The organism is Dyella sp. 01N448 (assembly GCF_056399225.1).
Window position 1 is genome coordinate 1 of sequence record NZ_JBFTQX010000001.1, and the last position, 57,671, is coordinate 57,671.

At 63.2% G+C, this 57,671-nt stretch carries 51 protein-coding genes (1 of these 51 running past the window's edge); 22 read left to right on the plus strand and 29 right to left on the minus strand.

Annotated features, from left to right (window positions below; translation table 11 throughout):
* Positions 1–503: 503 nt before the first annotated feature.
* Positions 504–1,715, minus strand: a complete 1,212-nt coding sequence (tyrS, locus tag AC1DKY_RS00005) for a tyrosine--tRNA ligase (RefSeq protein ID WP_441601683.1) — start codon at positions 1,713–1,715, stop codon at positions 504–506.
* A gap of 183 nt (positions 1,716–1,898) precedes the next feature.
* Here tyrS and AC1DKY_RS00010 point away from each other — a divergent pair, with 183 nt between their 5' ends.
* Together AC1DKY_RS00010 and AC1DKY_RS00015 are read left to right on the plus strand one after the other, a co-directional pair.
* Positions 1,899–3,338 (plus strand): OapA family protein, encoded by a 1,440-nt coding sequence (locus AC1DKY_RS00010; RefSeq protein WP_441601684.1) that lies wholly within the window; start codon positions 1,899–1,901, stop codon positions 3,336–3,338.
* Positions 3,339–3,342: 4 nt separating this feature from the next.
* A complete protein-coding gene (locus AC1DKY_RS00015) occupies positions 3,343–4,461 on the plus strand; it encodes an anhydro-N-acetylmuramic acid kinase (RefSeq protein ID WP_441601685.1) in 1,119 nt (372 codons plus the stop codon).
* Here AC1DKY_RS00015 and AC1DKY_RS00020 read toward each other — a convergent pair whose 3' ends face one another.
* The 3 genes from AC1DKY_RS00020 to AC1DKY_RS00030 form a co-directional block, all read right to left on the minus strand.
* Positions 4,462–4,764: a hypothetical protein gene (locus AC1DKY_RS00020; protein ID WP_441601686.1), complete on the minus strand. Its 303-nt coding sequence runs from the start codon at positions 4,762–4,764 to the stop codon at positions 4,462–4,464.
* Between the two features lie 85 nt (positions 4,765–4,849).
* The gene (locus AC1DKY_RS00025) at positions 4,850–6,178 is read right to left on the minus strand and encodes an AmpG family muropeptide MFS transporter (RefSeq protein ID WP_441601687.1); all 1,329 of its coding nucleotides are present in this window, start codon (positions 6,176–6,178) and stop codon (positions 4,850–4,852) included.
* Positions 6,168–6,938 (minus strand): exodeoxyribonuclease III, encoded by a 771-nt coding sequence (locus AC1DKY_RS00030; protein ID WP_441601688.1) that lies wholly within the window; start codon positions 6,936–6,938, stop codon positions 6,168–6,170. The genes AC1DKY_RS00025 and AC1DKY_RS00030 overlap by 11 nt, the downstream gene beginning before the upstream one ends.
* A 43-nt stretch (positions 6,939–6,981) precedes the next feature.
* Here AC1DKY_RS00030 and AC1DKY_RS00035 point away from each other — a divergent pair, with 43 nt between their 5' ends.
* The 3 genes from AC1DKY_RS00035 to AC1DKY_RS00045 all read left to right on the plus strand — a co-directional run bounded on the left by AC1DKY_RS00035 (position 6,982) and on the right by AC1DKY_RS00045 (position 8,896).
* Complete coding sequence (locus AC1DKY_RS00035; RefSeq protein WP_441601689.1) at positions 6,982–7,479, plus strand: GNAT family N-acetyltransferase; 498 nt, start codon at positions 6,982–6,984, stop codon at positions 7,477–7,479.
* Positions 7,480–7,505: 26 nt separating this feature from the next.
* A complete protein-coding gene (gene pyrE / locus AC1DKY_RS00040; RefSeq protein ID WP_441601690.1) occupies positions 7,506–8,153 on the plus strand; it encodes an orotate phosphoribosyltransferase in 648 nt (215 codons plus the stop codon).
* A gap of 107 nt (positions 8,154–8,260) precedes the next feature.
* The gene (locus AC1DKY_RS00045) at positions 8,261–8,896 is read left to right on the plus strand and encodes a DUF4124 domain-containing protein (protein WP_441601691.1); all 636 of its coding nucleotides are present in this window, start codon (positions 8,261–8,263) and stop codon (positions 8,894–8,896) included.
* A 49-nt stretch (positions 8,897–8,945) separates the two neighbouring features.
* On the opposite strand, the gene AC1DKY_RS00050 is transcribed toward AC1DKY_RS00045, so the two are convergent.
* From AC1DKY_RS00050 to AC1DKY_RS00070, 5 genes are all read right to left on the minus strand, one after another.
* Entirely contained in the window at positions 8,946–11,279 is a 2,334-nt protein-coding gene (locus AC1DKY_RS00050) for a phosphomannomutase/phosphoglucomutase (protein WP_441601692.1), read from the minus strand.
* A gap of 67 nt (positions 11,280–11,346) precedes the next feature.
* Entirely contained in the window at positions 11,347–11,817 is a 471-nt protein-coding gene (gene dut, locus AC1DKY_RS00055; protein WP_441601693.1) for a dUTP diphosphatase, read from the minus strand.
* Positions 11,814–13,019 carry a bifunctional phosphopantothenoylcysteine decarboxylase/phosphopantothenate--cysteine ligase CoaBC gene (gene coaBC / locus AC1DKY_RS00060; protein WP_441601694.1) on the minus strand — a complete coding sequence of 402 codons (1,206 nt, stop codon included), beginning with the start codon at positions 13,017–13,019 and terminating at the stop codon, positions 11,814–11,816. The genes dut and coaBC overlap by 4 nt, the downstream gene beginning before the upstream one ends.
* Positions 13,020–13,119: 100 nt before the next feature.
* Positions 13,120–14,019 carry an SDR family oxidoreductase gene (locus AC1DKY_RS00065; protein WP_441601695.1) on the minus strand — a complete coding sequence of 300 codons (900 nt, stop codon included), beginning with the start codon at positions 14,017–14,019 and terminating at the stop codon, positions 13,120–13,122.
* A 48-nt stretch (positions 14,020–14,067) separates the two neighbouring features.
* Positions 14,068–14,808 (minus strand): SDR family oxidoreductase, encoded by a 741-nt coding sequence (locus tag AC1DKY_RS00070; RefSeq protein ID WP_441601696.1) that lies wholly within the window; start codon positions 14,806–14,808, stop codon positions 14,068–14,070.
* Between the two features lie 113 nt (positions 14,809–14,921).
* Here AC1DKY_RS00070 and AC1DKY_RS00075 point away from each other — a divergent pair, with 113 nt between their 5' ends.
* From AC1DKY_RS00075 to AC1DKY_RS00090, 4 genes are all read left to right on the plus strand, one after another.
* Positions 14,922–15,824: a LysR family transcriptional regulator gene (locus tag AC1DKY_RS00075; RefSeq protein ID WP_441601697.1), complete on the plus strand. Its 903-nt coding sequence runs from the start codon at positions 14,922–14,924 to the stop codon at positions 15,822–15,824.
* Between the two features lie 80 nt (positions 15,825–15,904).
* A complete protein-coding gene (gene radC / locus AC1DKY_RS00080; protein ID WP_441601698.1) occupies positions 15,905–16,576 on the plus strand; it encodes a RadC family protein in 672 nt (223 codons plus the stop codon).
* A gap of 522 nt (positions 16,577–17,098) precedes the next feature.
* Entirely contained in the window at positions 17,099–18,790 is a 1,692-nt protein-coding gene (gene argS / locus AC1DKY_RS00085; protein WP_441601699.1) for an arginine--tRNA ligase, read from the plus strand.
* Positions 18,791–19,543: an SPOR domain-containing protein gene (locus tag AC1DKY_RS00090; protein WP_441601700.1), complete on the plus strand. Its 753-nt coding sequence runs from the start codon at positions 18,791–18,793 to the stop codon at positions 19,541–19,543.
* 149 nt (positions 19,544–19,692) lie between these two features.
* On the opposite strand, the gene AC1DKY_RS00095 is transcribed toward AC1DKY_RS00090, so the two are convergent.
* From AC1DKY_RS00095 to speA, 5 genes are all read right to left on the minus strand, one after another.
* A complete protein-coding gene (locus AC1DKY_RS00095) occupies positions 19,693–20,553 on the minus strand; it encodes an NAD(P)-dependent oxidoreductase (RefSeq protein WP_441601701.1) in 861 nt (286 codons plus the stop codon).
* Between the two features lie 16 nt (positions 20,554–20,569).
* Entirely contained in the window at positions 20,570–21,760 is a 1,191-nt protein-coding gene (locus tag AC1DKY_RS00100) for a DUF3734 domain-containing protein (RefSeq protein ID WP_441601702.1), read from the minus strand.
* A 16-nt stretch (positions 21,761–21,776) separates the two neighbouring features.
* Positions 21,777–22,517 carry an acetoacetate decarboxylase gene (locus AC1DKY_RS00105; protein WP_046971978.1) on the minus strand — a complete coding sequence of 247 codons (741 nt, stop codon included), beginning with the start codon at positions 22,515–22,517 and terminating at the stop codon, positions 21,777–21,779.
* 105 nt (positions 22,518–22,622) lie between these two features.
* Entirely contained in the window at positions 22,623–23,408 is a 786-nt protein-coding gene (locus AC1DKY_RS00110; RefSeq protein WP_046971977.1) for a 3-hydroxybutyrate dehydrogenase, read from the minus strand.
* A 148-nt stretch (positions 23,409–23,556) separates the two neighbouring features.
* On the minus strand, positions 23,557–25,446 hold the full coding sequence (speA, locus tag AC1DKY_RS00115; RefSeq protein ID WP_441601703.1) for a biosynthetic arginine decarboxylase: 1,890 nt from the start codon (positions 25,444–25,446) through the stop codon (positions 23,557–23,559).
* Between the two features lie 277 nt (positions 25,447–25,723).
* Here speA and speE point away from each other — a divergent pair, with 277 nt between their 5' ends.
* On the plus strand, positions 25,724–26,578 hold the full coding sequence (gene speE, locus AC1DKY_RS00120) for a polyamine aminopropyltransferase (RefSeq protein WP_121883865.1): 855 nt from the start codon (positions 25,724–25,726) through the stop codon (positions 26,576–26,578).
* A gap of 62 nt (positions 26,579–26,640) precedes the next feature.
* Here the strand turns inward: speE and AC1DKY_RS00125 are convergent, their stop codons facing one another.
* A complete protein-coding gene (locus tag AC1DKY_RS00125; protein ID WP_046971974.1) occupies positions 26,641–26,841 on the minus strand; it encodes a hypothetical protein in 201 nt (66 codons plus the stop codon).
* A 166-nt stretch (positions 26,842–27,007) separates the two neighbouring features.
* Here AC1DKY_RS00125 and AC1DKY_RS00130 point away from each other — a divergent pair, with 166 nt between their 5' ends.
* From AC1DKY_RS00130 to AC1DKY_RS00150, 5 genes are all read left to right on the plus strand, one after another.
* Complete coding sequence (locus AC1DKY_RS00130) at positions 27,008–28,036, plus strand: hypothetical protein (protein ID WP_441601704.1); 1,029 nt, start codon at positions 27,008–27,010, stop codon at positions 28,034–28,036.
* A gap of 110 nt (positions 28,037–28,146) precedes the next feature.
* Positions 28,147–28,779 (plus strand): ParA family protein, encoded by a 633-nt coding sequence (locus AC1DKY_RS00135; protein ID WP_046971972.1) that lies wholly within the window; start codon positions 28,147–28,149, stop codon positions 28,777–28,779.
* A gap of 202 nt (positions 28,780–28,981) precedes the next feature.
* Positions 28,982–29,455 (plus strand): SixA phosphatase family protein, encoded by a 474-nt coding sequence (locus AC1DKY_RS00140; RefSeq protein ID WP_441601705.1) that lies wholly within the window; start codon positions 28,982–28,984, stop codon positions 29,453–29,455.
* A complete protein-coding gene (locus AC1DKY_RS00145) occupies positions 29,452–30,036 on the plus strand; it encodes a YceI family protein (RefSeq protein WP_441601706.1) in 585 nt (194 codons plus the stop codon). Before AC1DKY_RS00140 ends, AC1DKY_RS00145 begins: the two co-directional genes overlap by 4 nt.
* 30 nt (positions 30,037–30,066) lie before the next feature.
* A complete protein-coding gene (locus AC1DKY_RS00150) occupies positions 30,067–31,932 on the plus strand; it encodes a phospholipase D-like domain-containing protein (protein ID WP_441601707.1) in 1,866 nt (621 codons plus the stop codon).
* A 406-nt stretch (positions 31,933–32,338) separates the two neighbouring features.
* Here the strand turns inward: AC1DKY_RS00150 and AC1DKY_RS00155 are convergent, their stop codons facing one another.
* Both AC1DKY_RS00155 and AC1DKY_RS00160 read right to left on the minus strand, forming a co-directional pair.
* Positions 32,339–32,869 (minus strand): energy transducer TonB, encoded by a 531-nt coding sequence (locus tag AC1DKY_RS00155; protein WP_441601708.1) that lies wholly within the window; start codon positions 32,867–32,869, stop codon positions 32,339–32,341.
* A 26-nt stretch (positions 32,870–32,895) separates the two neighbouring features.
* Complete coding sequence (locus tag AC1DKY_RS00160) at positions 32,896–34,179, minus strand: acetyl-CoA C-acetyltransferase (RefSeq protein WP_441601709.1); 1,284 nt, start codon at positions 34,177–34,179, stop codon at positions 32,896–32,898.
* 116 nt (positions 34,180–34,295) lie between these two features.
* On the opposite strand from AC1DKY_RS00160, the gene AC1DKY_RS00165 reads away from it, so the two are divergent.
* Both AC1DKY_RS00165 and AC1DKY_RS00170 read left to right on the plus strand, forming a co-directional pair.
* On the plus strand, positions 34,296–35,423 hold the full coding sequence (locus AC1DKY_RS00165) for a hypothetical protein (protein WP_441601710.1): 1,128 nt from the start codon (positions 34,296–34,298) through the stop codon (positions 35,421–35,423).
* A gap of 104 nt (positions 35,424–35,527) precedes the next feature.
* Positions 35,528–37,993: a sensor domain-containing protein gene (locus AC1DKY_RS00170; RefSeq protein WP_441601711.1), complete on the plus strand. Its 2,466-nt coding sequence runs from the start codon at positions 35,528–35,530 to the stop codon at positions 37,991–37,993.
* A gap of 48 nt (positions 37,994–38,041) precedes the next feature.
* Here AC1DKY_RS00170 and AC1DKY_RS00175 read toward each other — a convergent pair whose 3' ends face one another.
* The 3 genes from AC1DKY_RS00175 to AC1DKY_RS00185 are packed head-to-tail and all read right to left on the minus strand — an operon-like array spanning position 38,042 to position 40,905.
* Positions 38,042–38,491, minus strand: a complete 450-nt coding sequence (locus AC1DKY_RS00175; protein WP_441601712.1) for a GNAT family N-acetyltransferase — start codon at positions 38,489–38,491, stop codon at positions 38,042–38,044.
* A gap of 10 nt (positions 38,492–38,501) precedes the next feature.
* On the minus strand, positions 38,502–39,899 hold the full coding sequence (gene ntrC / locus AC1DKY_RS00180) for a nitrogen regulation protein NR(I) (protein ID WP_441601713.1): 1,398 nt from the start codon (positions 39,897–39,899) through the stop codon (positions 38,502–38,504).
* Complete coding sequence (locus tag AC1DKY_RS00185) at positions 39,892–40,905, minus strand: two-component system sensor histidine kinase NtrB (RefSeq protein WP_441601714.1); 1,014 nt, start codon at positions 40,903–40,905, stop codon at positions 39,892–39,894. Before AC1DKY_RS00185 ends, ntrC begins: the two co-directional genes overlap by 8 nt.
* Positions 40,906–41,848: 943 nt before the next feature.
* Here AC1DKY_RS00185 and AC1DKY_RS00190 point away from each other — a divergent pair.
* Positions 41,849–42,697, plus strand: coding sequence for a hypothetical protein (locus AC1DKY_RS00190; protein ID WP_441601739.1), 849 nt, complete (start codon positions 41,849–41,851; stop codon positions 42,695–42,697).
* Between the two features lie 511 nt (positions 42,698–43,208).
* Entirely contained in the window at positions 43,209–43,445 is a 237-nt protein-coding gene (locus tag AC1DKY_RS00195; protein WP_441601740.1) for a hypothetical protein, read from the plus strand.
* Positions 43,446–44,132: 687 nt separating this feature from the next.
* Here AC1DKY_RS00195 and AC1DKY_RS00200 read toward each other — a convergent pair.
* Genes AC1DKY_RS00200 through AC1DKY_RS00210 form a run of 3 tightly spaced genes read right to left on the minus strand, consistent with a single transcriptional unit; the run spans position 44,133 to position 45,965 of the window.
* Positions 44,133–44,327, minus strand: coding sequence for a hypothetical protein (locus AC1DKY_RS00200; protein ID WP_441601741.1), 195 nt, complete (start codon positions 44,325–44,327; stop codon positions 44,133–44,135).
* Positions 44,328–44,363: 36 nt separating this feature from the next.
* Positions 44,364–44,801, minus strand: coding sequence for an ion channel (locus tag AC1DKY_RS00205; RefSeq protein ID WP_441601742.1), 438 nt, complete (start codon positions 44,799–44,801; stop codon positions 44,364–44,366).
* 60 nt (positions 44,802–44,861) lie between these two features.
* On the minus strand, positions 44,862–45,965 hold the full coding sequence (locus AC1DKY_RS00210; protein ID WP_441601743.1) for an AI-2E family transporter: 1,104 nt from the start codon (positions 45,963–45,965) through the stop codon (positions 44,862–44,864).
* A gap of 1,989 nt (positions 45,966–47,954) precedes the next feature.
* Here AC1DKY_RS00210 and AC1DKY_RS00215 point away from each other — a divergent pair.
* Positions 47,955–49,034 (plus strand): OmpA family protein, encoded by a 1,080-nt coding sequence (locus tag AC1DKY_RS00215; protein WP_441601744.1) that lies wholly within the window; start codon positions 47,955–47,957, stop codon positions 49,032–49,034.
* 1,453 nt (positions 49,035–50,487) lie between these two features.
* Here the strand turns inward: AC1DKY_RS00215 and AC1DKY_RS00220 are convergent.
* Positions 50,488–51,162: a type 1 glutamine amidotransferase domain-containing protein gene (locus tag AC1DKY_RS00220; RefSeq protein WP_441601745.1), complete on the minus strand. Its 675-nt coding sequence runs from the start codon at positions 51,160–51,162 to the stop codon at positions 50,488–50,490.
* Between the two features lie 278 nt (positions 51,163–51,440).
* Between AC1DKY_RS00220 and AC1DKY_RS00225 the strand changes: the two genes are divergently transcribed.
* Entirely contained in the window at positions 51,441–52,214 is a 774-nt protein-coding gene (locus tag AC1DKY_RS00225) for a class I SAM-dependent methyltransferase (RefSeq protein WP_441601746.1), read from the plus strand.
* Positions 52,215–52,429: 215 nt separating this feature from the next.
* Here the strand turns inward: AC1DKY_RS00225 and AC1DKY_RS00230 are convergent, their stop codons facing one another.
* The 3 genes from AC1DKY_RS00230 to AC1DKY_RS00240 form a co-directional block, all read right to left on the minus strand.
* Positions 52,430–52,618: a hypothetical protein gene (locus tag AC1DKY_RS00230; protein WP_441601747.1), complete on the minus strand. Its 189-nt coding sequence runs from the start codon at positions 52,616–52,618 to the stop codon at positions 52,430–52,432.
* A 105-nt stretch (positions 52,619–52,723) separates the two neighbouring features.
* Entirely contained in the window at positions 52,724–53,176 is a 453-nt protein-coding gene (locus AC1DKY_RS00235; RefSeq protein WP_441601748.1) for a fasciclin domain-containing protein, read from the minus strand.
* 239 nt (positions 53,177–53,415) lie between these two features.
* Positions 53,416–54,960, minus strand: coding sequence for a glycoside hydrolase family 30 protein (locus tag AC1DKY_RS00240; RefSeq protein WP_441601749.1), 1,545 nt, complete (start codon positions 54,958–54,960; stop codon positions 53,416–53,418).
* A 480-nt stretch (positions 54,961–55,440) separates the two neighbouring features.
* On the opposite strand from AC1DKY_RS00240, the gene AC1DKY_RS00245 reads away from it, so the two are divergent.
* Positions 55,441–55,953 carry a PepSY domain-containing protein gene (locus AC1DKY_RS00245; protein ID WP_441601750.1) on the plus strand — a complete coding sequence of 171 codons (513 nt, stop codon included), beginning with the start codon at positions 55,441–55,443 and terminating at the stop codon, positions 55,951–55,953.
* A 68-nt stretch (positions 55,954–56,021) separates the two neighbouring features.
* Here AC1DKY_RS00245 and AC1DKY_RS00250 read toward each other — a convergent pair whose 3' ends face one another.
* Together AC1DKY_RS00250 and AC1DKY_RS00255 are read right to left on the minus strand one after the other, a co-directional pair.
* Positions 56,022–56,930, minus strand: coding sequence for an alpha/beta hydrolase (locus tag AC1DKY_RS00250; RefSeq protein ID WP_441601751.1), 909 nt, complete (start codon positions 56,928–56,930; stop codon positions 56,022–56,024).
* A 173-nt stretch (positions 56,931–57,103) separates the two neighbouring features.
* Positions 57,104–57,671, minus strand: the end of a protein-coding gene (locus AC1DKY_RS00255; RefSeq protein WP_441601752.1) for an MFS transporter. Its footprint extends 659 nt past the window's final position; the window shows 568 of its 1,227 coding nt (coding positions 660–1,227); the start codon falls outside the window, past its right edge; the stop codon is at positions 57,104–57,106.

Here is a 57,671-nt window from a genome sequence, read left to right on the forward strand (position 1 = left end):
TTCAATCTGAGCCAGGATCAAACTCTTCACTTAAGTTTTCGACCTCATGTCCACCCGAAGGCAGTCACTCGATCTATCTTTCTGAAGCGTTGTTCCTAACCATAAACGTCAAGCTTTTGAATTGACTCTTAGGTTAGACGCTTGCATATGTTGGACATTCAATCGTCCGTCGCAAGACGCCCACACAAGTCACCTGCGCACACTGTCAAAGATCTCAATCACTTGCAGTACGTTGCCGTTTCTGCGTTGGAACATTTCGTTCCGAGTGAGCCGCTCATCTTACATCGTTTTCCCTGTCCGTCAACACCTTCAGCGAAGAATTTTTGCTGTCGTTGTTGCCGTTGGAAGACGCTGCCAGCGGCGGGGAGGCGAATAATAGGCAGGCACCCCACCTTTGACAAGCAATTTTTGAAATTATTTTTGATGTTTCGCGTAAGACGTTGTTCTCACGCGAAACTCTGTTGATGGATGCATCGCGATGACGTTGCGTCATCGCGATCAACTCATGCGAGCGTCAACAACACGCGCGCGAAGTTGCGCTTGCCGATCTGCAAAACCCCTTCAAAACCCGGCAAAAACACGCGTTGCGCATCTTCGACGACTTCCGCGTCGATGCGCACGGCGCGTTCCTTGAGTTTGCGATTCGCTTCGCCGTTGCTTGGCGTGAGGCCTGCCGCGGTCAGTAGAGCAGGCAAACGCAAGCCTTCCGCGGACACTGCAATTTCAGTGAGCGGCAGCAGGCTCGTATCGCCTTCGCCGCGCACGACGGCGTGCCATCCGGCGATCGCCTGTTCGGCGGCAGCAGCGCCGTGGAATCGCGTGGCCAATTCGCGCGCCAATTGCAGCTTCGCGTCACGGGGGTTAAGCACACCGGATTCCACCTCGAGCTTCATGCGCTTGAGGTCATCCAGCGAGGTGTCGAAGCTAAGCAACTCGAACCAGCGCCACATCAGCTCATCGCCGATCTTCAGGGTCTTGGTGACCATGTCGATGGCCGGCTCATTGATGCCGATGTAGTTGCCCAGCGACTTGGACATCTTGTTGACGCCGTCCAGGCCCTCCAGCAGCGGCATGGTGAGCACGATCTGCGGCGGCTGGCCGTGATGCTCCTGCAGCGCGCGGCCCATCAAGAGGTTGAACTTCTGATCGGTGCCGCCGAGCTCGACGTCGCATTTAAGTGCGACTGAGTCATAGCCCTGCACCAGCGGATAGAGGAATTCGTGGATGGCGATGGGCTGCTGGCCGGCGAAGCGCTTGGAGAAATCGTCGCGCTCGAGCATGCGCGCCACGGTGTGCTGGGCGGCCAGCTTGATCATGTCGGCTGCGGTCATCTGGCCGAACCACTCCGAATTGAAGCGCAGTTCGGTGCGCTCCTTGTCCAGCACCTTATAGACCTGGTCGGCGTAGGTCTGGGCGTTGGCCAGCACGTCCTCGCGGGAAAGCGGCTTGCGCGTGACGTTTTTGCCGGTCGGGTCGCCGATCATGCCGGTGAAGTCGCCGATCAGGAAAATCACCTGATGTCCCAGGTCCTGGAACTGGCGCATCTTGTTGAGCAGCACGGTGTGGCCCAGGTGCAGGTCCGGCGCGGTCGGATCGAAGCCGGCCTTGATGCGCAGGGGGCGACCGAGCTTCAGGCGGGCGACCAGCTCTTCCTGCTTGATGATTTCGTCGGCGCCGCGCGCGATGGTGGCCAGCGCCTGCTCAAGCTCGTTCATGTATTCCTCAAATTTTCGTTGTCTGGGCGGCACCGTAAAGCATAGCTTCCCGGCCGGTTCCGTTAAGTGTGCGTTAACCGAAAAGTTATCGCAACCCATTGATGGAAAAGGCGTTGACGCCCTTTACACAGGGCCGCTATGGTACGCGGCAATTAGAAATGTAGTACCTGGGGAACACCGGGCATGGGTGAGAGAAACGAAAACGCGCGCGCTGCGCGCAAACAGGCTATGCGTCGAAAGGCGCAGCAGCGTCACTCTCATTTTTACGAGCGGTGTGCCCATTGGTCCTTTGGTTGTCACGGTGAGGCCGAGCCTATCCGCTGGCATCGCGAGCGCTGGATTCTTGCCGGCACCGCCCTCCTTATTACCGCCGTTTCCGGCTTCCTGATTCCCGCCTGGGCCAGCGCCATGCGCCCGGACACGATTTCGACCGCGCACGCCGTGCTGCCGCTGGAACTGCCCAAGGCGGTCCCGGTGGCCGCCCAGGCCGCGACCGTGGAAGATTGGCACATCGTGCAGGTCCAGCCCGGCCAGACCTTGTCGGACCTGTTCCAGAGCCAGGGCCTGAGCCTCACCGACGTACAGCATGTGGTGGACCAGTCGGGCGATGCCAAGGCGTTGCACCACATCAGCCCCGGCCAGGAATTCGATTTTCTGCTCGACAGCGACGGCAGCCTCAAGGGCATCCGCTTCGACAAGGACGAATCCAACCGCACCACCATGCGCTTTGAGGCCGACAAGGCCACCGTTACGGCGGAAGCGCGCGAAGTGGAACATCGCGAACACGTCGCCCATGGCAGCATCGACAGCTCGCTGTTTGCCGCCGGCTCCAAGGCAGGCATGAGCAACCAGATGGTGCTCAAGCTGGCCGAGCTGTTCAAATACGACATCGACTTCGTGCAGGACCTGCGCGAAGGCGACAGCTTCACGGTGATCTACGACGACGTGTACCGCGACGGCGCCTATCTGCACGAAGGCGACATCGTGGCGGCGGAGTTCGTCAATCAGGGTGAGCGCTACACCGCCTACCGCTTCAAGAAAGAAGACGGCAGCTACGGCTGGTTCAGTGAGGACGGCCGCCCGATCCAGAAGTCGTTCCTGCGCATTCCGGTGGACTTCACCCGCATCTCCTCGCAGTTCAGCGCGGCACGCATGCATCCCATCCTTGGCCTGATGCGCGCCCACCAGGGCGTGGATTACGCCGCACCCACTGGCACGCCGATCCATGCGGCGGGCGACGGCGTGATCAAGTTCAAGGGCTGGATGAACGGCTACGGCAATTTCGTGATCGTGCAGCACAACGGCTCGATCAGCACCGCCTACGGCCACATGTCCAAGTTCGCCAATGAAAAGGTGGGCCAGCATGTGGGCCAGGGCGAAGTGATCGGCTATGTGGGCATGACCGGCCTGGCCACCGGCCCGCATCTGCATTACGAATTCCGCGTCAACAACGTGCAGCGCGATCCGCAGAAGGTGACGCTGCCCAAGCCCGAACCGCTGCCTGGCGCACAGCTGGCCAAGTTCAAGTCGCAGGTGGTGCAGCCGCAGCTGGCCCGCCTGAAGACGCTGGACGCCAACATGAAGCTGGCCAAGGCCAGCGGCACCAAGCGCAACGACGACTGATCCCGTGGATGACGCGACGGCGCTTTACCTTGGCCTGATCTCGGGCACCAGCGCCGATGGCATCGATGCCGCGCTGGTGAGTTTCGACAACGACAGGCCGCAGCTGGTCGATGCACTGGCCCACCGGTGGCCGGATGAGTTGCGCACGCGCCTGCTGGCCGTGGCGCAGGACGAAACACGATTGGACCTGGATGCCTATGGGCGTCTCGATGTCGCGATCGGCCAATGTTTCGCCGAAGCTGCCCAGCAGCTGTTGGACCGCAATCCGGCGCATGCGCCGCGCGTTCGGGCCATCGGTTCGCATGGGCAGACCTTGCGGCATCGCCCCACCGGCGAATTTCCTTTCACGCTGCAGGCGGGCGATCCCTCGGTGATCGCCGAACGCTGCGGCATCGATGTGGTGGCTGATTTCCGCCGCGCCGACGTGGCCGCCGGTGGCCAGGGCGCGCCGCTGCTTCCCGCGGTCCACGCCATGCTGCTGGGTCGTGCGGACGGTGTGCGCGTGGTGCTCAATCTGGGCGGCATTGCCAACATCACGGTGCTCGATCCGGCCGGCAAGGTGTTCGGGTTCGATACGGGCCCGGCCAATGGCCTGATGGATGCCTGGCATCTGCGCCATCGTGGCGCGGCGTACGACGCCAATGGCGCCTTCGCGGGCGCGGGTCGCATGGACGAGGCCTTGCTCAGTGCGCTGATGGCCGATCCCTATTTCGCGCTGCCGCCGCCCAAGAGCACGGGACGCGAACACTTCCATCTCGCCTGGCTGGAACAGCACGCCGGCATGGCGGCGCTGTCGCCTGCCGATGTGCAGGCCACGCTGCTGGAGCTCTCGGCACGCAGCATCGCCGAGGCGATCGAACGCCATGCGCCATCCGCTATCGATGTGCTGGCCTGCGGTGGCGGCGTGCACAACGCCGTACTGATGGAGCGGCTGGGACAACTGCTGGGTACGCGCACGCTGGCCAGCACCGCCGCGCATGGCGTGGATCCGGATTATCTGGAAGCCACGGCGTTTGCGTGGCTCGCGCGTCAACGCCTGCTGGGCTTGCCGGGCAATCTGCCCGCGGTCACCGGGGCACGGGGACCGCGCGTGCTCGGTGCGGTCTATTCCGCACCGCGCTGATCAGAAGCTCTCGTCGCCCAACACGCCGTGTGCCTGCGCCAACGCAGCCGTTGGAGCGCGGGAAAGGGCTTGCACGGCCTCCTGGAAGGCGGCCTTTTCCTTGGCATCCCACTGACCGCCCAAGGTGGTCAGGTCGCCGGGATCGAGCATGGTTTCGGCGAACACATTGGATGAGGCCATGCCAAGGCCATGGCGCAGTGCGTGCAGCACCACGTCATTGATCGACCACTGCCTTTCCTTGGCGAGCGTCTTGATGCGCTCGGCCATAAGGTTGTCGATATGGCGTATGACGAGGTCCGGCACGGACGCTTCCTCCGACAGTCACAAGCCCCCTGTGACTTGATCTTGTCACAGGGTCAAGGGCGAGACTATCGACCGCTTGGCTGATTCACACGCTGCCTTCTTTTGGAGCGGGCGCCGGATCGCCGGGGCGGTCCTTGCTGTAGCGAGGCCACAGATAAGTGAACAGCAGCGTGGCAGGAACGATGGAGATCACGGTCAGGACAAAATAACCGCCATAGCCCGTGGTCATGGCGATGCCGCCGGCGAAGAAGCCCAGCACCTTGCCCGGCAGATTGACCATGGAGCTGAGCAAGGCATATTGGGTCGCCGTGTGTTCACGGCTCACCAGCGAGGAAAGATAGGCGACGATCGGCGGACCCAGCACGCCGAGGGTAAAGTTCTCCACCGAAATCACCACCGTCAGCACCGCCAGATTGCCGGGGTGTGCGATCAGCCACAGATAGCCCAGGTTGCTGGCTCCGGCCAACACCATCGACACCCCCAGGCTGCGCCACGCGCCCCAGCGGGCCACGGCCGCGCCGCCGACGAAGACACCTACGATGCCGATCCATACGCCCCACAGCTTGGTGATCGTGCCGATCTGCGTCTGGGTGAACCCCATGTCCAGATAGAACGGGCCCATCACGCCGCCCACGGTCGCCTGCTCAGGAATCTTGAACAGCAGGATGAAGAGCAAGGTGACGCTCGCCAATGCCCATCCATAGCGTCGGAAGAAATCCGCGAATGGATCGATCACGCTTAGCTGCATCGCTGCACCCCAGCTGGGCGGCGTAGTCCGAACCACATCGGGTTCGCGCGCGAACAGCGTGGCCAAGATGGGGATCAGCATGGCCAGGGCGAAAACGACATAGATCACTGGCCAATCCAGATGGTCGGCCAGAATCAGCGCGCCGGCGCCGGTGATGATGAGCGCAATGCGGTAGCCCAGCGAATAGGTAGCCACCAACGCACCCTGGGTGGCCGTTGGTGCGATCTCGATGCGATAGGCGTCGACCGCGATGTCCTGCGTGGCACCGAAGAACGCGACGACCAAGGTCGCCGCCACGAACAGGGGCAATTGCGACGGCGTCAACCTGGCCATCGCCAGCAGACCGCCCATCACGGCGAACTGGGCCAGCAACAGCCAGCTGCGCCGCTGACCCAGCCGTCCCAAGGCGCCAGGCAGTCTGACGTGGTCCAGCAATGGCGCCCACAGGAACTTGAGCGCGTAGAACATCCCCGCGCTCGCGATCATGGTGATTTCCTTCAGCACGATGCCATGCTTTCGCAGCCAGATGGCGACGGTGTAGGACACCAGCAAGAATGGCAGGCCCGAGGAGAAGCCCAGCAGGAACATCGTCCAGGCAGCGGGCTGGGTAAACGCATGCCATACCGCGAGCTTCTGCTTTTTGGGCGGCGCCGCCTCAGTCGGCATAGTCGACGGTATACGGCGCGTGGTCCGAGAACCAGGAATCACGGTAGACCGAGCAGCGCTTCAGGCGATCGCGCAGGCCAGGCGTGACCAGCTGGTAGTCGATGCGCCATCCCACATTGTTGGCCCGCGCGTTGCCGCGGTTGGACCACCACGTATAGTCCTCGCCCTTGGGATGCAGGGTGCGATAGCTGTCGACCCACCCGTGCTTTTCGACCAGGTCGTTGAGCCATGCGCGCTCTTCGGGCAGGCAGCCGGAATTCTTCTGGTTGGACTTCCAGTTCTTGATATCCAGCTCGCTGCGCACGATGTTCCAGTCGCCGCACAGCACGTAGTCGCGGCCGCTCTTCATCCACTTGTCGAAGATCGGTGCGATCCATTCCATCGCCTTGAATTTGAACTGCTGGCGCTCATCGCCCGACGAACCCGACGGCACGTACAGCGACACCACGCTCAGGTTGCCGAAGCGGGCTTCGATGTAGCGCCCCTCGTTGTCGAAGGCATCCCAGCCCAGCTCGGTGAGCACCGCATCGGGCTCGCGCTTGGCGTAGATGGCCACGCCGCTATAGCCCTTCTTGCTGCTGGCGTCGCGATAGAAGCAATGATGGCCATCGGGACGGAACATGGCATCGGAAAGCTGGTCTTCCTGCGCCTTGGTCTCCTGCAGGCAGACCACGTCGGCCTTTTGCTGGCGTAACCATTCGAACACGCCCTTGGTACCGGCGGAACGGATGCCGTTGGCGTTGAGACTGATGATGCGCATACAAGGTGCCCGGGCTCGCGAGGGATGCGCCATCATAGCAACCATGTCCGATCGCCCCGATATCCGCGTCGTGCCTGCTGACGCCACGCGTTACCCGTCGTTGTTGCTGCTTCAGGTGCACGAGCCGCAGCGCGATTTCGTCGGCCCTGTGGCGGTGTCGCTGGCCGACGCGATGCTGTGCGAAGACAGCGAGGCCATGGCCATCCTGCGCAACGACGAGCCGATCGGCTTCTATCGCATCGAGAACAAGCCCCGCAGCATCGCGGACATGGATTTCGATGAGCCCACCCTTGGCCTGCGCTCGTTCTTCATCGACGCCCGCTGGCAGGGCCAGGGCCTGGGCACGCTCGCGCTTGCCGTCGTGATGCGCGATCTCGCGCAGCGCCATCCGGGTGCGCGCAACGTCGTGCTCACCGTCAACGTTCGCAACACGTCCGCGCTTGCACTGTATCGGCGCGCCGGCTTCCGGGAGACCGGCGGGCTGTACCATGGCGGGCGTTCCGGGCCGCAGCACGTGATGCTGGGCGCCCTGCCCCTCTGACCAAATCCGAACGAGAGAAAGCTGCCGTGCACGACTACCAGCGCGAATTCATCGAACTCACCCTGCAGCGCGACGTGCTGCGTTTCGGCGACTTCACCCTGAAGTCCGGCCGCCAGAGTCCGTATTTCTTCAATATGGGCCGCATCGATTCGGGCGCGGCGCTGGCCCAGCTGGGCCGCGCCTACGCCGCCGCCGTGGTGAATTCCGGCATCGAAGTGGACATGCTGTTTGGTCCGGCCTACAAGGGCATTGCGCTGGCCGCCGCCACGGCGATCGCCCTGGCCGACCAGCATGCTCGCGACCTGCCCTGGGCGTACAACCGCAAGGAAGCCAAGGATCACGGCGAAGGCGGCGTGCTGGTCGGCGCACCGCTGAAGGGACGCGTGCTGATCGTGGACGACGTGATGACCGCTGGCACCGCCGTGCGCGAATCCTTGGCGCTGATCCGGGCGCAGGGCGCCACGCCGGCGGGCGTGCTGATCGCACTCGACCGCCAGGAGCGCGGGCAGGGCGAGCTCTCCGCCGCGCAGGAAGTCACGGCTGACTACGGCATCCCGGTGATTGCCATCACCAGTCTCGGCGACGTGCTGGCCTATGCGGGCGGCCGCCCGGACCTGGCGGCGGAGCACGCCCGCCTGGTGTCTTATCGCGAGCGCTACGGCGTAAATGCCTGAATGGCGGGTGGTTGGCGAAGCCGGTCACACCGCATGCAGCGGCATCGTGCGAACGTCATGGTGTCACGATGTCGCCCGCTATACTTCCGCCTACAAGGGGGAATTCCATGCGTAAAACAGTTTTCGTCATCGCGTTGCTCGCGCTGACCACCGTCGTCTATGCACAAACCAAGGCGCCCACCTATCGGTATCGATGGAAGGATGCGGCCGGGCTGCCGCACTACAGCGACAGCCTCACCTCCGATGCCATGAAGTTCGGCTACGAGCTGGTGAATGATCGCGGCATCGTCGTGCAGCACGTCGACCGCCAGCTCACCCCGGAGGAGCGCGCCGCCGCCCAAAAGGCTGCCGAAGAGCAGGCCGTGGTGGATCGCGCCGCCGCAGAGCGCAAGCGCAACGACGCGCAGATGCTCGCGGCCTATCCTTCGGAAGCGGAATACAAGGCTTCGCAGCAGCAATATCTGGACAGCATGGACCAGCAGATCGCGACCACGCGGTCCAATCTGCGCAGCCAGGAAAAGGCGCTGACCGATCTGCTGACTCGTGCCGGCGACCTGGAGCGAGCCAAGCAACCGGTCCCTCCCTTCCTGAGCGAGGGCATTACCAAGCAACGCGACGTGGTGGCGCATCAGCGCGATGCGCTGGAGCGTGAGCAGAAGACCCGCGATGCCCAGGTTCAGAAGAACGCGCAGGATCTCGTGCACTACCGCGAACTGAAGGCTGCCGAGGCCAAGGGCCTGTAACGCCCACTTCGGCTTGCGAGAGAGCCCCGGCCATGCCGGGGCTTTTCATTTAGAACGGCAGCTTGAGTGAGGGATCGACCGCCAGCAGCTGCGCGCGGAATATTTTCTTGATGCGTGCGAGTGCGGCCTCGTTGTCTGCATCGAAACGCAGTACGAGAGTTGGCGTGGTATTGGACGCGCGCACCAGACCCCAGCCGTCGGACCAGTCCGCGCGCACACCGTCGATGGTGGTGAGGGTCGCGTCGCCAAACGTCGCCTGCTGGCGGAACGCTTCGATGAAGCGATAGTGGGCGCCCTCGTCCATCTCCACCTTGAGCTCAGGCGTCGACACGCCTTTGGGACAGGTGGCGAACAGTTCCTCCGGCGTGCGCTCTTCCAGATCGCCGGCAAGGATTTCCATCAGGCGCGCGCCGGCATAAATGCCGTCGTCAAAGCCGTACCAGCGCTCCTTGAAGAAGAAGTGGCCGCTCATTTCGCCGGCCAGCTCCGCACCCGTATCGCGCATCTTGGCCTTGATCAGCGAGTGGCCGCTGCGCCACATCATGGGGCTGCCGCCGGCATCCAGGATCACGCCCTTGAGATGGCCGGTGCACTTCACGTCGTAGATGACCGTGGCGCCGGGCTGGCGGGACAGCACGTCGCGCGCAAACAGCATCAGCGTGCGGTCGGGGAAGATGATCTCGCCATCCCTGGTGACCACGCCAAGACGGTCGCCGTCGCCATCAAATGCGATGCCGAGATCCGCGCCGGTCTGCTTCACCGCGAAGATCAGGTCTTCCAGATTGTGCGGGTCGGACGGGTCGGGATGATGATTGGGGAACGTGCCATCGACATCGCAGTAGAGCGGAATGACTTCGCAGCCGATGCCCTCCAGCACCTGCGGCGCCACCGCACCGGCAATGCCGTTGCCGCTGTCGATCACCACCTTGAGGCGACGCTCGGCCTGCACGTCGGAGGTGATGCGGTCGATGTAGTCGGGGATCACATCGACATGGCGCAGATTGCCCTTGCCGCCGCGCTCCAGCTGGTTGCCGACGATGCGCTGGTAGAGATCCTGGATGGCGCCCTCGGACAAGGTCTCGCCGCCCACCACAATCTTGAAGCCGTTGTAGTCGGGCGGGTTATGGCTGCCGGTCACGGCCACGCCACAACCCGTATTGAAGCGGTAGGCGGCGTAGTAAACGACCGGGGTCGGAACGGCGCCCAGCTCGATGACGTCGATGCCCGCTTCGCGCAAGCCGTCGCACAAGGCGCTCGCCAGCTCCGGACCCGACAGGCGACCATCGCGCCCCACCACGATCTCCGGCAGGCCCTTCTCGTGCATGACCGTGCCGATGGCCTGGCCGAGCAGGCGGGCCACTTCCTTGGTCAGCGACTTGCCGACCACGCCGCGCACGTCGTACGCACGGAAGATCACCGGGTCGACAGTCACCGGCGCGGGCGCAGCAGGCTTGGGCGCTGCGATGCGGGCGGGCGCCACAGGCGCTTCCGCCGCCTGCTCGGCTTCAAGCAGTTCCGACAGCACCGGTTCCGCCGCATCGTTGCGGACGCGGCGGACGCCCAGTCGATCGCGCATCCAGATCAGATAGATGCCCGCGCCCAGGCCCAGCAGTCCGAGCAGGGCCGTCAGCGGCCAGACGCGCGGCAATACGATATAAGCCGATGGCAGGGCCGCCAGCACGCTGAAGGTGCTGCCTTCGATCGCTCTGCCGTTCGCTTCGCGCTCGGCCGAGCCATTGCCGGTAGCGAGCAGACGCAGGTCACCGCGATCGTCGCCCTGACGCAGTTCCAGGCGTCCACCTGCGGTGGGGATGGATTCAAAGCGCTCCTGCAGCGGAGCGAACGGCAACGCCACCCAGGCCCACGCCTGCGGGTGTGCGGCCGGCCCCACCGGTATCACCAGCGCAAGCACGCGCGTGCCGTGGGCATCGGGCACGGACTGGGCCAAAGGCTTGCCATCGGCGGTTTGCGCCGCCATCAGCTGGGCCGCCTTGCCGTAGCCGAATACGCGATAGTTCGCATGCAGCACCTCGTCGAGGCTGCCGCTGTAGACATCCACCGCCAGCGCCTGGGGAAGGAGATGGCGCAGTTCGGTGGCGGCCTGGGCCGGATCGGACACGATGATGGCCGGGTCCAGCGAATGGACCGCCGCTTCCACGCGGCCCCGCTCGCTGGCAATGTCCGCCGCCAGGGCGTCCGCTGCCTGCTTCTGGGCGGCGTGCACGCGCTCGACCACGTTGCCTTCGTCGAAGATCTGCCAGGTCTGCCAGAGGCAGAACAAGCCACCGAGCACCAGCAAGGTGCCCGCGGCGAATGGCAGCAGCCGGCGTCCGTCGATGGATCCGGCAAAACTTCGGCTACCGACGTTGAAGATGTTGGCCATGTCCTGTCCCCGCACAGGCTATCTGGTCGCTTCCCATGCGAGCGCGAGCGCCCGCACCACTTTGCACTCAGTTGACCCCGGTCGAACCGAACCCACCCTCGCCCCGCTGCGACGGCGCAAACGCCTGCACCACCTTCAGCCGTGCCTGCGCCACCGGCACCAGCAACAGCTGGGCGATGCGATCGCCTACTTCGATGGTGTAGGGCTGCGTGCCGCGGTTCCAGCATGAAATCATCAAGGGGCCCTGGTAATCGGCATCGATCACGCCCACCAGGTTGCCCATCACCAAACCGTGTTTATGGCCCAGACCCGAGCGCGGCACGATCAGCGCGCACCAGCCCGGATCACCAATATGGATGGCCATGCCGCTGGGCACCAGCACGCTGTCGCCCGGTTGCAGGGTCAACGGCGCCTCGATGGCTGCGCGCAGATCCATGCCGGCGCTGCCGATGGTGGCAGCCTGCGGCAGGGGGATGACATCGCCCAGGCGCGGATCGAGGATCTTCAGCTCGACGTCGACTGCATTGCCAACCGTCACTGGCGCACCGCCCGGTAACGCTCGGCCACCTTGGCCACCAGCTGTCGCGCCAGTTCCGTCTTGGAGGCACGCGGCAGTTCGATGGCCCCATCAGGACCGTAAAGCGTGAGGGCGTTGTCGGCGGCTTCGAATCCGAGGCCACCGCCCACCTGGTTGGCGGCAATCATGTCTAATCCTTTGCGCTTGAGTTTGTCTTGCGCGTATCGCTCCACATCATGCGTTTCCGCGGCAAATCCGACCAAGAAGGGGCGCACGGTTTGCGCAGCCAGCGTGGCGAGGATGTCCGGGTTCTCGGCCAGACGCAGTTCCAGGGGCGCGCCGTCGTGCTTTTTAAGCTTGTGATCGGCAACGGTGGCCGGTCGGTAGTCACCCACCGCGGCGGCGGCGATGTAGATATTCGCATCGGCGCAGGCAGCCACCACCGCATCGCGCATCTGCTCGGCGCTGCGCACATCGATACGGCGCGTCATCCCCGGTGGCGTCGCCATGCTCACCGGGCCGGCCACCAGAGTGACCTCCGCGCCGGCCTGCGCGGCCGCTTCGGCGACGGCGAAACCCATGCGGCCGGAACTGCGGTTGCCGATGAAACGCACCGGATCGATGTCTTCATAGGTGGGCCCGGCACTCACGACGACCTTGAGCCCACGCAGGACTTGCGCGCCGAAGGAGCCGACGATCGCCTCGCGCAGCTCCAACGGTTCCAGCATGCGGCCCGAGCCGATATCACCGCAGGCCTGGTCGCCCGATGCAGGGCCAAGGATATGCACGCCACGCTGGCGGAGGATGTCCACATTGGCCTGCACCGCCGGATGCGCCCACATCTGCTGGTTCATGGCGGGCGCCACATACAGCGGCGCAGCGCTGGCCAGGCAGACGGTGGTCAGCAGGTCGTTCGCCATGCCGTGGGCAAGACGCGCAATCAGGTCGGCGCTCGCCGGTGCGATGATGATGCGCTCGGCCCAGCGGGCCAGCTCGATGTGACCCATCGCCGCTTCGGCTTCGGCGTCCCACAGGCTGGTGCGCACCGGCTGGCCGGACAGCGCCTGGAAGGTGGTGGCACTGACGAAGTGCGCCGCGTTTTCGGTCATCACCACGCGGACCTCGGCGTCGAGGTCGCCCAGGCGACGGACCAGTTCGCAGGATTTATAGGCAGCGATGCCGCCGGACACGCCCAGCAGGATGCGGCGTTGGGCAAGACTCATGTGATTGGGCCTGACTACCGTTTGGGGCGGTAGCTTACCGGAATCATTCGTCCTGCTCGGTAAAAGTGAAGCGGGCGGCTGATCACCGCCCGCCCTGTGCTCAAGCCGTCACGCGCGGATGAAGGATGTCATCCAGACCGATGCGGCGCAGCAGCTCCGCGCGGACGCGATCGGCCACGCCGTTGACGATCTCGGCACCGTCCTCGGAGGGATCGATATGCACGCGGAACGGACGCTTGCCGAAGGGCTTGTCCACCACCTCGACGATGGCCCGTGCGACGGCCTCCGGGTCGGCATCAGCCGGTTCCAGCGAGGCGAGTCCCTTGAAAGCCACTTCGCTGAAATCGCCGGTGGGGCCTTCGGCGTAGATCTTGGCAACCGCCTCATCCGCCGGCGCGCCGGCATGGGCGAAATGGTTGGTGCCCTTGGTAAAGGCGCCAGGTACCACGATGGAGGTCTCGATGCCCCAGCGCGCCAGCTCGCCGGCATAGCTCACCGCCAACGAATCCATGCCCGCCTTCGCGGCGAAGTAGGGCGCCAGATACGGTGGCGTGCCGCCGCGTACGCTGCTGGAGGACACCCACACCACCAGCCCCCGGCCTTGCTTGCGCAACTGCGGCAGGGCGGCGCGGTTGACGCGCTGCGTGCTCAGCACATTGGTGTCGTAGAGCTGGGCGAACTGTTCCGGCAGGAAGGCTTCGGCCGGACCGTAGGACATGTGCCCGGCATTGTGGATCACCACGTCCAGCCGCTGGTGCTCGGCCACGATCTGCGCAATCGAGGCATCGACCGACGATTGCGAGGCCACGTCCATTTCGATGGCGCGCAGGTCCACGCCCTGTTCCTGTGCATAGCGCTGCATATCGGCCACGCGATCCGCGTTGCGACCAGCCGTTTCGCGCATGCCGGCGTAGACGATGTGGCCGGCGTGGGCCAGCGCGCGGGCGCTCATCAGGCCGAAGCCGCTCGAAGCGCCGGTGATGACAATGACGTACTTCATGATGCGTTCTCCCAAAAAGGCATCGCGTGGCGATGCGGGTAAGTGGAATCAGACGAGGCCGCCGTTGGCGCGCAGCACCTGGCCGTTGACCCAGCTGCCGTCGGGGCCGGCGAGGAAGGACACGACGCTGGCGATGTCATCGGGCGTGCCCAGGCGCTCGAGCGGCGCAGCCTTGGCGAGCTGGTCGATCTGGTCCTGCGTCTTGCCCTTGAGGAACAAGTCAGTGGCCGTCGGGCCCGGCGCCACCGCATTGACGGTGATGGCCCGGCCGCGCAGCTCTTTGGACAGCACGTGCGTCATCGCTTCCACCGCGGCCTTGGTGGCCACGTAGACGCCGTAATTGGGGAAATTGAGGCCCACCACGCTGGTGGAGAAGTTGACGATGCGGCCACCCTGGCGCAGGCGCTTGCCCGCCTCGCGCAGCGTGTTGAAGCTGCCCTTGAGGTTGATCGCGATGGTGCGGTCGAACAGCGCATCGTCGGTATCGCTCAGCGGCGCCAGCTGCATGATGCCGGCGTTGTTGACCAGCACATCCACGCCACCGAACGCGGTTTCGGCCGCGTCGAACATCCGGCGCACCGCCACCGGGTCGGCCACATCGGCCTGGGCGGTCAGCGCATGGCCGCCAGCGCTTTCGATCTTGCGGGCCAGCGCCTCGGCGGAAGCGGCGTCGCCGGCGTAGTTGATGACCACCGTGAAGCCATCGCGGGCCAGACGCTCGGCCACCGCCGCGCCGATACCACGCGAAGCGCCGGTGACGATGGCGACTTTGGAAACCTGTGCAGACATGGGGAATATCCTCGGAAAGAGCCGACCCGTTGTCGGCGCAAGCAAAGGATGGACTTTTCCTTTGGCCGGATAATCTGCTTCAATCCGTCATCATCATTCGGATAAGTCGAACAGTGGACAAGGTCGACGCCATGCGCCTCTTCGCCCGCATCGTGGAGCGCCGCAGCTTCACCTTGGCCGCGCAGGACCTGGAGCTGCCGCGCTCCACCGTCACCGAGGTGGTCAAGCGCCTGGAAGCCCGGCTGGGCGTGCGGCTGCTCGAACGCACTACCCGACAGGTGCGGGCCACGCTGGACGGCGAGGCCTATTACCAGCGTTGCCTGAGCATCCTGGCCGAGATCGAGGAAGCCGAGGCCGCCTTCACCGGGGCACGCCCCAGCGGCCTGTTGCGGGTGGACGTGCACAGCGTGCTGGCCCGTCATTTCATGCTGCCGGGGCTGCCCGGGTTTCTCGAGCGTTATCCGGACATCCAGTTGCGTATCGGCGAGGGCGACCGCTACGTCGATCTGGTCCGCGAGGGCGTCGATTGCGTCCTGCGCGTAGGCAAGCCCACCGACAGCAGCATGATCGGCCGCCAGATCGCCACCCTGGTGGAAGGCACCTACGCGAGCCCCGCCTATCTGGAACGGCACGGCATGCCGACATCGCCCGACGATCTGGACGGGCACCAGATGGTGGCTTTCGTGTCATCCGTTTCCGGCAGCACGCTGCCGCTGGAATTCTGCGTGGACGGCGGTGTGCGCGAACGCCTGTTGCCCCATGCGGTAAGCGTGGCGGGCGCGGAAATGTACGTGGCCACTGCCCGACTTGGCCTGGGCCTCATCCAGGTCCCCTGCTATCGCGTCCAGGACGACCTCGCCTGCGGCACGCTGGTGGAAGTGCTGCCGCGATACCCACCCACGCCCTCGCCGGTCTACGTGCTGTATCCGCAGAACCGTCAGCTCTCACCGCGCGTGCGGGTCTTCATCGACTGGCTGAGCGGCGAGTTCGCGGCCCGGTTTCCGCCGACAAACTGACTCATCGTCGGCACGCATACCCACATGCGCTTCGCCGCGCGCCGATGGGCGCGCCCTTCATCGGACGGCAGGCTGTTCCGATGAGCATCCATCAATGGCCCGAGGGCGAGCGCCCACGAGAAAAACTGCTGGCGCGCGGCTGCGGCGCCCTCTCCGACGCCGAGCTGATCGCCGTACTGCTGGGCAGTGGCGTAGTCGGCAAAGATGCCATCGCGCTGGCCCGTGAACTGCTGGTGGTCAGCGGAGGCCTGGCAGCCCTGCTCACCGATCCGGGTGACACCATGCGCCTGCGCGGCATCGGCCCGGCCAAACGCGCCCGTCTGGTCGCGGCACTCGAACTGGCTCGGCGCACGCTGGCGGAGCAACTCACCGATCGCCGGCCGCTGGGCAACCCGCGTGAAAGCGGCAGCTACCTCAGCGCCAAGCTGCGGCACCTGCCCTACGAGGTGTTCGGCTGCCTGTTCCTGGACAATCGCCACCGGGTGCTGGCCTTCGAAGAACTCTTCCGCGGCACCATCGACAGCGCGAATGTGCATCCACGCGAAGTGGTGCGCGCCTGCCTGCGCCACAACGCGTCGGCGGTCATCCTTGCCCACAACCATCCCAGCGGCGTAGCCGAACCAAGCGCCGCCGACCGCACCATCACGCGGCAACTGCGGGACGCCCTCGAGCTGGTCGGCGTGCGGGTGCTCGACCATCTGGTGATCGGCAGCGGCGAGCCGGTGTCGATGGCGATGCTGGGGTTGATCTAGCTGCGTTGATAGCACGCTGACTTAGATCAGAATTTTCCTGTCGCCCAAAAAAAACAACGGCGCGGGGGGAGATCCGCGCCGTATGGCCGTCTTGTGGGGAGAAAGGAGAGTAACGGCGTGCTCCTGCCCCCGTCGGCGGGGAGGTGCCTAAGGGACGAGAGATAGTGTGGCGCTGCCGCATGACAGGGTCGTTACGTGGATCGAGACAAATGCATAAGGCTGGCAAGAACGATTGGTCCTGCGACTTATGCACATTCGGCCTGAGACGGCACTTTCCGTTCACATTCTCTTGAGTCCCGCAGAAGTGCATCGCAACTGCATGATTTAGATTGCTATTTTTTGTGACGGTGACATTTCCGTCGGGAAAACCCTGCGATGCCTCTTGCGGGGACAGACATTCCCCACAGAGTTATCCACAGACTTCGCCACTGCATCGCAGCACGCCGGCGCGCGACACCGGGGCCGGCTCGACCGGCCCTGGTCTGATAGGATTAGGGGTTCCATCGCCGTCAGACACTTACCGTGAAAGAACAGCTGCGCGAACTGCTGCTGCAGGCCATTCGTACCCTGCAGAATGAGGCCACCCTGCCCGCCGACCTCGAAGTGCCCCACTTCGTGATCGAGCGTACGCGCAGCCGCGATCATGGTGACTTTGCCGCCAACGCGGCGATGCTGCTGGCCAAGCCTGCCCGCGCCAAACCGCGCGAGCTGGCCGAGAAGCTGGTGGCAGCGCTGCCGGCCAATGGGCTGGTGGGCAAGGTCGAGATTGCCGGCCCGGGCTTCATCAACTTCTTCCTCGCACCGGGCGCTTACCACGCCGAAGTGGGCCAGGTGCTCGCCGAGGGCAATGCCTACGGCCGCAGCAGCACCGGCAAGGGCGTGACGGCGGGTGTGGAATTCGTCTCCGCCAACCCGACCGGCCCGCTGCACGTGGGGCACGGCCGCAACGCGGTGCTGGGCGACTGCATCGCGCGCGTGCTCGACGCCACCGGCTGGAAGGTAAAGCGCGAGTTCTACTACAACGATGCCGGCGTGCAGATCCACAACCTGGCCGTGTCGACCCAGGCGCGCGTGCGCGGCCTGACGCCAGACGACGCCGGCTGGCCGGAAGACGGTTACCGCGGCGACTACATCGCCGACGTGGCGAAGTCCTACCTCAACGGCGACACCGTCGAAGTGGAAGGCCATGCCGTCACCGGTGCCAAGAACCCGGACGATCTGGAAGCGATCCGTCACTTTGCCGTGGCCTACCTGCGTCGCGAGCAGAACCTGGACCTGGCCGCCTTCGGCGTCGGCTTTGACGTCTACTACCTCGAGTCCTCGCTCTACAACGACGGCAAGGTCGAGGAGACCGTGCGCGAGCTGGTCGCCCACGGCCATACCTACGAGGACGGCGGCGCGCTGTGGTTGCGCTCCACCGACTACGGTGACGACAAGGACCGCGTGATGCGCAAGTCCGACGGCACCTATACCTATTTCGTGCCGGACGTGGCCTACCACATGACCAAGTGGCAGCGCGGCTATGTGAACGCGGTGACCGTGCTGGGTTCCGATCACCACGGCTCGCTGGCGCGCGTGAAGGCAGGCCTGCAGGCGCTGGACACCGGCATTCCCAAGGGTTATCCGAACTACGTGCTGTACCAGATGGTGACGGTGATGCGCGGCGGCGAAGAGGTGAAACTCTCCAAGCGCGCCGGCAGCTACCTCACCCTGCGCGACCTTATCGAAGAAGCCGGCCGCGACGCGACCCGCTACTTCCTGATCGCGCGCAAGGCCGATTCGCAACTGGTGTTCGACATCGACCTGGCCCGCTCGCAGAGCAACGACAATCCGGTCTATTACATCCAGTACGCCCACGCCCGCGTCTGCCGCGTGCTGGAGGAGCTGGCCGAGCGCGGTCTGCCGCCGGTGGACACCAAGGCCGGCGTTGCCCAGCTGTCGCGTCTGGACACCGAGCACGAGCAGGCGCTGTTCACCGAGCTGTCGCGCTACGCCGAAGTGGTGGAGGCGGCGGCGGCCAATCTGGAACCGCACCTGATCGCGCAATACCTGCGCGAGCTCGCCGGCTCGCTTCACAGTTACTATCACGAGCACAAATGGATCGTGGACGACGCCGAGCTGCGCAATGCGCGCATCACGCTGGTGCTCGCCACGCGCCAGGTCATACGCAACGGTTTGGATTTGCTGGGACTCAGTGCCCCGGAGAAGATGTAAATGGCAGCACGCAAGGGCAAAGGTCGACAGGCCGTCCGCAATAACAGCGGTGGCATGCCGGGCTGGGGTTGGGCGGTGATCGGCATCCTGATCGGTGCCGTGCTCATGTTCGCCATGCGCGGCCACCTGCCGATGGCGCCGCGCGCCGGCGACGGCCCGCAACCCAACGCGCAGGCCACGGCGCAGCGCGGCAGCGATGCCGGCGCGGCCGGCACGGAATCCACTTCGGCCACCGATGCCGCGCCCGCCGCGAAGAAGCCGCAATACGACTTCTATTCGGTGCTGTCGGAGAAGGAAGTGCGCATTCCCGACGCGGTGATCAGCGCGCAGGCCAAGGCTGAGCAGCAGCAGAAGCAGCAAGCCGCCCAACAGGCAGCCGCGCAGCAGCAGGCTCAGGCCGCCGCGCAGAAGCCGGCGCCGGGTCCGGCCGCCGTGGCTGAAGCCATCACGCCTGCGCCCGAATCGGCGGTGCATGCGCCGGCGCCGGCACCGACTGCTGCTGCGGCTGCACCTGCTGCCAGCGGATACCTGCTGCAGGTCGGCGCCTTCCCCAGCCCCTCCGATGCCGAAACGCTGAAGGCCAAGCTAGCCATGCAGGGCTTCGTCGCCAACGTGTCGCCGGTGAACGTCAACGGCCAGACCTATAACCGCGTGCGCCTGGGCCCGTTCCATTCGGCCACCGAGCTGGAATCGGCCAAGCAGCGTCTGACCTCGGCGGGGATCAACGCGATTGCGCTGAAGGAAGGCAGATAAGGCCGGTCTTGCAACGCAGCCACAAAAAAAGCCGCGCACTGCGCGGCTTTTTTTATGTGCGCATGTTTGTGGGAGCGCACCCTGTGCGCGACGGTCTCGATACAACGCAGCGCCGTCGCGCACAGGGTGCGCTCCCACAGTCGCCCTGATCAGCCCTTGCGCTTGAGCCTGATCAAACCGGAAATATCGTCATCGCCGTGGCCCTGCGCCATCAGCTCGGCGTAGTCGGCGAGCGAGCGTTCGATCACGCTGCGGTTGGTGCCGGCTTTTTCAGCGATGCCGCGGACGATGCCCAGATCCTTGTGCAGCAGGCCGAGCTTAAAGCCGACGCTGAACTCGTTGCGCAGCATGGTGGCGCCCCGCTTTTCGAGGAACCAGTTGCCGGCTGCGCCCGCGCCCAGCGTGGGCAGCAGACGTTCGGGATCGAGACCGAGTGCCTCGGCGAGGGCGAGTCCTTCGCAGACGCCCTGGGCGATGCCTGCCACCAGCACCTGGTTGACGGCCTTGGTGGCCTGACCGGCGCCGACGTCGCCCAAATGGGTGACGCGCAGGGCATACGCTTCGAGTACCGGGCGAGCGCGTTCAAGCACATCGGCATCGCCGCCGACCATCACGGAAAGCTTGCCGTTCTTCGCTCCTTCCACGCCGCCCGATACCGGTGCGTCGAGGAATTGCGCGCCGACGGCGGCCAGCTTGGCAGCGGCCTGCTTGGCGGTATCGGGCGCCACGGTGGAGTGATCCACCACGATGGCGCCCTTCTTCAGATGCGGCAGGAGTGCGTCGACGGTGGAGAGTACGTCGGCATCGGCGGTGACGCATAGCGCGATCACGTCGCACTGCGCGGCGATCTCCGCCAGCGACGGCGCGAGCACGCCAAGGTCCTTGGCCACGGCATCGGCATTGGCCTGCGTGCGGCTGGCGACGGCGTGCAGCAGGCCGTGGGCTTTGAGATGACCGGCCATCGGCGTGCCCATGGCGCCGAGTCCGATGAATGCTGCCTTGAGACTCATGAGTGTTCCTGGGTTTTCAATCTTCGCAGTGTACGTCGTGGGTGATGAAGGGGTGTTCGGGCGTCGGTCGTTCGAACCACTCCGGTTCGTCGAGCGTGCACAACATGTCGTCCATGCCGCTGGTCCAATGCAGCCTCATGCTGTCGACGCTGAACTCGTAATCCTTGTAATGCCCTTCGTACGGCTTGTTTCGGTAGATCAGGTGGAACAGGTTGATCAGCGCACCACTGGCGTGGACCTCGGCCTGTTTGTAGGCGAGATGGTTGCGCTGCTCTTCCGGCACCAGCTTCATCAGGTCATGAAGTATGCGTTGTTGGCGCTGCCGCTGCGCCATGTATTCGGTGATCAGTCGCGTGCGGCTGGAATACTGGATGTCCTTCGAACGCGTGGTGACTTCGGCAAGATCGCGCGGCAGCTCGCCGCGGGCGCTCCACAGATCCACCTGGAAAACCAGCGAATCGCGACAGGCCGGATCGGACAGGACCTTGTAGAGCGGCGTGTTGGAGACCATGCCGCCATCCCAGTAGAACTCGCCATCGACTTCGATGGCCGGGAACCCGGGCGGCAGCGCACCGGATGCCATGAAGTGCTCGACGCGCAGGTTGCCTTCGGTGTTGTCGAAATACGCAAAATTGCCGGTTCGTATGTTGACGGCGCCCACCGAGACGCGCATCGATGTCTTGTGATTGATGCGGTCGAAATCGACGAGGCGTTCGAGCGTGGACTTCAACGGCGCCGTGTCGTACCAGCTCGCCGAGGCAGGCGAGGCTCGCCACGGCATCAAGGGAAACGGGCGCGGCGTGAAGAAGCCGGGCTGTCCCTCCGTCAATGCGCGCAGTGCGGCCAGGCCACTCAGGCCGTTCTGCCACGGAAGCTCCCATGCAGCTGGGTCCATCGGCGGCGTGAACCAGGCAGGGAACAGCTGCGGCCGGGTGATGCTTTCCCAGAACTCGCGCAGCCGCGCCACACGATGCTCCGGTGCGTTGCCGGCGATGATTGCCGCGTTCAACGCGCCGATGGAAATGCCGGCCACCCAGTTCGGATGTAAGCCGGCCTGGTCCAGGGCCTCGTAGACACCGGCCTGATAGGCGCCCAGCGCGCCACCACCCTGCAGCACCAGCGCGATCGTCTGGTACTTCTGGTGGTGCTCTTGCAGCAGGTTGAGTGCGGCGGTCTTGTCGCTCGCGGATTTCTTTCGGACGTCCATACGGATCAGCCTCGACTCACTCGGCCAGATAATCGTGTACCACGGTGCCCAGGTCGAGCGTCAGGTCCGTGATGAAATGCAGGGCCGACTCCACCTTCAACACCGGCAGGTCGGCCACCGGCGCCAGCGCATGCGGATGTAGCTCCAGCGAGCCTGGCCCGGTCCATGCGCCCTTGAGCGTCACGTTGGTGGTGAAGTAGCGGACCAGCTCGCAGATGCGCGGCGTGCCGTCCACGTGCGGAATGATCTTGAGCAGGTAGTTGGGGGCCGCCAACGAAGCCAGCACCGCCTGATGATCGGCTTCGCGGTGCTTGAAGCCCATGGTGGCCTTGGCCACGCGCACCTTGCCGTAATCGAGCGTGCCGACCAGGGTGTCGATCTCGGTGTCCAGCTGCGGGCTGGCCAGCTTTTTCGGAAAGCCCCATAGCTCGCGCCCGCCGGCAATGGGTGGATGATCGTTCAAGTACATCGAATGCACGTAGCCGCCATGTTGACCCTGGAAGCTGACGGGGATCACCTGGCCTGATTCGGTGTAGTCGCCGAAGCCGGTGGAATCGGGCATGCGGATGAATTCGTATTTGACCAGCGGCTCGGTGACTTCGAGCGGCTCGGGCACCACCGCGCGCAAGGCATCGAGGTCGGTGCGATAGGTGATGACCAGGAATTCGCGATTGACGAAACGATAGGGGCCCACGGGAAACGCGGGACTGGTCAAGGGCATGGCGAAAGCATTGGCTTTTACGTCGGCGATCTTCATGCAAGGCTCCGGACAGACGGCCACGCGCTGCTCATTGCTGCGCGTGGCGCGGTATCGACCCACTCCGATGGCGACCGCCCGGCACAACCGGGCGGATCACCGCGATTACTGCATGTACCAGCCGTGGCTGACCACGATCGATTGTCCCGTAAGCGCGGCCGACGGGAAGCTGGCCAGATACAGCGCGGTCTGCGCGATGTCTTCCACGGTGGTGAAGACGCCGTCGACGGTGTCCTTGAGCATCACGTTTTTGATCACTTCGTCTTCGCTGATGCCGAGCTCTTTCGCCTGCTCGGGAATCTGCTTTTCCACCAGCGGGGTGCGTACGAAGCCGGGGCAGATCACGTGCGAGCGCACGTTGTGCGCGGCGCCTTCCTTCGCCAGCGTGCGCGCCAGACCCAGCAGGCCGTGCTTGGCGGTGACGTAGGCGGACTTGAGCTTGGAGGCTTCGTGCGAATGCACCGAGCCCATGTAGATGACGGTGCCGCCGCGGTCGTCCTTGTACATGTGCTTGAGCGCGGCCTTGGTGGTGAGGAAGCCGCCATCGAGATGGATGGCAAGCATCTTTTTCCAGTCGGCGAAGGCGAACTGCTCGATCGGATTGATGATCTGCACGCCGGCGTTGGAAATGAGGATATCCAGGTGACCAAACTGCGCGACCACCTTGTCGGTGCCGGCGTTGACGGCGTCTTCGTTGGTCACGTCCATCGCGATGCCGATGGCCTTGCCGCCTGCCGCATTGATCTCGTTGGCCGCTGCGTCGGCCGCTTGCTGGTTGATGTCGGCGATGGCGACCGCCGCACCGTTCTTCGCGTAAAGCTCTGCAATGGCCTTGCCCAGCCCACTGGCCGCGCCAGTGATGAGTGCCACCTTGCCGTCGAGACTTGCCATAACCACTCCTGTCGATGGGGAACGGGGAAAGCAGAAACGGTTGTCAGGCTGTCACAGCCTGGGGTGTGCATCCATAAGACGAATGGACCGCGTGTCTTTTATTCCGTCATTCCGGCGTAGGCCGGAATGACGAGCGGGTCCTATCGCCTCAACGCACACCTTCCGACAGATAGGTATAGCCGGTGAGACCTTCATTCAATGTGACAAACAACTGCTCCGCTGCGGCACCTTCGACACCCGCCGCCGCGATACGTTCGCGGTAGCTGCGACGCAGGGCTTCCAGGTCGTAACCGACGTAGTCGAGCATCAGGTCGGTGGTGTCGCCTCGGCGCTTGTGCGCGAAAACATACGAATCGCCGTCGACGCGCACATTCACCGCGTCGGTGTCGCCGAACAGGTTGTGGATGTCGCCCAGCGTCTCCTGATAGGCACCGACCATGAAGATGCCGAGGCGATAGCTTTCGTCTTCTTTCAGGGCATGCAACGGCAGGCTCACGTCCACACCTTCGGCGTCGACATAGTCATCGATGCGGCCGTCGGAGTCGCAGGTGAGATCGACGATCACGCCGCGACGCGTGGGCTCTTCGTCCAGTCGCGCGATGGGCGCGATCGGGAAGATCTGGTCGATGGCCCAGATGTCCGGCACCGATTCGAACACCGAGAAATTGGCGAAGTACTTGTCGACCAGTTTCTCGTCGAGTTCGTCCATGGCCTGTCGATGCGAGCGCTCGGCCGGCAGCAGGCGCGTGCGCACGGCATTGGCGATGGCGTAGTACATATCGTCCAGATGCGCGCGGTGTTCGAGGTTCAACTGACCCAGCGAGTACAAGGCCTGGCCTTCGGCAAGATGATGTTGGGCTTCATGGAACAGCTCCAGCGCCGGGCGCGTGTCGAGCTCGGCCCAGGTTTCGCGCAAGCGGCGCAGCACGGCCGGTTCGTGGTCGTGCGCGTCGGGGATATTGCCCTCGGGCACCGGCTCCACTTCGGTCACGTTGACCACCATCACGGCGTGGTGCGCGGTCATGGCGCGGCCGGCCTCGGTGATGATGTGCGGCGCGGGCAGGTTTTCTTCCGCCACTGCTTCGGCCAGCGACTGCACGATGGTGGAGGCGTACTGCTCGATCGAGTAGTTGATCGAGTTGTGGCTGCGCGAACGCGAGCCTTCGTAATCCACGCCCAGGCCGCCACCGACGTCGACGATGTCGAGTGGCACGCCCATGCGCTTCAATTCCACGAAGTAACGCGTGGCTTCGCGCATGCCATTGGCGATGTCGCGCACATTGGAAATCTGCGAGCCCATGTGGAAGTGCTGAAGCTTCAGCGTGTGCTTGAGCTGGGCCTGGTCCAGGCGCTCCACCAGGGTCAGCACCTGGCTGGGCGACAGGCCGAACTTGCCCTTGTCGCCGCCGGTGTTCTGCCACTTGCCGGCACCGATGGAGGCCAGTCGCACGCGCACGCCGAGCAGCGGCTCGACGTTGAGCGCCTTGGCTTCGGTGAACACGTGATCAAGTTCGGAAAGTTTTTCGATCACGATGTGCACGCGCAGGCCGAGCTTGAGGCCGATCAGCGCGAGACGGATGTATTCGCGATCCTTGTAGCCATTGCAGATCACGATGCTGCCCGGGCGCGCCATCGCCAGCACGGCCATCAGCTCGGGCTTGGAGCCGGCTTCCAGACCAAAGCCGTGTTCGCCGGCGGCCACCAGCTCGCCGGCGACGCCGCGCTGCTGGTTCACCTTGATCGGATAGACGGCCGTATAGCCGCCTGTGTAGTTCCATTCGCCGATGGCTTTGGCGAAGGCGTCCTGCAAACGCTTCAAACGATCGGCGAGGATGTCGGGAAAACGTACGAGCAGCGGCAGGCGCAGGCCTTCGGCGCGGGCGCGATCGACGATGACCGGCAGCGACAGCGCCGGGCCGGTGGCGCCCTTGGGACGCATCACGATATGGCCGGCTTCGTTGACGTCGACATAGCCATCGCCCCAGTGCGGAACGGCGTAGGTATGACGGGCAGCGTCGATGTTCCAGTGCTTCGACATGGAGGGCTCCTTGTTTTACGGGTGTAACACCCTGGACATGTCGTCGCAGCGGCGAGCCTTGACGAAACAAAGTCAGCCGGGCCGGAAGCCTCGCACGCCGCGGGGCCGCGGCTGACCTGGCGTACCGCGGGCGGCTAAGCGCGGCGGTACGGACGGCTATTGTAACGGCCTCTTGTGACAATGTGCCGAAGATCCGGGCATCTGCGGGCACCCCAGAGACCCCGTTCGGCTACAATTACGGATTCTTTGAACCCATCTTTTCGTCAGGAACATCCCCATGTCGCAGCATCCCAGCTGGTTCACCGAAGCCCACCAGGCCTCCGGCTCCTCCATCGGCTACCGCGTGGAGAAGCTGCTGCACGCCGAGAAAACGCCGTTCCAGACCATCGAGATCTACCAGACCACCGACTGGGGCAACCTGATGGTGATCGACGGCTGCGTGATGCTGACCAGCCGCGACAATTTCCTCTATCACGAAATGATGACGCACCCGGCCCTGTTCACCCATGCGCGCGCCAAGCGCGTGGTGATCATCGGCGGCGGCGACTGCGGCACGCTGCGTGAAGTGCTCAAGCACGAGGAAGTGGAGCACGCGGTGCAGGTGGAAATCGACGAGCGCGTGACGCGCCTGGCCGAGCAGTATTTCCCGGAACTGTGCGACTCCAACAACGATCCGCGCGCCGAGCTGCTGTTCATCGACGGCATCAAGTACATGGCCGAAGCCGAGCCCGAATCGCTCGACCTGATCATCGTGGACTCCACCGACCCGGTCGGCCCGGCCGAAGGCCTGTTCAACGCGGCCTTCTACAGCAGCTGCTACAAGGCCCTGCGCCACGGCGGCATCCTGGTGCAGCAGTCCGAATCGCCGATTGCGCACCTGGAGCTGATCAAGTCGATGCGCTCGGCCATGCGTACCGCCGGCTTCAGCGCGGTGAAGACGCTGCCGTTCCCGCAGCCGTGCTACCCCACCGGCTGGTGGAGCTGCACCATGGTCCGCAAGGGTGGCGATCTGGCCGGCTTCCGCGAGCGCGGCGCACTGAGCAAGAACTTCCCGACCCGCTACTACAACGCCGATATCCACAAGGCGGCGCTGGCCCAGCCGGAATTCATGCGCGAAGCACTGGGCGAGTAAGTTTTGCCGGTTCCCCGAACCCGGTGCGGCAACGCACCGGGTTTTTTCGTTTCTGGACCCGCTTAGAACAGCGTCTGGCGCGCCTTGGGCATCAACACCAGCACCAGCGTGGCCAGCGGCCCGAGCACCAGCGACAGCAGAAACCACAGCAGGCCGCTGCGGTTCTTGCCCTGGGCGAGGCCTGCGTTGATCAACGCCAGCGTGCCCCAGCCCACGAACCAGGGCGCCGCACGGCCGTCGGCCAAAAAGGAAATGTCGTTCACGTGGTTTTCTCCTGTGCTGCGCAGGATGACGTATCACCCCGGGGCGTCGCGAAGCGGCCATGCTAACAAGCTGGGACGCATTCTCCCGCCCGTCGCGTCCAGCGGATCAGGCGAGCTTAATCCTTGGACGTTATCCTGATTGTTGGCTCAGTGTAAGGACTACTCGATGCTTGGACGGCGCTTCTTCACATTTGCCCTGCTGCTGGCCGCGGCCTGTGACCCGGCTTTGGCGGCCAAGGCCCCCGCAAAAACGCCGCCCGCTGCCACGGATGCCACCTCGCCCGCCCGCCGCCAGGCGCTGCTGCAATACCAGAAGGATCTGGTCAGCGTGACCGCCCCGCAGGCCGATCCGATCCCGCTGATGGGCGCCGCCTTGCTGGCCCGGCCCCTGTCGGACCAGCCGGATTTCAACAGCTACCACACCCTGATCGACCGGGCTGCGGCCGCCCAGGGAGCCGGCCCGGAGATCAGCTGGGCCCGCCTGAGCGACTGCGACGCCAAGGCCTCGGACTGTCCCAACGCCGACGCCGTGGCCAAGCTGGTGCAGCAGGCGCCGGACAACGCGGCCGTGTGGCTGCTCAAGCTGGGCCAGGACCTGCGCGACGGCAAGAACGACGACGCCCGCCAGGATCTCGCCAAGGCGGCCGCCGCAAAGATTTACGACGACTACACCGGGGCGACGCTGAAGGCGTTGTCGAGCACGGTGACCGTGCTGCCGCCGCCCACCAACGTGGTGGGACCACTTTCGGCCACCAATGGGGCCGACGTGCAGCTGACCCTGGTATTCGGTCTGGCCGAAGGCCAGCCGCAGCCTGCCCTCCAGGCCACCGCCCGCCTTTGCGAAGAGAACGCCGACAAACCCCAGATCAAGGCGGATTGCCTGACCCTGGGCAAACTCTTGGAATGGGGCTCGAGCCCGCTGGCCCGTTCCCTTGGCCTGCATCTGCGCGAAGTACTGGCCGACGATGCGTCCCAGCAGGAAGACGCCAAGCGCCTGCGCCGCAACCTGGTGTGGCAGGTGCAGAGCTTCTCCCAGCTCTCCGTGCGTGCCAAGGGCGATACCGCCGTGGCCCAGCATCTGCTCAAGCTGGCCCGCTCGGGCGGCACCCAGATGAGCCTGGTGCTCACCGCCTTGCACGACTACAACATGCCCGTCGATGCGCCGTCCGAATGGGAGCCGACCAAGGCCGGCTGATCGCCACGCCGATCCAGGCAACGCCAGCCCTGCAGAAGGACACTCATGCTTGCGTCGACGCCCCGGCCATCGTGTAGGCTGGGGCCCGGCTTGGACACTGGGGCGGCATCATGCTGACGGTACTGGTAGCAAGCAGCAAAGGCGGTTGCGGCAAGAGCACGCTGGTCACGCAATTGGCCTCGCACTGGGCGCAGGATGGCAAGCACACCGCCATCGTCGACGCCGACCGGCAGAAGTCTGGTTTCCGCTGGGCAGCCAATCGCCCTGACAACGTCCCCGGCGTTCTGGCCGTGGAAGGCGGCCGCCGCTCGATGGAAAAACTCCCTCCCGATACGCAGCGCGTACTCATCGATACGCCGGCGGGCTCGCAGGAAAAAGACCTGGAGCCCTATCTGGAGAAAGCCGACATCGTGCTGGTGCCGGTGCTGCCGTCAACCTTTGACCTCGATGCCACGTTCGGCTTTCTCGAGGAACTCAAGCAGATCAATCGCGTCAAACGAGGCAAGTTGCCGGTGGGCCTGGTCGGCAACCGCCTCAAGCCGTGGACCAACGCCAGTCAGGACGCGATGTCGCAGCTGTCCGAGCAGGCGCCGTTTCCGCTGGTGGCGCAGTTGCGTGACAGCCAGGCCTATGTGCTGCTGACGGCTCTGGGCAAAGGGATCTTTGATTACGGGTCGGAAAACGTGCGTAGCCATCAGGAAGACTGGAAACATCTGCTCCGCTGGATCAAGCGCCAGCACTGAATGGTCTAACCGTGATCCGGTGCGGCCAAACGGTGCTCTGTTCTGCTCAGCGAGGGTGGCATGATGTCCAGCAAGTCGGCGAGGTGGGAGGCGCGGCGTTGCGCAGGCGGTTGGCCTGGGCCCGTCGAGCATCGCGACCCGCGGGCCCACGGAAGCAGTGGCCCTGTCACTGCGTAGTACAGCGTATTACCAGGAGCCAACCATGCACGAACTCATCCTGTTGCGTCACGCCGAAGCTCAGCCGGCTCCCACCGGCGGCGACGACCACAGCCGGCGCCTGAGCGGACGCGGGGAGCAGGAAGCCAAGGCCGCCGGCAAGTGGCTGGCGTCGCACGGCGTGAAGCCCGACCGCGTGCTGTGCTCGCCTTCCGAGCGTACGCGCGCCACGGCGGCGCTGGCCCTGGCCGCGTACAGCTACGTCCCGGTCACCGAGTTTGCCGACGACATCTACGACGCCACGCCCGGCGAACTGCTGGCCCTGCTGGACCAGCACGGCGATGCCGGCACGGTGGTCCTGGTCGGCCACAATCCCGGCATCGAACGGCTGGTGGCGCTGCTGGTCGAAGGCCGTTCCGACGAATTCCGCGGCATGCCGCCCGCGGCCCTGGCCGTGCTTCATCTCGATGGCGCACTTGAACCCGGCAACGCCCGCCTGGATGCTTTCTGGTCCCCATGAGTTTGCCGTACGTCAGCTGCTGTCTTGTGCTGTTGTTGCTCACCCTGCTGCCGGCACAAGCAGCGGATTACCGCATCGATCCGGCCCGCTCGCATGCCGACTTCGGCGTGAAGCTGTTCTGGCTGACCCAGCTCAACGGCCGCTTCCAGGAGATCGATGGCGACGTCACGCTCAGCAGCCTGCACGACACCGCCGTCGTCGACGCCCATATCACGGTGGAGAGCATCCACATGAACTCTGACCGCATCCGCCGCTGGGTGTTGGCGCCGGAGTTTTTCGATGCGTCGCGTTTTCCTTCGATCCATTTCGTGTCCGAACCGATTTCGCTCGCCATGCTGGAGAAAGGCGGCGACCTGGACGGCGAGCTGACCATGCGCGGCGTCACCAAGCCGGCGCATTTCGAAGTACTGCCCTCGCACTGCCCGCTCGACTTGCCGCAGCAATGCGTGATCTCGGTGCGCGGCACCATCCAGCGCAGCGATTTCGGCATGAGCAACCATCGCACGGCCATTTCGGACCAGGTGCAACTGGGCATGATGATTAGTCTGGATTACGCCGCGCGTTCAGCCAACACTGACTGAGTGCGCCGCGGTCTCCCGTATCATCGCGGCATGCGCCAACGCTGGATCGCCGTCTCCTTTGTGCTTGTAGCGATCCTGATCCTGTCGGGATGCAGCGTCTCGCCCTCGCGCATCCGACGCGCCGACGACGCCGTCGCCGCGGGCGTGGAGCGCCAGCTCAATTGCGGCCATCCCGACCACTGCGCCATCGCCTCGCCGCTGCTCGATGCCGCGCATCAGGCGATCAGCGATTCGACGCCCGACGAGCCGGTGCACGTGGTCACCCTGCTCAACGACAGCGAGGCGGCGATGGTCGCGCGCCTCAACCTGATCCGCGCCGCCCAGCACAGCATCGATGTGCAGACCTACATCTGGGACCAGGACGATGCCGGCCAGCTGGTGCTGGACGAACTGATCAAGGCGGCGCGACGCGGCGTGAAGGTGCGCATCCTTGCCGACCAGCTGTTCTCCTTCGGCGACCCCGTGCTGCTGGAACGGCTGGCCACGGTGCACGAGAACCTCCAGGTGCGCCTGTACAACCCGACCTTCCATGAGGCGCAGACCTCGGTGGTGGAATTCAGCGCGAGCATCGTGTGCTGCTTCATGACGTTCAACCAGCGCATGCACAACAAGCTGCTGCTGGTGGATGACACGATCGGCATCACCGGCGGTCGCAACTACCAGGACCGCTATTTCGACTGGGACAACGACTTCGACTACGTCGATCGTGACGTGATGGTGGGCGGACCGGCCGCACGAGAGATGGCCTCGAGCTTTGCGACGTTCTGGAACCACAAGCGCTCCACGCCGCTGACCCACCTGCGCGACGTCAACCACTATCTGCTCGACGACTTCCATCCCGGCCCCTTGCCGGAACCGCGCTATGCGCATCCGCAGCGCGTGGCACGCGTGGTGGAGGAAGCAGGCGACACCGACTGGATCGACGACGTGCTGGTGTCCGACACCTTGCGCACCGGCCGCGTCGATTATTTCAGCGATCTCCCGGCCAAGACCGACGAGCCCGGCAAGCGCAGCGCCCACGAATTCACCACGCACCTCATGCGCATGGTGGGCTCCGCGCAGCACGAAGTAGTGCTGCAGACGCCGTACCTGGTGATGAGCGACCGGGCCAAGGCGATTTTCGAACGGCTGCACCAGGGCGACTCGCCACCGCGCATCGTGGTGTCGACCAACTCCCTTGCCTCGACCGATGCGTTCGCGGTGTATGCGCTCTCGTACAAGCACCGCAAGCGTTATCTCAAGGATTACGGTTTCGAGATCTACGAGATGAAGCCGCATGCGGCCGGTCCGGCCGAGGACAACGCCGATGCCGCGGCCGATGAAGGTCCCCCCCCGCTTGCCCAAGGCGGCACGCAGGCGCGCCACCGGGTCGGCACGGAGCGCGGCCTGCTCGGCAGTCGCAGCACCGCGCGCCGCAACCGCCCGGCCCCGCTGACCACGACCGGCCGCCGCTTCGGCCTGCATGCCAAGTCGCTGGTAGTCGATGACGATTTCGCCATGGTCGGCTCGCACAATTTCGATCCCCGCTCGGATCACTACAACACCGAGGCAGGCGTGATCGTCTACGACGCCCGTTTCGCCAGCGAGTTGCGCGACAGCATCCTGCGCGACACGCAGCCGGAGAATGCATGGGTGATCGCAAAGCGAGAGCAGAGCAGCCTGAGCATGGCGATCGGCGATTTCTCCGCCAGCCTGCCGATCTTCGACCTGTGGCCGTATCGCTACGCCACCAGCTATGACCTCAAGGCCGGTTGCATACCGATGCGGCCCAGCGATCCGGCCTTTCTCAGCTGCTATACGCCGGTGGGCGATTTCCCCGATGTCGATGTGTCGCCGAAGCTGATCTATACGCGGTTGATTACGGCGTTTGGTGCGGGCGTGCAGGGCGTGCTGTAGCGCGAGACCTCATCTGTGGGAGCGCACCCTGTGCGCGACAACCCAACCACGAGGCAATCATCGATGCCGCAGTCGCGCACAGGGTGCGCTCCCACAGGAGACGGTGTTGCCTGGAGCTGATCGATACTCTCGCGAAAGCGTGCAGAGCGTGCCGTAACCCGGAATCTCTCGTTGTAAGAGCACCCTGTGCGCGACAGCCCCACGGTGCGGCGAACATCGAGGCCGCAGTCGCGCACAGGGTGCGCTCCCACAGGAGGCGGCGTTGCCTGGAGCTGATCGATACACGCCCGAAAACAGCGTGCAGGGCGTGTTGTAACCCGGAACCTGTTTTTGCAGGAGCGCACTTGTGCGCGACAGCCCCAGGGCGAGGTACCCATCAATGCCGCGGTCGCGCACAAGTGCGCTCCTACAAGGGTGCGGCTGTCGGGGTGTCGTCGAAGCGCATGACCAATTGGCCCATCAGACCGTTGGGGTGGTCGCCGGGGACGGCGAAGCGCCAGCGCGTTGCGGTACGCAATGCGCGGTCGTCGAGGCCTGCGTTGCCGCTGGATTCGGCTACCGCTGCCTGACCCACGCGGCCTTCGCCATCGATGCTGAGCTTCAACACCACGCGCCCGCTGGCGAAGACAGCGCGCTGCAGCCATGGCGTCGCCAGTGACGGCATGTCGATGGGCGTGAGCGTGGGCAGCTCGTCGGTGGTCCGCGCTGCTGCAGCCACGATGCGTGTACGTGCAGTCGTGGTCGGAGCTGCAGGTTCGCGTGCGGCCGGTGCGCGTGTATGACGGCGCAGGATCCGGCGGACTTTGTCGCTGCTGGCGGACGCTGCGCCTGCCGGGCCTTGCCAGTCGCCGGTGAACGTGCTGAGCCATGCCGTGCCCGCCACGCCGATCGCCAGCGCGAGCAGGCTCAGGCAGACGGTGGTGCGCAGTCGAAACATCGCGATGAGCGGGCCGAGCGGATCGCTCAGCGTTCGAGGATGGCGGTGACGCCCATGCCGCCGGCGGTGCAGATGGAAATCAGGCCACGCCCCGAACCTTTCTGCTCAAGCAGCTTGGCCAGCGTGGCGACGACGCGCGCACCGGTGGCCGCGAACGGGTGACCGGCGGCGAGGCTGGAACCATTGACGTTGAGCTTGGCCGGATCGATCGCACCCAGGGGCTGGTCGAGGCCGAGACGGTGCTTGCAGTACTCGGCGCTTTCCCATGCACGCAGCGTGCACAACACCTGGGCAGCGAATGCCTCGTGGATTTCGTAGAAGTCGAAATCCTGCAGGCTGAGTCCATGGCGCGCCAGCATGCGCGGCACCGCGACGGTCGGCGCCATCAGCAGGCCTTCGCCATGCACGAAATCGACCGCAGCCACTTCCGCATCGCGGAACCAGGCCTGCACGGTCAGGCCGCGCTTGCTCGCCCATTCCTCGGTGCCCAACAGCACGGCGGCAGCGCCATCGGACAGACCGGTGGAATTGCCTGCGGTGAGCGTGCCATGGCCGGAGCTCTTGTCGAATGCCGGCTTGAGTGAGCCGAGTTTCTCCAACGTGCTGTCGGGACGCAGGAAACCGTCGCGCTTCAGGCCGCGGAACGGCACCACCAGATCCTCGAAGAAGCCGGCGTCATAAGCCGCGGCGAGCTTGCGGTGGCTGTCCAGCGCGAGTTGATCCTGCGCCTGACGCGCGATATGCCACTCCTTGGCCATCTTCTCGCAGTGGTCGCCCATCGACATGCCGGTGCGCGGCTCGGCCACGCCGGGGAACGCCGGCTTGAGTTCCTTCAGCGAAAAACCCTGCGTGGCGGTGCGCAGCTTCTCCTGCCAGGTCTTGGCACGGTTGACCGCCAGCAGACGCTTGCGCAGGCGCTCGCCCAGCACGATGGGTACGTCGCTGGTGGTATCCGAGCCGCCCGCAATGCCCGCTTCGATCTGCCCGGTGGCGATCTTGTTGGCAATGATGATGGCGTTGTCCAGCGAGGTGCCGCAGGCGCGGGCGGTGGTGATACCCGGCGTGGTGGGCGCCAGTCCCGAGGACAGCACCGCTTCGCGCGCCAGGTTCCACTCGGAGGCGTGCTTGATCACCGCGCCCATGGCCACTTCGCCCAGCTCCACGCCGTGCAGGCCGTAGCGTTCCACCAGGGACCCAAGCACTTTCACCGACATGCCGAAGTTGCCGACATCGGCGTAGGCGGTGTTGTTGCGGCAGAACGGGATACGTACACCGCCGATCACACCGACGCGCTTGAGCGTGTTTTCCATGGCTGGAGCAGTCCGAAGAGCCGAGTCGTCAAGGCTAACCCGCCCCGGCATGCCAAGAAAGTCCAAAATGCCTCAAATGCTAGAATCCAGTTCTTTGCTGTTCGGGTTCGTCAACCGTGGAAGCACAAACACTCGTCGCCCTCCCCGTGGTCCTCGCGTTGGAGCTTTCCGCCGGTGACACGCCCTCGCACCGTACGCTGAGCCGCGATGAGGCCGCCGAACTGGCCGCGCTGGTCGCCGCCGACCTGCACACGCTGGTGCCCCAGGTGGAGGAGGCCCGCCTCGCCCTGGCCGGGGCCCTGTTCGACGCGGTGGAACTGCTGCGCCCGGGTTTCCCGGTGTGGACCACGCTGGACGAGCTGGCCCGGCGCGTGCCGCGCGGCCATCTGGAGAACGTGGTGGCCTTCGGCACCCACGAGGGCCACATGCCTGCCCAGCCGCTGGAACCCGAAGCCGCCTTTGCCGATGGCCCGATGCGCCTGCTGCCGATCTCGCTGCTGGCGCCCGAAGCGCTGGCCGAGAGCCTCTCGGAAAAGCTCGAAGTGGAGCTGGTGGGCCGCGGCGAAGCCGGCGCCCGTACGGCGGACTGGCTGATGCGCACGTTTGGCGTGCGGCTGGAACACGCGCGCTACCTGAGCCGCAACGACCTGCTCGCGCTCACCTGCGTGCAATACGAACACGTCAACCTCGCGCCGCTATGGAGCCTGCTCGAGGCCGCCCTGCTCACGCCCTATCGCGATGAGAGCACGCTCAGCGCGCGTGGCCTGGCACTGCGCTATCACCAGGGCAAGGTCGAAGTGCAATCGCCTGCCGACTGGTTGCGCAGTCAACCGAACGATCTCCATCAGCGCGCCCACGATGTCGCCGGTGCGGTATTCGAACTGCGCCAATACGCCGCACTGCTCGATGCGCATCACGTGCCGCTGGTGTTTGCTGATGGCGAGCCCGGCTCGGGCTACTTGCTCGAAACCTTCGGCAACGCTGATGCCGGTTACGACGCGCCGGCGCTGTATGCGCACGAAGCACCTGGCCTGGGCGTGGTGGCGGTGACGCTTGCGCAGCGTGGCGACGGCGGCCGTGCCCGCGTGCTCGCGCATGGCTATCCGCTGCATCCCAAGGCCCTGGGTCCGCTGGTGACCGAGCTGGCGCAACGCCATGGTGTGCCTGCCGATTTACATGCGCTGGGCTGCATCCTGCTCGATGCCGATGGCCAGCTTGGTGCGCCCGCCCAGGCCTTGCACTGAATGCTTGCTCGTTGGAGTTGAGCAAGGACCCTGCACAGCCGGCTTCAGTTGGCGCATGATGCGCTGACAAGGCGCGGGGGGTGCGCCAGCGGGCCGAACCGAAGATGCGCGAAACCGATCACGAGTTCGTCCCAGCAGGAGGCGAGGCGCATTGGCCCGCCCACGTGCTGGACGGCGCGCCCGCCTTGATCACCTATGTGGATCGCGACCGGCGTTTTCGCTTCGTCAACGCCACCCATCGCACCTGGCTGGGCATCGACCCCGCACGCATGATGGGTCGCACGGTCGACGAAGTCATCGGCATGTGGAATCTGGAACGCGCCGGCGCCTGCCTTGAGCAAGCCCTGGCCGGCGAGCCCGCCGTCTACGAAGGCGAACTGTTTGCCGGCGCCGCGCGCTGCTATGTGCACGGCAATTTCCAGCCGGACGTGGATGACGACGGCCAGGTGCGCGGCGTGTTCACCGTGTTTACCGACATCACCGCGCGCCATGCGCTGGAATTGCAGCTGCGCGAAAGCGAGCAGCGTTTCTTCGGCGCGTTCCAGCATGCGCCGATCGGCATGGCGCTGGTCACCACCGAAGGCCAGATGCTCCGCGTCAACGCAGCACTGTGCGACATGCTGGGCTATAGCGAACAGGAACTGCTGACGCGCGCCCTGCCCGATCTCACCCACGTCGACGACCTGCCCGCCTCGCGCGAGCTGTCGCGCTCACTACGGGAGGGCCGGCGCGAGACGTATCAATTGGAGAAGCGCTACATCCACCGCGATGGTCATGTGGTGTACGTGCTGCTCAGCGTTTCGCTGGTGCGTGCAATCAATGGCGAGCCGTATCACGCCGTCGCGCAAATCCTCGACATCAGCCAGCGCAAGTCTTATGAGGAAGCCCTGTTCCGCGAACGCGAGCTGGCCGAAGTGACCTTGCGCTCGATCGGGGACGCGGTGATCACCACGGATCTGCGGCATTGCGTGACCTCGCTCAACCCGATCGCCGAGGCGATGACCGGATGGAGCCAGGCCGAAGCGGTCGGCAAGCCGATGAGCGAGGTGTTCCGCCTGATCGACAGCCGCACGCGCGAACCGTTGCACAGCCCGCTGCTCGATGCCATCACGCGCGATGCCATCGTGGAACTGAAAGGCAATGCGGTGCTGCTGCATCGCAACGGTTTCGAAACGCCGATCGAAGATTCCGCCGCATCGATCCACGACCATGCCGGCAGCGTCATCGGCGGCGTGCTGGTGTTCCACGACGTGAGCGAGACGCGCGCGCTGGCGCTGAAGATGGCGCACCTGGCGCAGCACGACACGCTCACCGGCCTGCCCAACCGCAGCCTGCTGCAGTCGCGCCTGGAGCAGGTGCTGGCCGCCGCGGTGCGCCGTCACGACGAAGCCGCGCTGCTGCACATCGACATCGATCACTTCAAGCTGATCAACGACGCGTTGGGCCACAGCGCCGGCGACGATCTGCTGCGTGAGTTTGCGGCACACCTTCGCCATCACCTGCGCAACGAAGACACCGTCAGCCGCATCGGCGGCGACGAATTCGTGGTGCTGCTTTCGCACGTTGACGGGCGTTCGGGTGCCAGCCAGCTGTGCGAGAAACTGATGCGGCTGTGGCAGGCCTCGCCGGCCAGCAAGATGGGCGAGTTCAACATCACCTATAGCGTGGGCATCAGCGTTTATCCCGACGATGCCCTCGATGCCGAAGCGATGCTGCGCAACGCCGACATCGCCATGTACGAAGTGAAGATGAAGGGTCGCAACGACTACCGCTTCTTCACCTCGCAGATGAGCGAACTGCCGGCGGCGCGCCTGCGCATCGAGCAGGATCTGCGCAAGGCGCTCAAACGTGGCGACCTGCATCTGCACTACCAGCCCAAGGTCGATGCGCGCACCGGCGTCATCGTCGGCGCCGAAGCGCTTTTGCGCTGGCAGGTGGAAGGCCGCGACGTCTACATGCCGGACCAGTTCATTCCGGTGGCCGAAGAAAGCGGCCTGATCGTACCCATCGGCGAGTGGGTCATCCGCCAGGCTTGTCGACAGGCCGGTGCGTGGTATCGCGCCGGCAGGCCCATCGTGGTGGCGGTGAACGTGGCTGCGCCGCAGTTCCAGCACCCGGGTTTCCATGCCACGCTCAAGAGTGCGCTGGAAGAAGCGCAGCTGCCGCCATCGCTGATCGAGCTGGAACTCACCGAGCGCATGGTGATGTCCGCGGGCGACCAGAGCCGGGCGCTGATGCAAGGCATCAAGGACCTGGGCGTCAGCCTCGCGCTGGACGATTTCGGCACCGGCTATTGCAGCCTGTCCTACCTGAAGTATTTCCCGATCGACGCGCTGAAGATCGACCGCACCTTCGTGCGCGATATCGCCACCGATGCGGACAACGCTGCCATCACCGACGCCATCATCACCATGGCTCGCGGCCTGGACATGAGCGTGGTGGCCGAAGGCGTGGAGACTGCGGCGCAAGCGGAACACCTTCGCCGCGCCGGCTGCTCACTGCTGCAGGGCTTCCTGTTCGGCACCGCGATACCGCCCGAACAGTTCAGTCAGCAGCTGCTGCCCGCCTGAGCCATACCGCGCCCCTTGTAGGAGCGCACCCTGTGCGCGACCAACGCCTCAGAATTCCGCTTCGTACATGAAGTAATGACACCGCTCCATGCCGAGCCCAGCATACGTGCGCTGCGCCCGCTCATTCTCCGTCTCCACATACAAACGCAAGCCAACGGCTCCAGCCTGACCCGCGCGCTGCTTCGCATCGTCGTACAGGCTGCGAAACACGCCTTCCCGACGCGCCGACTCCACCACGTAGACGCTCTGGATCCACCAGAAGTCTCCCGCACGCCAGTCGCTCCATTCGTAGGTCACCAGCAGGCATCCCACCGGCTCGCCCGCACGTTCGGCCACCAGATAGAAGCCGCGTCGCGGTTCGTCGAACACCGCCGTCACGCCACGCTCGATCACCTCGGGCGCCAGTGACTTCTGCTCGGTTTCCCACGCCATGGCGGTGTTCCATTGCGCAATATGCGCAATATCGTCGCGGTGGGCGATGCGTATCTCGATGCTCATGCGGGATCTCTCAAGGCTTGGCAGGCCCGCGCGTTCGTGACGCGCCGAGCTTGCGGGTCAAGGTGTTGCGGCCAACGCCCAGCGCGGCGGCCGCATGCTGGCGATGGCCTTCGTGCGCTTCGAGCGCGACTTGCAGCAGGGTCTGGTCGAGCGCTGCCCGGGCACGTGTGTGGATGTCGAGCTCGCCATCGGCCAGGGCCTGCGTCACCCATTCGCGCAAGGCGTCGGTCCAGCCGCCAGCCGGACTGTTCGCGGCACCCGCGCCCAGGTCCGCGGGAAGAATCTCGTTGCCCGGCGCAATCACCGCCAGTCGACGGCACAGGTTTTCCAGCTCGCGCACATTGCCCGAGAAGTCGCGCTGCCCCACGACCTTGAGTGCCGCCTTGGAAAACCGCTTGGGCGCGAGATGCAGTTCCTGCGCGGCACTGGCAAGGAAGTGCCGTGCCAGCAGCGGGATATCCGAGCGTCGCTGGCGCAGCGGCGGCAGTTCGATGCGCACCACATCGAGGCGATGCTTGAGATCGGCACGGAACTGGCCGGCGGCGACGCGCGCATCCAGGTCCTGGTGGGTGGCGGCGATGATGCGCACATTGCCGCGGATCAGTTCACGACCGCCCACGCGATAGAACTCGCCGCCCGCCAGCACGCGCAGCAGGCGCGTCTGCAAGGCCAGCGGCATATCGCCGATCTCATCGAGAAACAGCGTGCCGCCTTCGGCCTGTTCGAAGCGTCCGGCATGGCGGCGCGTGGCCCCGGTGAAGGCACCCGCCTCGTGGCCGAACAATTCGCTTTCCAGCAGTTCGCTGGGAATCGCCGCCGTGTTGAGCGCCACGAAGGGTTTGCCGCGGCGCGCGCTTTCGTCATGCAGGGCACGCGCCACCAGCTCCTTGCCGGTACCGGTTTCGCCGGTGATCAGCACGTTGAGATCGCTTGCCGCCACGCGACCGATCAGGCGAAACACTTCGCGCATGGCCGGGCTATCGCCCAGCAAGGCGTGGGTTGGCGCAGGGGCCGCTTCAGGCGTCGTCGTCGCAGTCGGCAGATCGGCCAGCGCGCGCTGCACGGCGGCCACCGCCTGATCGAGATCGAACGGCTTGGCGAGATAGTCCACCGCGCCGGCGCGATAAGCCGCCGCCGTGGTCGCCACATCGGTAAAAGCGCTCATCACGATCACCGGGCCCAGGCCTTGTGCCTTCAGCGCGGCGATGAGGGCAAGTCCACCCTCGCCCGGCATGCGTACGTCAGTGAGCAACAAGGCGGGCGACGAGGAGCGCAGTGCGTCGCGTACCGCCTCGGCGTCGCCGAACTCGCGCACGTCGAGGCCGGCGTCGCGCAGCGCTTCGGCGAGCACGAAGCGCACGCCGCGATCATCGTCGGCAATCCAGATCTCGTGGGCTGATTCAGTCATGCGCGTGCCCCATGGGCAGATAAAGGGAGAACGTGGTTTCGCCTGCGCGATCCACATGGCGCAGCTCGCCACCGTGCTCGCGCGCAATCTCCCGCGCCAGCGCCAGTCCCAGTCCACTGCCATCGGCGCGACCGGATACCAGCGGTTCGAACAAGGTATCGCGCAGATGTTCGGGTACGCCCGGGCCGTCATCGACCACGTCCACGCGCAGCGCCATGCGCGCCATGCGTTCGCCCAGCCGTACCGATGGTTCGGCACGGGTGCGGAACACCAGGGTTTTCGCGCCTGCTTCGACGGCGTTGCGCGCCAGGTTGAGCAGCAGCTGCAGCAGACGGTCGGCGTCGCCGTAGATGTCAGGCAGGCTCGGGTCGTAGTCGTGGCGTACGGTCGGTGGCGCGGGTTCGGCCATCAGCAGGTCGCCGAGTCGCTCCAGTTGCACGTGGATGTTGACGTCACCCAATTGCGCTGCGGCGCCGTCATGGTGCAACAGGCGATTGGCCAGGGCGGCCAGCCGATCGGCTTCGGCAATCACCAGGCCGGCAAGGCTGCGCAGCTGGTCGTCCTCGACGCGCCGCTGCAGCAACTGCGCCGCACCGCGCAAACCGGCCAGGGGATTCTTCACCTCATGGGCGAACCCGCGCAACGTAGCCGAAAGCGGCGTGCCCGAGGGAGCCGGCGGCGCCAGCGCATGCACTTCGAGCAACAGCTCGCCACTGGCAAGCCGCTGCATCGACACATCGACCCGCGCCATCTCGCCGCGCGCCGACGGTATGTCGATGCCACGCAATTGGTGCGGCGATGGCTCCTGCAGGGCGCGCTCGGCCAGCGCCATCCACTCCGGTCGATGCAACAACACCACCAGCGACTGCCCCACGGCACTGCGCGGACCGATATCGAGCAATTCCGCCAAGGCCGGATTCACCCACAACAGGCGCAGCCGCTCGTCCGCCAGCGCCATCCCGGTCGCCAACGGCTCCGCCCACCCTCGCGCTGCTGTATCGTTCATTGCACCATCATGGACAATGCGCCGGCTTGGTGCAACGCCGCATGGGGCGGGGGCCGATCTATGGGGTTGTCGAATGTTCCCAATCGCATCGTTTGTACGGGTTGTACAAACTTTGGCGTTTGGCCCTGGAACAAACTATGCCGTTCGAATTCTTGCTCGAAAGGTCAGTGAATCAGTGGGTTAAGGTCGTCGCCGAAGAGCTGGTTGATGTTGTCGAGGATCCCCATTAGTGGCGCTCCGTGCCCGTCGTCTTGTGCTCGTTGCTGCTGACGTCGATCCAGCGCTCCAACTGGGAGCCCCCATGCCGCATGACCAGGTTGTGGCGTTCATTGTGGGTAGGCGATCTATCGACTTTGATCCCGACATCACGGATGCGTTTGTGCGGCTGCAGGCCAGATTCCTGATGATGTCCAAGCACTTTTCCGACACTGATAGGTCCAGAACTTAGCGATATTAAAGTTGACTGTGGTCGGTAGGATTTTAGTTGCCACTCATGCCCGCTTTCTGCACATAACCACATTCGTCGCAGCTTAAATGGAAAACATACGGAGAGCGACTGTGAATATGGCGCAGAATCGAGGCGTACTAGTCGTCGTCTTTAGTTCACCTTCGGGTCGGGAGCGGATATTTTGATCGAGCTCGACGTCGCCACTGGCTCGCCGCCTTGATATTCGACGTCGAAGATAGCCAGCTGTATGCCCTCCGACGCAAGCGATCATGGTTAGCTACCAACGAGGCATCTCCATCCGCCAGGCGAAGTAGTAAGCCAATGCCGGGGCAACCAGAACTACAACGAACACGATCACCGCAGTACGTCTCTTAGCCGCCATTTGTAGCTCCTCGTCCCGTAGATTTACTAAGACCTCCCTACGTATTAATGCAGTGGGCGTGACAGAGGAATCGCTTCACTATGTCAGGGAATATCACCCATCGCAGGTGGATTATGATCAGCCCCCTGGTTTCCCGCATCGCACGCCATGTTCCCGCACTCGGGCTAATCATCACGGCGACCCTGCTCGCATGGCCGGCACACGCCGATACTCCCGATCCATGGGACGGGAACTGGCACGGCAGTATTACGCCGTATGGATGGCTGCCTGGCGTGTCTGGCGAGACCCGCTTCCAGCTACCCAACAACGGCCCCAGCGTTAGTACCAAATCGGACAACGACCTGTTCAGCACGCTCAGCGGCGCGTTCATGCTCGAGGGCGAACTCCGAAAAGGAGACTGGGGCATGTACGGTGACATCGACTGGGTGAAGTTTAGCGATGAGAAGGGACGTTTCACATCCATCGGCAACGAGCGCATCGGTGGCAACGCCAACCTCGACACGCGCTGGGGCATCAAGGGCGGCATGGTGAATTTTGCCGGCCTCTACACTTTGGCTCACGGTGATCAGGGCTATGCTGATCTGCTGTTCGGTGGGCGCTATCTGTGGTTGAAAGGCAACCTCGACTGGAATTTCAGTGCGACTGGTAACGGCAATCGGCTGGACATCCAGAACAGCGGCCACCTCGACAATCAAACCCACGTGACCGATGCCATCGTCGGCATACGTGGTCGTTGGACCCCCTTCGACAACAGTGGCTGGTATTTCCCTTACTACGTCGACGTAGGCGCGGGCGATTCGGACAATACGTATCAGTTGAACGTCGGCGTGGGCTACGCCTTCCACTGGGGCGACCTGGCGCTTAGCTACCGCGACGTCGAGTATCACGAAAGTGCCGATGAGAAATTCCTGCGCAAAGTACAGCTAAGCGGCCCAAGCTTCAGCTACACGTGGCGTTTCTGATCGCTAGGGGATTCCGGCAAATGGCTGAAAGAGCCTTGGATGTCGCGGCTATGGGCGCCGGGCCTGCCGGCATGAGCGGGCCGTTGGCGGCGCTGCGTGATCTAGGGCCATGCAGGAGCCATCTTCATGCACCGACGCCTCTTAGCCTATCGACTGGAGACCTTACCGCCCCGTTCAAAATGGCGGCATGACCAGCGAGTGCAAAAGACCACGCTTGCCTGTGGCGAGTATTGGACCGGCTATTCAGCATGCTCCGTTGCGTTTCATTTCTATCCCCTGCGCCCATTGCCTCAAGGAGAACGGTGAGGAGCGCTGACGGCTCGAAGCCCAACGCAACCAGCTGATGGAAGACCTGCGAGACCTCGCAGAGAATAATCCCCTACGGCGATACCGATATGACCGAGTCGTCTGAAACGGACAAGGCCATCGTGAAGCTGACTTCGCCATCGTTGCAGGCTGCTCCTGAAGCGCAGCGCAAACATTTGGCATTCAACAGGACGGACGCTCACGCATGTCCAACGCCTCGGCCCAGGAATTTACCGTGCGCAATTACTTGGTACGGATCTATGCCGATCAGATGTTGATGCCGGATGGCGACGGCTGGGTAGGTGCGTGGATCATCTACAGACTGCCACGCTCTCCCTGGGACGACCCTATACGTTTCGGCGATACGGAATTGGTGGCCAGCCAAGCCATTGCCGTAAGCATGGCAAAAGACATCGCAAGTATCGTGGCAGCCGCTCTGTGACATCTTAACTGGCCTACTCCTCTCCCGCGAATTTCACCGGAGAAGGCAGATGGTCACGCACTAGAGGAAAGTCGTCATGTCACAGTCTGGTCGCTCAGCTAACAATGATGGACAGATCCCCGCGCGTTCTATCAACCACCGTACGCGAACATCGTGAGCCCCCAGCTCCAACCGCTTCAGCCACTGCGGCAAAAAGGAGAGGGCTGTGCGCTCCTCTTTCTCAGAATCAAGGCTAGTGCGCTCGCCCGTAACAGTGATGCTATCGTCCGCCTTCAGATTTTGTATATGGGGGCCCGTTTCCACGGACCTCGCGCCACCGAGACAAAAGGTGAGCTACTCCCTTTTATTCTCCAACACGGCGCGAGCTGCCGATTGGGGCCCTCTTCGACTTGGTCAATGGTGACGCTCGCCGGGAGCTCGCCGGACGGATATTGCAGGAGCGCCTCAAGAAGATTGATCGTTAGTCTATTTCTCGATCTGCAGGCAGACGTTATCGGCCTGTCACTCGTTCCATCCGTTGGTTGGACTGACATTCGCGCGCTCGTACGTGCCCCTATGGCGAGGTCCTGGTTCGCCCTCTACACATCCTGGATTGCGTACAAAAAGCCATAACGCGCAGGTCCATCCTGGGTCGGAACCAGACACATCCCCTACTAGTAACAGCGTGCATACACGACGCAAGCAGAACTAGCCAAAAATCAACACTGTGAGTAGCGCTACGGAGCTCGCGCCCGCCACCGCAATGCCCACCCAATAAAACCCGGGGTCTTCTGACCTCCTATAGGTGTGCACCAGAAGAACTACGCTGCCGGACTTGAGCCCCTGAAGCATGCCGATGAACAGCACGAGAAAGATGAAGAAGATGATCCCTTGTTCGCTCATTCTTGCAACTCCATCAGCCCTCTTTTCTCAGCTCCGCTATGGATCGGAAGCAGCCGTGCTTTTCTTAATGATATCGAGCACCGCAGCGGTCATCACGGCCGTGGATAAGCCAAACATCAGGATGCCGTTGGCCGCCTCAATTGGGCCGAGCAGGCGCCAGCCCTTGGTCATGACGATATCGCCATAACCCAACGTGACGTAGTTGACTCCCGAGTGGTACAGCGCAGTGGGGAAATCAGCGAATTCGCCAAGTAGCATGAACAGCCCAGCCCAGATGCTCATCTGAGTGAAATAGGCAAGCGTCAGCAACAGCAAGACCGTGTAAAGCAGCAATACATTGACGCTTGCCGCTTGGTGATCCCGATGGGCATGCTTGAACCGGGCATACTTACGCAGGCTTATGTTGAGGAAGAATGCCTGCAGCAGCAGGCAAATCAACATTACCGGTAGGCCGACCAGAAGATTGAGCAACACAGGCGACATCCTCCGTGTGACGACAGTGACAGACGATGGTACGAGGCATGCCCGGCTGGGTCAGACCTGCTTCGGCACCTCTGATTCGTCACCCTGCGGCTGATCCTCTACCCACTGCCAGAACAACTGGTAACCAACGGCAAGCGCCACGGGACCGATAAACAGGCCGATGATGCCGCCCGTGACCATGCCGCCCAGCGCACCAATCAGCACGACCGGCATCGGCACATCCACACCGCGACCAAGCAACAGGGGCTTGAGCACGTTGTCGGCCAAGCCGGCGACGAACACATAGACCGCGAAGATGATGGTACCCACGCTGGCACCTTCAGTCGCGAACACGTAAGCGATGGCCGGTACTGTGATCAGGGTGGCCGGGAGCTGCATGATGCCTAGCAATAGGACAGCGAGGGCCAGGAGGCCGGCGCCAGGAAGACCGATGAGCACAAAGCCAACGCCGACCAGCAGCATTTGAATGAAGGCAATGCCGATCACACCCTGTGCCACCGCCCGAATGGTTGCGGTGCACAAGCGGGTGATCTGCGGCCCGCGCCCCGGGCTAAAGATACGTGAGGCTATTTTCACAGCGCTGCGATGTCCGCCTTCACCGTAAGCCATGAGTATGCCCGCGATGATCAGTGCAGCAATGAACATCAGAAAGCCCAAGCCGGCATTCGCAAGCTTGCCCAACAAACCAAGGCTGAACTCCTTGAGCTGCGGCGCAAGCTTCTGTGCCAAGCCAGTCAAGTCGGTGGCGGCTTGTAGCCAAAAGCCATACAGCCGCTTCCCAATTAGCGGCCAGCTAGCCACTGACTCGGACGGCGAGGGGACCCGGACCTTGCCTTCCTTGACCACATCAAGCGCCTTTTCGACCGACTCGGTCATCGACGTCCCTAATAAATAGACCGGCACCATCAGGATGACGATCGCCACAAAGATGATCAGAGTCGCGGTGCGGCCATCACGATTGCCTAGTCGAGTCCTCAGCCTGCGCTGCAGCGGATAGAGGGTGATGGCAAGGATCAGCGACCAGAGCATGAGATGGAGGAAGGGGCTGAAGATCTCAAAGCAAAAGATCAGGAGCACAGCGATCAGCCCAGCGCGGATCAAGACATCGAGCGCCCCGCGGGACAGGGCCCTCTCGTACATTGACTTGAGGTACATGAGTTGACACCTGCTTCGACGGAGTTTTAGCTATCCCTGCGGGACTGCGACTTCAACGCTGAACTCGGACCATGCTCGCTAGGTTGTCCACTCGCGTGCGTGTTTAAGCATGAAGTTGGATTGCTCTTTTGGATCGACCTCAAGCCCATATCCACAGGAAAGCAGGGACATGTGGTATCGGTCCAAAGAAAGAATGCCGCCTCTGCCGGCACAACCGGCGTTTCCTAATCAGAAGCTACCCTTGACTTCTGGGCGGTGGTTGGGGATGAGGAAGACGCTCGGCACCATCATCGCCACCAGCGCGACTCGTTGCACGACGTTAGAAGTCATGGCGGTCCTGCCAAACATGATGTGGGCCTTTCCGGATCAAGGAGTCCCAACGGCAAGGACAGGCGCCGCGATTCGCTCGAGATAACGACCGAAAACGCAATATCCCCAAGCACCGTCACGCCATAAATCTTTGCGTTGATGTCGTTCTGCGTAAATAGAACTATTCACGTTCAACGAGCGTGAATGCGCAATACAACACTATATATCCAGCAATTGCTTAAGGGTAAATACGTAGTTAGCCACAATGAAATTGCGAGCGAAATCCGGCGCCGCCTACATTAATGCCTGTCTGACAAGTCCGCCATTCTGACCAGTTTGCTCCAACGCCATCATGCGGCTCCTCACATAACCTTTCGGTCGCAAGAGGGCTAAAGAACAGGGCGGCGCCTCTGCACCGCCCGTTCCCCATCGGACGACGCTCTCGCTGGGGTGAAGTGCGTTTGGGGCGTCATCGTCTGTCCCATTATCAAACCACGATCTGTGGTCGCTGGCTTGGGTAAAAGTACGGTGTCTATTTATCGGTCAGCACCAGGGACTCCAGAAACTGATCGGAAGCTGCGCTGACTTCCCAGGAGGAGGTTTGTACTATCGGTAGTGTCGGCAGTGGATCCGAAGCGGCAATCGTCGATACCCATAGCACGTTAACCTAAGCAGCTCGCGGACGCCGTGCGAGCGGCGACGACAGGTCGCCGGGAGTGTAAGTCGTGTGCGCACCTACACCGAAAGACGGACTGATTGACGTATAGACACGTCATTTGCCACGGCGGAGGATCAGGGTGGTTGTTAGTTTGAGATAGCGTGACAGGTCACGCCGTTGACGAAGAATCAATCCCTCAGCTCAGTCTGAAGAGGTCACCAATGACGATTCTACGTGGCGTGTTCGGCCCCTACACCTACGAAGGCTCGTACACCACAACCAAAACTTCTGCAGTATGGCGCGCAGTGCTATGGCGAGACGGGAAATTTCAGGGGGAAATTGGCGGCGAACTACTAGAGGCCTCGCACGTTGAAGTCCTCGATAGCGCGTTCATCCATGCCTTGGTGCAGAGTCGCATTGCACCCTTACTCTCGCCAAAGCAGTGAAGGTCCGCTATCGCCCGTGACTTCAACCGGTGACCACGAAGGTGCCGGGGGGCCCTTTCGATCCGCTGCCGATTGCGCTTAGCAGTAGCGGCCCCGGTTTGTCCCGCAGAAGTTGTTTTAAGACTACCTAATGATCTAGCGCTCCTTCGTGGTGTTTGTCCTCTGTTGAGCGGCGACGAGGTGTTCAGCCTTGCCGGAGCCTATTTCAACCTGATCGAAGTCCGCAATCCAAGATTCCAATGTGCGAGGCCTCCAGCAATTCGTGGCCACCTTGCCCTCTGAATCTCTCGCCTCGCCAGATTGGTGGGCGCGGCACCGCGAAATACGAGTTGATGTATAGCAGCCTTCGTAAGTGCAGGGGCCGAACACGCCACTCAAGGAACGAAGCGTACGTTTGGAAATCTACCTAGCGTCGCCTGCGTATTTCTGCTGACACCGCCGCGGCTTCGAATGCGTACGCACCGGATCGCATCGAGATTTTCGCGCACGCCAAGGTCCCGGCTTCACATCAGGACAAGGAACTTACGCTCAAGATTCGGGGCTAAGCGGGCGTGGGCCCGCATGTTGGGAGCGGACATGAAGCACCAATCGAGAATCTGGAATGGCCTGATAATGGGGCTTGTAATCAGCGTCATGGTGTGGCCCCTAGGGGCCGTCGAAATCATCACCAAGCAGGACATCATCAATAACGTGGTCAAGACGAACCAACTGGTTAAGGTTGCCGACAACGCGATTTTCTTGCTCGACACATCGTCATCAACTAACAGCGACTTCGGCGATACGGACAAGCCGGTGGTCCAGGTCATGAAAAACGAGCTCAAGAGCAGGAATGCCTACCTTCCTGATCTTGGCTACGAGATGGGCATCTACATCTATACCGACTGGCAGGAGCTTTATCCCGTGCAGCTGTACAACCGCGAGAAGGTTGATGCGGCGTTGAACAAAATTCCGGATCGCGGCCGTGGCATCACGCCCCTCAACACAGGCCTGAAGAAACTCGAGGGTGTCCTCAAGCCATTAAAGGGCAGAACCGCAGTGTTTGTATTCTGGGATGGTGACTACACCGGCGATAACCCCGCCGACACCGCCAGGAGGCTGGCCAAGGAATACGACGTCTGCTTCTACGTGATAAGCAGCGCTAGGCCGTCAAGGGAAGCCACTCTCACGCAGGATGTCGCCAGCCTCAACGCCTGCTCGCGGGTCATCCCGCTGGCCAGCTTCTTCAACCAGCCCAACTTCATGAGCGGAGCACTGTTCGATGTGAAGGCTACCGAACATGTCGTCACGACCACCGATACCAAGATCGTCGGTGCCAAGGTCGACAACATCAATTTCGCCTTTAATGAAACCGAGCTTGCGGCCAAGGACAAGGCTGAGCTGGATAAGCTGGCGCAGTTCATGAACGACAGGCCCAAGTCATACGTCGTGATCGCCGGGTATACCGACAATGTTGGGACCAGGGATCACAACGAGGGCCTGTCTCGCGGCCGCGCCGAGATGGTCGCGCGCTACCTGAAGGAAAAGCACAGCATCGGCGATAGCAGAATGGTGCTGTTCTGGTACGGGCCCAACAACCCACTCGTGCCCAACGACACCCCTGCAAACCAAGCTAAGAACCGCCGCGTTGAAGTGAACGTGGGGCTTGGGGAAGGATAGTCCTGGCATAGCCTCCGGTTTGCTTTCTATTAGAAAGGCTCGCGTGGAGATCATCCGCGCGAGCTTTTTCGTAGCCGGGGCCGTCGAACCATACTTCGGTCGCAGCCAGAACCGGACCACCCGCGACGCTGGAAAGGAGCGCAGGCGGATTTCGTTGCTTGAACATCTGCCCCAGGCCATGCCCAAACGCACCATGCCGCATAAGTTCACTGGTCCCGCGATCATTGGTGGAGTTGGGCACCGTCAGCACGCAGATAACCGGTGCAAATGCGCCACCGCATCCATCTTCCCACGTCTTCGCCGATGCCTAATCGTTATGGCCCACGATGCCCAAGCCGGCGTGAAGCTTCCATGCATCGGACTTTGCTGCAGTGGTGCAGGAATGTCTCCTCTAAGCCGGGAGCTGACGCCACTAACTCCTCACTGGTCACTCGGTCCGGGAGGCAACCCTATAGCCAAAACACAATGGTGACTGACATGCAGTCATCCCGGCGTTTCGCCGGCAATCCTGCTCCGTCGGCAACCCTTCCACAAAGACCTCGACCGGCGGGCTGTACGTTTCGAGAGATGGCCATTCCCCCAGCTATCTCAGGTTTGTGTGAGCCCTTCGGTGACGCCTTGACTGGCCTACGCCTCCGCGCGAAGCTCTCCGCCGACGTGGAATGTTGGCACGCAAAAGGGGACGTCGTCATGTCGCAGTTCCGAGTCACGTTTGATGGTGCGGATTGCCTTGTTTCCATCACTGATATCCCAGATGGTGTGAGCTGGCGCGCACGCATCATGCGTAACGGCTGCATTAGTCGCGAAGTAACGGGAGTCTGTCCGGACACGGGTTCTCCGCGCTCTGAAATCCCGCCGCGTGTCGAGCAAGAGGTGCGCGAGGCTGTGGCGTGGTTGGACGGACGGCGAACAACGCGCCCGAAGTAGATCCGCGTCGCTGTGACAGCCATCTATTCAACCGTCTGGATGAGGATTTGACGCATGATTACTCACCAGCTAACCGATAGTGCAAAGAGAGCTCTTCGCCTTTTTGCCGACAGGGCGGCGGAGCGGTTGGGAAATCCGATAGTCCCGACAGAGGATCTCGCCGCCGTTACTGCGGCTGGCCTGCTTGTCGAGGTCCTCGGAGGATGGAAGGCCACCGAAGCGAGTTGTGCGCTCGGCTTGAGTTACGACTGACGGACGGGCGGGCCGCGGACGCGCTGCACAAACTTTGGTCCCCTTTCGGCTCGCGCCGGCCTAGGCGATGCCACTCTACGTATTTGATTTTAAACATAAATACAGACTATGTGCTCACATCTGAGCCAAAGTTTGTGCCAGTAGATACCCATGCGCACAAACTTTGGCTCACAAAACCGCACAGACTTTGCGGTTCAGAACACGAAGCCGGTCGCCCAGGCGCGCTTCTGTCAGCGCCCGATGCTCGTCGCGGTCGGCTCCACTCCTCGCCAACCTATTTGAACAGGGCCATGAGTGCCTTCGCGCCGGCCGTCGAAGAGGCAGGGTTCTGACCGGTGACGAGGCGACCGTCGGTGACGGCGAACACTTCCCAGTTGGCCTTCTTCTCGAAAGTGGCGCCGAGCTTCAACAGCTCGTCTTCGACCAGGAAGGGAACGACGTGGGTGAGCTGGACTTCTTCTTCTTCGCCGTTGGTGAAGCCAGTGACGTGCTTGCCCTTCACCAGTGGCTCGCCCTTGTGTTTGACGTGCCTCAACACGCCGGGAGCGTGGCATACAAAGGCAATGGGTTTGCCGCTGTCGTAAAACGATTCGATCAACTTGATCGAGACCGGATCTTCGGCGAGATCCCACATGGGACCGTGGCCACCCGGATAGAACACGGTGTCGAAGTCCTTCGAAGACACGGAGTCGAGGCGTGCGGTGTTGGACAAGACCTTCTGTGCCACCTTGTCTTCCTTGAAACGGGTCTGCGCAGGAGTCTGATTGCTCGGGTCATCGCTCTTGGGATCGATGGGTGGCTGCCCGCCCTTGGGTGATACGACCGTCACCGATACGCCGGCATCGGTAAAAACGTAATACGGCGCCGCAAATTCTTCGAGCCAGAAGCCGGTCTTCCTTCCCGTGTTTCCGAGTATGTCGTGTGAGGTGAGTACCATCAGTATCTTCATGCCGTAACCCCTCGTTAGATGCGACCAGGACCTGTCATCTCGCCCGATGGAATGCCTCCCGCTTCAGGCGACCACGCTCGATGGATCGATGGTTCGGTTCTCTGTCCGCGAAGATTGCCCCGGCTTTGCAAAGGGGTCTATCAAGCTTTGGTATCAGTTTTCCGCCACCGGACTTCTCAACCCTTGCATCGCAAGATCTGACATGCGTGCCACGTGCGCACGCCCAAGCGTCCTGATGGATGGATCGACGTGATGGCAAGAACGTCGCCAGCAGGTGCATGAGACTCAGCGCTGAAAACACGATGCTGTCGCCGTGTACCCTATCGACGCTTTCGCACCTTTCCCCATCCCCGCCTGAAGCACTGTTACCTATGAGAAAACCTTCCGCCCCCCTCGATTCCGAGCACGGCGCAGCCGTCTACTCAGATCGCGTATTGAAGATTTATGACCGCTGGGTCCTGGGCTTCTCGAACAACTATGCGTGGAAGTGTCCAACGGACGCCGTGCTGTTGCCTTTTTTCCAGCAACACCTGAGCTCCAACCATCTCGATGTGGGCGTCGGTTCGGGCTACTACCTGGCGCATAGCGCGGACAAGCCCGGGCAGAAAGTCACCTTGCTGGATCTCAATGACAACAGCTTGAAGGCTGCAGCGTCGCGCATCGCGAACTTGCAGCCAACGCTGGTGCGCGATGACGTATTGCAGCCCAGCGGTGCGCTCGGCGACAGGACGTTCGATTCGATTTCCCTGTTCTATCTCCTGCATTGCCTGCCGGGCACGATGACCGACAAGGCGCGCAAGGTGTTTTCCACGCTTGGTACTCACCTGACCCCGGGCGGCGAGCTGTATGGCGCGACCATCCTCGGCGATGAGGCCAACCACAACTGGCTGGGGCGCCGCCTCATGGGGCTTTACAACCGCAAGGGCATCTTTGGAAACCGCCACGACACGCTGGCAAGTTTGCAGTCGGCACTCAGCGAATATTTCGCCAAGGTCACTGTATGGCAGGTTGGAAAGGTGGCGCTGTTCAGGGCTGAGATGCCGCTGACTTAAAAGGGGAGCACGCCAATCCGTGCTCCGGCAGGGCCCCATGGGCTAGCGCGAGACCGCTTCCACGGCGGCGCGTACCCAACGGCGGCGCAAGTCGGTGACTCGCGACAACCAGCTCTTGCGCATCACATGCAGCTCTTCGATCGATGGCGCGTGTCGATACGCGCCTCGTCGAAAAGGTCGGAAGAAATATCCGAATCGCGTGACGGCGCCGAGGATCATCGTCCGGCGCCGCGTTTGAGCCGGCGCGCCGCTTCCATCGCTGCGGCAAGCTGCTGCCGCTGCGACAGCACCGGTGAGAGCTGCCTGTAGGGTTCACCAAACACGTGATCGAACAGATCACCGACGGACTGGATGAGCTTAGCTAGCCGAGTGGGTCGGGAGGTAAAGCGAAAATGGCCAGCCATGATAGTCACCTTGAGTTTTGACGCTGCGCCCCGGTGGACGCGAATCCCTGTCGATGGGTCGACAGGTGTTGTGGCGGGGCGCTGCCCCACCACAACCCGTACTGGTTAGTGCTTGGTGGGCACGTTCACGGTATCAATCGCGTGGATGATGCCATTGCTCGAGGTGATGTCTGCCTTGGTGATGGTGGCTGCGCCAATGCGGAGCTTGTCGCCATCCTTGGTGACCGTCGCGGTCTGACCCTGCATCATCTTCGGTGTGGTGAGCTTCTCGACGTCCGCGGCCGAAGCGCGGCCCGGCAGCACGTGATACTTCAGCACCGAGATCAATTCGGCCTTGTTTTCCGGCTTGAGCCAATTGGACAGCACATCCTTGGGCAGCTTCTCGAATGCCTCATCCGTCGGCGCAAAGACCGTGTACGGGCCGGTGCCCTTCAACACGTTGGTGAGTTCTGCCGCTTCAAGCGCCTTGCCAAGGGTATGGAAGCTGCCGTTGGCAGCCGCTGTTTCGACGAGGTTCTTGCTGCTAACGCGAGACACGTTGGAATCGTTGGTGGACATGAGTATTTGCCTTTAGTGAAGATCCGAAATGCGGATCCAGAGCGGACGTAGCCGCAACTCCGATACAGATCGGAGAAATACTCAGATGGCGTTAGGGAGAGGACCGCGAGGCTGAGACGCCTGCCAAGGAGGAGACTTTCTATCCTGGCGCCCATGCAGCATGCACGTGTGGTTGTTACGTAAGGGTGATGTGGCAACTGTTCGTCGTCATGCCACGTGGGCGGTTCACTTGACGTTGGTCAACGGGATCGTTGCAGCCACTCGAGCGCACGTCGCAGCCATGCGTTCGCCTGGTTCGGATTCCACACCAGGGTCGCCACGCTTTGCGGCGGCATGGTGTAGTCGAAACGGGTCTGGCCTTCCGCCACGGAGACGTTGCGTGGGTCCACGCTGCTGTTCACCATCACCAGTACGATCGAGCCATCGCTGGGATTGAGGAAGGCCACGTTGTCCAGACCCTTCTCGGTAGCGGTGGAGTTGATCCGCAGCGCACCGGGCAGCACGAATCGACTGAAGTGCGCCAACGCGTAGTATTCATCGTTGCGGCTCACCTCACCCGTGGCCGAGTCGATCGTCACCACGCCCTTGCAGGCGTCGCAGCCGCCAAAGTGCGGGCCATGTTTCTCATCGAGAACCAGGTTCCAATAGATGACGCCGCGCGCCCACTGCCGGATGCCTGCAATCAACAGGTCGCGCGAGAACCACAGCAATTCGCCCTTGACGCTGGAGGCCCAGTCGCCACCGGAACACTCGGTGATATAGGCGTCCTTGTCGGGGAAGGCACGATGCACGCGGCCCTGCGCATAAGGGCTGCCTTCGTAGCAATGCCAGGCAACGCCGTCGATGTAGCGTGCCGCCTCGGCGTCGCCCAGGACGGCCAGGGGCTGCTCGGGCGCATTCCAGTTGTGGTCCCATTCCAGGATGCGCGTGTTGGATTTGCGGCTTGCCAGCTTGGGACCCAGGTACTGCGCGACGATGCGTGCCCGCGTGGCCGCCGGCATCTGCATGCCCGGATAAGTGATCGGTATGAAGCCGGGCTCGTTCTGCACGGTCAGGGCGAAAATGGGGATGCCGTAACCGCTATAGGTATCGAGGTACTTGAGCAGATAGTCCGCGTATGTCTCCTCGTACTGCTCCAGCAACTCGCCACCAATCAGGTTCTCGCTGGTCTTCATCCAGGCCGGTGCGCTCCATGGCGTGGCCACGATCTGCAAGTCCGGATGGATGGAAAGCACTTCGAGCACGCTCGGAATCACGTCGCGCAAATTGCTCGTGATATTGAAATGCTCCAATGTCGGATCGGTCTGCCCGAACGGCACATCGTCCAGCGTGTAAGGCTTGAGCGAGAAATCCGACGCGCCGATGGTCAGGCGCATCATGTTGAAGTTGAGGTTGGGCGGCGGACCGTACAGCTCGTGCAACAGCGCACTGCGCTGCGTATCGCTGAGATCGTTCTGCAGCAGCCACGCCGACGAGTCGGTCATCGCGGCGCCGAAGCCGACCATGCTTTGGTAGGTGGTCTGCACGTCGATCACCACATCGGCAGGCGCCGAGCCGCGGGCGCGCATCGCAAGGTCGGGTTGTCGGGCCAGCTTCAGGCGACGGTCGGCCGTGCTCAACCATAGCTCGACCGCGGGCAGCAGCGACGGCGTCGCAGGTGCAATGTGGGCGCCGACCACCGGACGCTCCAAGCGCGGCGCATAAAGGGCGGTCAGGGTCAGCAGGGCAATCAAGCCGACCGGGACAAGCGTGGCCCACCTGGATTCGGATCGATGCTCATCCATGGCGCACACAAAACCCTACGCTCGCGCTGCAGTTCAGTTGGATCACGAAACTCCCGGGTCTGCGCATCAACACAAGATCCTGGCCGATCACGGCGACAGGATCGGATTCATTGCGCCAAAACCCCGGCATGAACCCGATGCCATGCGCGCAGCATAGCGAACCTGCGCCGTCTTGACTGTGGCCGAGCGCATTGAATGGCCGCATCGGCCTGCGCGGATGGATCAGCTGGCAAAGCCAGCAAGCTCGTGCGAAGCATCTTCGCGGGATGCCCGTCGCGTCTTTTATCCATAGCCTCTCAACGCATCGCCACGCTCTGTTGGCACGCGTTCATCGCCGCGCTCCGCTACGACGCTCAGGGCCGTGCGCGGCCTTTTTTTCATGAATCGCGGGTAAGTGTCACGGACGGTTTCACGCAGCCTTTGACTGGGACATGCGCGCGCCGGCGGCACGATGCGCCGCCAACAGCAAAGGAGTTCATCATGATCAAGCGCATGCTTCCCTTAGTGATTGGACTGGCTGTTTCCAGTATGGCGTCCGCGCAGACCATGCCCGCCGCGGCGCAGTCCACTACCAGTGCCACCACCCAGACGACCCAGACCACCACCGTCACGACCTGGAGCAACCAGCCTCCGACCGGTGCGTTGACCGAAGAGGCGATCAAGTCCTCCATCGCCAACGCTGGCTACAAGGAGGTCAAGGGCCTGGAGTTCAAGGACGGCGTGTGGCGCAGCGAGGCCCGCGGCGGCGACAAGAAGTGGGTCAAGCTCTCCGTCGGTCCCGTCAATGGCAAGGTCTACCCGGCCGATGCGCCGTCCAAGCTCAACGAAAACGAAGTCAATGCACAGCTGGCGACGGCAGGCTTCCAGAACGTCAAGCACGTGAAGTTCGCCGAAGGGCTGTGGAGCGCCGACGCCAAGAGCAAGCGGGGCACCGACGTGAATCTCCTGGTCGATCCCACCGATGGCAGCGTGGTGGCCCGCTCGCGCGATTGATGCGTCGTCACCCGTGCGGTAAACAATGGAACCCGGCGCCGCCATCGCGACGCCGGGTTCTGACATGCTCAGTGGGGGATTACGCCGATCGTCCGCAACCAGACCTGCACGAGTTTCGGCCACTCGTTGATCGGGAACTCCGGATGCTGCATGCCGAACGCATGCCCACCGTGCGCATAGATATGCATTTCAACAGGCACGTCGGCGTCCTTGAGCGCGGCGAAGTAAACGAGCGATTGCTCCACGCCATCCACCTGATCGTCTTCCGCCTGCGCCAGGAAGGTCGGCGGCGTGTCGTGAGAGACCGGCACACGGGGATTCAAGGTGTTGTGCTCGGTGGCTAGATGGCCCGGGTAAATCGCCACCGCAAAATCGGGGCGGCTGCTTTCCTTGTCGGCATCATCAACCGGCTTATACAGCTGGCGCTTGAAGTTGGTGCTCGCCTCGGCGACCAGATACCCACCTGCAGAAAAACCGAGCACGCCGATCTTGTGCGGATCGATCTGCCATTGGGCGGCATGCGAGCGCACCAGCCTCAAGGTTCGCTGGGTGTCCTGCAGCGATGGCACGGACAATTGAAAGTTGTGCGGGCGGCTGTCGGTCTGCCAGACGTAGGGAATGCTGGGCACGCGATACTTCAGCAACACGCAGGTGATGCCTTGCGAGGTGAGCCAGTCGCAGACGTCGGTACCTTCGAGTTGGATGGCCAGAATCTGGAAGCCACCGCCCGGAATCACCACGACCGCTACGCCGGTGTTGACGCCTTTGGGGGCGTACACCGTCATTGTCGGACGGGTCACGTTGGTCACCGCACCTTTCGTTTCCTTCTCGGGCCCTGGCACCGGTTGCAGGTCAGGCGCAGCGCCCGGCCAGATCGGTATTTGCGTATGTCCCGCTGACGGCTGCCATACCGACGGTTCGGCATTGGCGCTTGCGCTCGCAGCCAGCAAACACGCGGCGATCATCCACCACTTCATTGCGCTCCTCCCTGTTGGCGCTCGGCCAGTGTTGTGCGGTCGAGAGAAATCCATGGGGATTTCCCACCTTCGCGATCCTGACTGACGCATCGGCCCGGCTGCTGCTGCGCTGATGGAATTTTTCGGGCAAGCAGTTGGCCAGCGCCTGCGCGCAACGCGGCGCATGTGCTCCGTCAGCAGGATTGGGCCGCAACGACCGCATCGCCACGACGATCCATCGCCACGGAAACGGACCACAGCAACAAGCCGCCCAGCGCCAGTCCGCTGCCGACCCAGCCAGGCGAGGTCCAGCCATAGCCGTGTGCGATGGCCAGCCCGCCCAGGAAGGGGCCGAGCGCATTGGCGGCATTGAAGGCGGAATGATTGAGCGATGCGGCGAGGCCTTGGGCGTCGCCGGCCACGTCCATCAACCGGGTCTGCAGCACCGTGCCAAGCGCACCGCCGATGCCGATCAGGAAAACCGTGGCACCGAGCGCCCACACATGGCCCGCGGCGAACGGGAAACAGGCGAGGATCAGCGCACTCCACAGCAGCAGGCCGCCGGCGGTGCGCATCAACGCGCGATCGGCAAAGGCCGGCACGATCATATTGCCCAGCGTCATGCCGATGCCGAATACGCCCATCACCCAGGGCACGCTTTCGAGCGGCATATGGGTCACGTGCAGCAGGATGTCGGCCAGATAGGTGTACACGGCAAACATGCCGCCAAAACCGATCGCACCGATGCCCAGCGTCAGCCAC

Bases quoted from the DNA above. Each gene is read 5' to 3' on its own strand.
- speE (WP_121883865.1), top strand. From the start codon at position 25,724: ATGTCGCAGCATCCCAGCTGGTTCACCGAAGCCCACCAGGCCTCCGGC.
- AC1DKY_RS00070 (WP_441601696.1), bottom strand. From the start codon at position 14,808: ATGTCTGCACAGGTTTCCAAAGTCGCCATCGTCACCGGCGCTTCGCGT.
- AC1DKY_RS00135 (WP_046971972.1), top strand. From the start codon at position 28,147: ATGCTGACGGTACTGGTAGCAAGCAGCAAAGGCGGTTGCGGCAAGAGC.
- AC1DKY_RS00235 (WP_441601748.1), bottom strand. From the start codon at position 53,176: ATGTCCACCAACGATTCCAACGTGTCTCGCGTTAGCAGCAAGAACCTC.
- AC1DKY_RS00225 (WP_441601746.1), top strand. From the start codon at position 51,441: ATGAGACTCAGCGCTGAAAACACGATGCTGTCGCCGTGTACCCTATCG.
- AC1DKY_RS00100 (WP_441601702.1), bottom strand. From the start codon at position 21,760: ATGGACGTCCGAAAGAAATCCGCGAGCGACAAGACCGCCGCACTCAAC.
- AC1DKY_RS00160 (WP_441601709.1), bottom strand. From the start codon at position 34,179: ATGGAAAACACGCTCAAGCGCGTCGGTGTGATCGGCGGTGTACGTATC.
- AC1DKY_RS00195 (WP_441601740.1), top strand. From the start codon at position 43,209: ATGTCCAACGCCTCGGCCCAGGAATTTACCGTGCGCAATTACTTGGTA.
- AC1DKY_RS00105 (WP_046971978.1), bottom strand. From the start codon at position 22,517: ATGAAGATCGCCGACGTAAAAGCCAATGCTTTCGCCATGCCCTTGACC.
- AC1DKY_RS00185 (WP_441601714.1), bottom strand. From the start codon at position 40,905: ATGAACGATACAGCAGCGCGAGGGTGGGCGGAGCCGTTGGCGACCGGG.
- AC1DKY_RS00025 (WP_441601687.1), bottom strand. From the start codon at position 6,178: ATGCCGACTGAGGCGGCGCCGCCCAAAAAGCAGAAGCTCGCGGTATGG.
- AC1DKY_RS00245 (WP_441601750.1), top strand. From the start codon at position 55,441: ATGATCAAGCGCATGCTTCCCTTAGTGATTGGACTGGCTGTTTCCAGT.
- AC1DKY_RS00215 (WP_441601744.1), top strand. From the start codon at position 47,955: ATGAAGCACCAATCGAGAATCTGGAATGGCCTGATAATGGGGCTTGTA.
- AC1DKY_RS00090 (WP_441601700.1), top strand. From the start codon at position 18,791: ATGGCAGCACGCAAGGGCAAAGGTCGACAGGCCGTCCGCAATAACAGC.
- AC1DKY_RS00150 (WP_441601707.1), top strand. From the start codon at position 30,067: ATGCGCCAACGCTGGATCGCCGTCTCCTTTGTGCTTGTAGCGATCCTG.
- AC1DKY_RS00050 (WP_441601692.1), bottom strand. From the start codon at position 11,279: ATGGCCAACATCTTCAACGTCGGTAGCCGAAGTTTTGCCGGATCCATC.
- AC1DKY_RS00190 (WP_441601739.1), top strand. From the start codon at position 41,849: ATGATCAGCCCCCTGGTTTCCCGCATCGCACGCCATGTTCCCGCACTC.
- AC1DKY_RS00010 (WP_441601684.1), top strand. From the start codon at position 1,899: ATGGGTGAGAGAAACGAAAACGCGCGCGCTGCGCGCAAACAGGCTATG.
- AC1DKY_RS00045 (WP_441601691.1), top strand. From the start codon at position 8,261: ATGCGTAAAACAGTTTTCGTCATCGCGTTGCTCGCGCTGACCACCGTC.
- AC1DKY_RS00140 (WP_441601705.1), top strand. From the start codon at position 28,982: ATGCACGAACTCATCCTGTTGCGTCACGCCGAAGCTCAGCCGGCTCCC.
- AC1DKY_RS00210 (WP_441601743.1), bottom strand. From the start codon at position 45,965: ATGTACCTCAAGTCAATGTACGAGAGGGCCCTGTCCCGCGGGGCGCTC.
- AC1DKY_RS00250 (WP_441601751.1), bottom strand. From the start codon at position 56,930: ATGAAGTGGTGGATGATCGCCGCGTGTTTGCTGGCTGCGAGCGCAAGC.
- tyrS (WP_441601683.1), bottom strand. From the start codon at position 1,715: ATGAACGAGCTTGAGCAGGCGCTGGCCACCATCGCGCGCGGCGCCGAC.
- AC1DKY_RS00170 (WP_441601711.1), top strand. From the start codon at position 35,528: ATGCGCGAAACCGATCACGAGTTCGTCCCAGCAGGAGGCGAGGCGCAT.
- AC1DKY_RS00155 (WP_441601708.1), bottom strand. From the start codon at position 32,869: ATGTTTCGACTGCGCACCACCGTCTGCCTGAGCCTGCTCGCGCTGGCG.
- radC (WP_441601698.1), top strand. From the start codon at position 15,905: ATGAGCATCCATCAATGGCCCGAGGGCGAGCGCCCACGAGAAAAACTG.
- speA (WP_441601703.1), bottom strand. From the start codon at position 25,446: ATGTCGAAGCACTGGAACATCGACGCTGCCCGTCATACCTACGCCGTT.
- AC1DKY_RS00030 (WP_441601688.1), bottom strand. From the start codon at position 6,938: ATGCGCATCATCAGTCTCAACGCCAACGGCATCCGTTCCGCCGGTACC.
- coaBC (WP_441601694.1), bottom strand. From the start codon at position 13,019: ATGAGTCTTGCCCAACGCCGCATCCTGCTGGGCGTGTCCGGCGGCATC.
- AC1DKY_RS00035 (WP_441601689.1), top strand. From the start codon at position 6,982: ATGTCCGATCGCCCCGATATCCGCGTCGTGCCTGCTGACGCCACGCGT.
- AC1DKY_RS00095 (WP_441601701.1), bottom strand. From the start codon at position 20,553: ATGAGTCTCAAGGCAGCATTCATCGGACTCGGCGCCATGGGCACGCCG.
- AC1DKY_RS00200 (WP_441601741.1), bottom strand. From the start codon at position 44,327: ATGAGCGAACAAGGGATCATCTTCTTCATCTTTCTCGTGCTGTTCATC.
- AC1DKY_RS00220 (WP_441601745.1), bottom strand. From the start codon at position 51,162: ATGAAGATACTGATGGTACTCACCTCACACGACATACTCGGAAACACG.
- AC1DKY_RS00145 (WP_441601706.1), top strand. From the start codon at position 29,452: ATGAGTTTGCCGTACGTCAGCTGCTGTCTTGTGCTGTTGTTGCTCACC.
- AC1DKY_RS00175 (WP_441601712.1), bottom strand. From the start codon at position 38,491: ATGAGCATCGAGATACGCATCGCCCACCGCGACGATATTGCGCATATT.
- AC1DKY_RS00110 (WP_046971977.1), bottom strand. From the start codon at position 23,408: ATGGCAAGTCTCGACGGCAAGGTGGCACTCATCACTGGCGCGGCCAGT.
- ntrC (WP_441601713.1), bottom strand. From the start codon at position 39,899: ATGACTGAATCAGCCCACGAGATCTGGATTGCCGACGATGATCGCGGC.
- AC1DKY_RS00230 (WP_441601747.1), bottom strand. From the start codon at position 52,618: ATGGCTGGCCATTTTCGCTTTACCTCCCGACCCACTCGGCTAGCTAAG.
- AC1DKY_RS00240 (WP_441601749.1), bottom strand. From the start codon at position 54,960: ATGGATGAGCATCGATCCGAATCCAGGTGGGCCACGCTTGTCCCGGTC.
- AC1DKY_RS00130 (WP_441601704.1), top strand. From the start codon at position 27,008: ATGCTTGGACGGCGCTTCTTCACATTTGCCCTGCTGCTGGCCGCGGCC.
- AC1DKY_RS00065 (WP_441601695.1), bottom strand. From the start codon at position 14,019: ATGAAGTACGTCATTGTCATCACCGGCGCTTCGAGCGGCTTCGGCCTG.